The organism is Mycolicibacterium vaccae NBRC 14118 = CIP 105934, from assembly GCF_001552715.1.
Lineage (GTDB): Bacteria > Actinomycetota > Actinomycetes > Mycobacteriales > Mycobacteriaceae > Mycobacterium > Mycobacterium vaccae.
In genome coordinates this window covers 1-55804 of the sequence record NZ_BCRS01000016.1, presented here as the reverse complement: position 1 = coordinate 55804, position 55804 = coordinate 1, and the positions used below count along the sequence as shown (strand labels likewise).

The 55804-nt window shown below is 69.7% G+C and carries 54 protein-coding genes and 1 pseudogene (1 of these 55 cut by a window edge); 30 read left to right on the top strand and 25 right to left on the bottom strand.

What is annotated here, in order from left to right; all coding sequences use genetic code 11:
- Positions 1–200: the 3' portion of a metallothionein gene (locus tag MVA01S_RS05485; protein ID WP_003931433.1), read on the top strand. 55 nt of this gene lie to the left of the window's left edge; 200 of the gene's 255 nt are visible here — the last part of the coding sequence; its start codon lies beyond the left edge, outside the window; the stop codon is at positions 198–200.
- A gap of 4 nt (positions 201–204) precedes the next feature.
- Here the strand turns inward: MVA01S_RS05485 and MVA01S_RS05480 are convergent, their stop codons facing one another.
- Together MVA01S_RS05480 and MVA01S_RS05475 are read right to left on the bottom strand one after the other, a co-directional pair.
- The gene (locus MVA01S_RS05480; protein WP_003931434.1) at positions 205–906 is read right to left on the bottom strand and encodes a cutinase family protein; all 702 of its coding nucleotides are present in this window, start codon (positions 904–906) and stop codon (positions 205–207) included.
- Positions 907–988: 82 nt separating this feature from the next.
- Positions 989–1264: a hypothetical protein gene (locus MVA01S_RS05475; protein ID WP_003931435.1), complete on the bottom strand. Its 276-nt coding sequence runs from the start codon at positions 1262–1264 to the stop codon at positions 989–991.
- Between the two features lie 85 nt (positions 1265–1349).
- Here MVA01S_RS05475 and MVA01S_RS05470 point away from each other — a divergent pair, with 85 nt between their 5' ends.
- From MVA01S_RS05470 to MVA01S_RS05460, 3 genes are all read left to right on the top strand, one after another.
- On the top strand, positions 1350–1907 hold the full coding sequence (locus tag MVA01S_RS05470; RefSeq protein WP_003931436.1) for a type 1 glutamine amidotransferase domain-containing protein: 558 nt from the start codon (positions 1350–1352) through the stop codon (positions 1905–1907).
- Positions 1908–2006: 99 nt separating this feature from the next.
- The gene (locus tag MVA01S_RS05465) at positions 2007–2414 is read left to right on the top strand and encodes a hypothetical protein (RefSeq protein ID WP_040541729.1); all 408 of its coding nucleotides are present in this window, start codon (positions 2007–2009) and stop codon (positions 2412–2414) included.
- 86 nt (positions 2415–2500) lie between these two features.
- The gene (locus MVA01S_RS05460) at positions 2501–6826 is read left to right on the top strand and encodes an HAD-IC family P-type ATPase (RefSeq protein WP_003931438.1); all 4326 of its coding nucleotides are present in this window, start codon (positions 2501–2503) and stop codon (positions 6824–6826) included.
- Here MVA01S_RS05460 and MVA01S_RS32335 read toward each other — a convergent pair.
- Positions 6715–6960, bottom strand: a pseudogene (locus MVA01S_RS32335) (hypothetical protein); the annotation flags it as partial. The gene MVA01S_RS05460 and the pseudogene MVA01S_RS32335 sit on opposite strands and share 112 nt — an antisense overlap.
- On the opposite strand from MVA01S_RS32335, the gene MVA01S_RS05455 reads away from it, so the two are divergent.
- Genes MVA01S_RS05455 through MVA01S_RS05445 form a run of 3 tightly spaced genes read left to right on the top strand, consistent with a single transcriptional unit; the run spans position 6859 to position 8855 of the window.
- Positions 6859–7128 carry a hypothetical protein gene (locus MVA01S_RS05455; RefSeq protein ID WP_003931439.1) on the top strand — a complete coding sequence of 90 codons (270 nt, stop codon included), beginning with the start codon at positions 6859–6861 and terminating at the stop codon, positions 7126–7128. The pseudogene MVA01S_RS32335 and the gene MVA01S_RS05455 overlap by 102 nt on opposite strands.
- Positions 7129–7176: 48 nt before the next feature.
- A complete protein-coding gene (locus MVA01S_RS05450; RefSeq protein WP_003931440.1) occupies positions 7177–7605 on the top strand; it encodes a MarR family winged helix-turn-helix transcriptional regulator in 429 nt (142 codons plus the stop codon).
- Positions 7602–8855: an MFS transporter gene (locus tag MVA01S_RS05445; RefSeq protein WP_003931441.1), complete on the top strand. Its 1254-nt coding sequence runs from the start codon at positions 7602–7604 to the stop codon at positions 8853–8855. The genes MVA01S_RS05450 and MVA01S_RS05445 overlap by 4 nt, the downstream gene beginning before the upstream one ends.
- Here MVA01S_RS05445 and MVA01S_RS05440 read toward each other — a convergent pair.
- Positions 8852–9991, bottom strand: a complete 1140-nt coding sequence (locus MVA01S_RS05440; RefSeq protein WP_003931442.1) for a glycoside hydrolase 5 family protein — start codon at positions 9989–9991, stop codon at positions 8852–8854. The genes MVA01S_RS05445 and MVA01S_RS05440 overlap by 4 nt on opposite strands.
- A gap of 303 nt (positions 9992–10294) precedes the next feature.
- Here MVA01S_RS05440 and MVA01S_RS05435 point away from each other — a divergent pair, with 303 nt between their 5' ends.
- From MVA01S_RS05435 to MVA01S_RS31235, 6 genes are read left to right on the top strand one after another with little or no spacing between them, the layout of a single operon-like run.
- Positions 10295–11947: a PP2C family protein-serine/threonine phosphatase gene (locus MVA01S_RS05435; RefSeq protein ID WP_003931443.1), complete on the top strand. Its 1653-nt coding sequence runs from the start codon at positions 10295–10297 to the stop codon at positions 11945–11947.
- Positions 11944–13020: a cobalamin B12-binding domain-containing protein gene (locus tag MVA01S_RS05430; RefSeq protein WP_003931444.1), complete on the top strand. Its 1077-nt coding sequence runs from the start codon at positions 11944–11946 to the stop codon at positions 13018–13020. Before MVA01S_RS05435 ends, MVA01S_RS05430 begins: the two co-directional genes overlap by 4 nt.
- Positions 13017–13367 (top strand): STAS domain-containing protein, encoded by a 351-nt coding sequence (locus MVA01S_RS05425; RefSeq protein WP_003931445.1) that lies wholly within the window; start codon positions 13017–13019, stop codon positions 13365–13367. The genes MVA01S_RS05430 and MVA01S_RS05425 overlap by 4 nt, the downstream gene beginning before the upstream one ends.
- Positions 13368–13408: 41 nt before the next feature.
- Positions 13409–14401: an NAD-dependent epimerase/dehydratase family protein gene (locus tag MVA01S_RS05420; protein WP_003931446.1), complete on the top strand. Its 993-nt coding sequence runs from the start codon at positions 13409–13411 to the stop codon at positions 14399–14401.
- A complete protein-coding gene (locus MVA01S_RS05415; RefSeq protein WP_003931447.1) occupies positions 14398–15066 on the top strand; it encodes an alpha/beta hydrolase in 669 nt (222 codons plus the stop codon). Before MVA01S_RS05420 ends, MVA01S_RS05415 begins: the two co-directional genes overlap by 4 nt.
- A 47-nt stretch (positions 15067–15113) precedes the next feature.
- Positions 15114–15263: a hypothetical protein gene (locus MVA01S_RS31235; RefSeq protein ID WP_157895642.1), complete on the top strand. Its 150-nt coding sequence runs from the start codon at positions 15114–15116 to the stop codon at positions 15261–15263.
- On the opposite strand, the gene MVA01S_RS05410 is transcribed toward MVA01S_RS31235, so the two are convergent.
- From MVA01S_RS05410 to MVA01S_RS05400, 3 genes are read right to left on the bottom strand one after another with little or no spacing between them, the layout of a single operon-like run.
- Positions 15244–15708 (bottom strand): acyl-CoA thioesterase, encoded by a 465-nt coding sequence (locus MVA01S_RS05410; RefSeq protein ID WP_003931448.1) that lies wholly within the window; start codon positions 15706–15708, stop codon positions 15244–15246. The two genes, MVA01S_RS31235 and MVA01S_RS05410, sit on opposite strands and share 20 nt — an antisense overlap.
- A complete protein-coding gene (locus MVA01S_RS05405; RefSeq protein WP_003931449.1) occupies positions 15705–17000 on the bottom strand; it encodes a hydroxyacid-oxoacid transhydrogenase in 1296 nt (431 codons plus the stop codon). The genes MVA01S_RS05410 and MVA01S_RS05405 overlap by 4 nt, the downstream gene beginning before the upstream one ends.
- A gap of 58 nt (positions 17001–17058) precedes the next feature.
- Positions 17059–17802, bottom strand: a complete 744-nt coding sequence (locus MVA01S_RS05400) for a helix-turn-helix domain-containing protein (protein WP_003931450.1) — start codon at positions 17800–17802, stop codon at positions 17059–17061.
- Positions 17803–17988: 186 nt separating this feature from the next.
- On the opposite strand from MVA01S_RS05400, the gene cynS reads away from it, so the two are divergent.
- A complete protein-coding gene (gene cynS / locus MVA01S_RS05395; protein ID WP_051015317.1) occupies positions 17989–18468 on the top strand; it encodes a cyanase in 480 nt (159 codons plus the stop codon).
- 18 nt (positions 18469–18486) lie between these two features.
- Entirely contained in the window at positions 18487–19311 is an 825-nt protein-coding gene (locus MVA01S_RS05390) for a formate/nitrite transporter family protein (RefSeq protein WP_003931452.1), read from the top strand.
- On the opposite strand, the gene MVA01S_RS05385 is transcribed toward MVA01S_RS05390, so the two are convergent.
- Together MVA01S_RS05385 and MVA01S_RS05380 are read right to left on the bottom strand one after the other, a co-directional pair.
- A complete protein-coding gene (locus tag MVA01S_RS05385; RefSeq protein WP_003931453.1) occupies positions 19295–20137 on the bottom strand; it encodes an EamA family transporter in 843 nt (280 codons plus the stop codon). The genes MVA01S_RS05390 and MVA01S_RS05385 overlap by 17 nt on opposite strands.
- A gap of 14 nt (positions 20138–20151) precedes the next feature.
- Positions 20152–20991, bottom strand: coding sequence for an SDR family oxidoreductase (locus MVA01S_RS05380; RefSeq protein WP_003931454.1), 840 nt, complete (start codon positions 20989–20991; stop codon positions 20152–20154).
- 73 nt (positions 20992–21064) lie between these two features.
- On the opposite strand from MVA01S_RS05380, the gene MVA01S_RS05375 reads away from it, so the two are divergent.
- Both MVA01S_RS05375 and MVA01S_RS05370 read left to right on the top strand, forming a co-directional pair.
- Positions 21065–22258 (top strand): metallophosphoesterase, encoded by a 1194-nt coding sequence (locus MVA01S_RS05375; RefSeq protein WP_040541733.1) that lies wholly within the window; start codon positions 21065–21067, stop codon positions 22256–22258.
- A gap of 73 nt (positions 22259–22331) precedes the next feature.
- Positions 22332–23153: an acyl-CoA thioesterase gene (locus tag MVA01S_RS05370; RefSeq protein ID WP_040541735.1), complete on the top strand. Its 822-nt coding sequence runs from the start codon at positions 22332–22334 to the stop codon at positions 23151–23153.
- Positions 23154–23253: 100 nt separating this feature from the next.
- Here the strand turns inward: MVA01S_RS05370 and MVA01S_RS05365 are convergent, their stop codons facing one another.
- Both MVA01S_RS05365 and MVA01S_RS05360 read right to left on the bottom strand, forming a co-directional pair.
- A complete protein-coding gene (locus MVA01S_RS05365) occupies positions 23254–23688 on the bottom strand; it encodes an SRPBCC family protein (RefSeq protein WP_003931457.1) in 435 nt (144 codons plus the stop codon).
- 9 nt (positions 23689–23697) lie between these two features.
- On the bottom strand, positions 23698–24543 hold the full coding sequence (locus MVA01S_RS05360; protein WP_003931458.1) for a lysophospholipid acyltransferase family protein: 846 nt from the start codon (positions 24541–24543) through the stop codon (positions 23698–23700).
- Between the two features lie 53 nt (positions 24544–24596).
- On the opposite strand from MVA01S_RS05360, the gene MVA01S_RS05355 reads away from it, so the two are divergent.
- Both MVA01S_RS05355 and MVA01S_RS31460 read left to right on the top strand, forming a co-directional pair.
- Positions 24597–27119, top strand: coding sequence for a DEAD/DEAH box helicase (locus tag MVA01S_RS05355; protein WP_003931459.1), 2523 nt, complete (start codon positions 24597–24599; stop codon positions 27117–27119).
- A gap of 133 nt (positions 27120–27252) precedes the next feature.
- Positions 27253–27396: a hypothetical protein gene (locus MVA01S_RS31460; RefSeq protein ID WP_003931460.1), complete on the top strand. Its 144-nt coding sequence runs from the start codon at positions 27253–27255 to the stop codon at positions 27394–27396.
- Between the two features lie 114 nt (positions 27397–27510).
- Here the strand turns inward: MVA01S_RS31460 and MVA01S_RS05345 are convergent, their stop codons facing one another.
- Positions 27511–28341, bottom strand: a complete 831-nt coding sequence (locus MVA01S_RS05345; RefSeq protein ID WP_003931461.1) for an LLM class F420-dependent oxidoreductase — start codon at positions 28339–28341, stop codon at positions 27511–27513.
- A gap of 157 nt (positions 28342–28498) precedes the next feature.
- Between MVA01S_RS05345 and MVA01S_RS05340 the strand changes: the two genes are divergently transcribed.
- The 5 genes from MVA01S_RS05340 to MVA01S_RS05325 all read left to right on the top strand — a co-directional run bounded on the left by MVA01S_RS05340 (position 28499) and on the right by MVA01S_RS05325 (position 31918).
- A complete protein-coding gene (locus MVA01S_RS05340) occupies positions 28499–28969 on the top strand; it encodes a hypothetical protein (protein ID WP_003931462.1) in 471 nt (156 codons plus the stop codon).
- 65 nt (positions 28970–29034) lie between these two features.
- Positions 29035–29160 (top strand): hypothetical protein, encoded by a 126-nt coding sequence (locus tag MVA01S_RS31880; protein WP_003931463.1) that lies wholly within the window; start codon positions 29035–29037, stop codon positions 29158–29160.
- A gap of 201 nt (positions 29161–29361) precedes the next feature.
- Positions 29362–30096, top strand: a complete 735-nt coding sequence (locus tag MVA01S_RS05335; protein ID WP_003931464.1) for an ABC transporter ATP-binding protein — start codon at positions 29362–29364, stop codon at positions 30094–30096.
- Complete coding sequence (locus MVA01S_RS05330; protein ID WP_003931465.1) at positions 30093–31118, top strand: aliphatic sulfonate ABC transporter substrate-binding protein; 1026 nt, start codon at positions 30093–30095, stop codon at positions 31116–31118. Before MVA01S_RS05335 ends, MVA01S_RS05330 begins: the two co-directional genes overlap by 4 nt.
- Positions 31115–31918, top strand: a complete 804-nt coding sequence (locus MVA01S_RS05325) for an ABC transporter permease (RefSeq protein WP_003931466.1) — start codon at positions 31115–31117, stop codon at positions 31916–31918. Before MVA01S_RS05330 ends, MVA01S_RS05325 begins: the two co-directional genes overlap by 4 nt.
- An 83-nt stretch (positions 31919–32001) precedes the next feature.
- Here the strand turns inward: MVA01S_RS05325 and MVA01S_RS05320 are convergent, their stop codons facing one another.
- A complete protein-coding gene (locus tag MVA01S_RS05320; RefSeq protein ID WP_003931467.1) occupies positions 32002–33270 on the bottom strand; it encodes a hypothetical protein in 1269 nt (422 codons plus the stop codon).
- Between the two features lie 318 nt (positions 33271–33588).
- Between MVA01S_RS05320 and MVA01S_RS05315 the strand changes: the two genes are divergently transcribed.
- Positions 33589–35058, top strand: a complete 1470-nt coding sequence (locus MVA01S_RS05315; RefSeq protein WP_003931468.1) for an amidase — start codon at positions 33589–33591, stop codon at positions 35056–35058.
- A 105-nt stretch (positions 35059–35163) separates the two neighbouring features.
- Here the strand turns inward: MVA01S_RS05315 and MVA01S_RS05310 are convergent, their stop codons facing one another.
- From MVA01S_RS05310 to MVA01S_RS05295, 4 genes are read right to left on the bottom strand one after another with little or no spacing between them, the layout of a single operon-like run.
- Positions 35164–36132 carry an SIS domain-containing protein gene (locus MVA01S_RS05310; RefSeq protein WP_003931469.1) on the bottom strand — a complete coding sequence of 323 codons (969 nt, stop codon included), beginning with the start codon at positions 36130–36132 and terminating at the stop codon, positions 35164–35166.
- A complete protein-coding gene (locus tag MVA01S_RS05305; RefSeq protein WP_003931470.1) occupies positions 36129–37349 on the bottom strand; it encodes a glucosamine kinase in 1221 nt (406 codons plus the stop codon). The genes MVA01S_RS05310 and MVA01S_RS05305 overlap by 4 nt, the downstream gene beginning before the upstream one ends.
- A gap of 3 nt (positions 37350–37352) precedes the next feature.
- On the bottom strand, positions 37353–38675 hold the full coding sequence (locus MVA01S_RS05300) for a glycosyltransferase (RefSeq protein ID WP_003931471.1): 1323 nt from the start codon (positions 38673–38675) through the stop codon (positions 37353–37355).
- Positions 38672–39295, bottom strand: coding sequence for a TetR/AcrR family transcriptional regulator (locus MVA01S_RS05295; RefSeq protein WP_040541897.1), 624 nt, complete (start codon positions 39293–39295; stop codon positions 38672–38674). The genes MVA01S_RS05300 and MVA01S_RS05295 overlap by 4 nt, the downstream gene beginning before the upstream one ends.
- Positions 39296–39452: 157 nt before the next feature.
- Between MVA01S_RS05295 and MVA01S_RS05290 the strand changes: the two genes are divergently transcribed.
- From MVA01S_RS05290 to MVA01S_RS05280, 3 genes are all read left to right on the top strand, one after another.
- The gene (locus MVA01S_RS05290) at positions 39453–40868 is read left to right on the top strand and encodes an NAD(P)/FAD-dependent oxidoreductase (RefSeq protein ID WP_237024275.1); all 1416 of its coding nucleotides are present in this window, start codon (positions 39453–39455) and stop codon (positions 40866–40868) included.
- Positions 40869–40878: 10 nt separating this feature from the next.
- Positions 40879–42336 (top strand): aminobutyraldehyde dehydrogenase, encoded by a 1458-nt coding sequence (locus MVA01S_RS05285; RefSeq protein WP_003931474.1) that lies wholly within the window; start codon positions 40879–40881, stop codon positions 42334–42336.
- Positions 42337–42430: 94 nt separating this feature from the next.
- A complete protein-coding gene (locus MVA01S_RS05280) occupies positions 42431–43885 on the top strand; it encodes a DHA2 family efflux MFS transporter permease subunit (protein WP_051015303.1) in 1455 nt (484 codons plus the stop codon).
- A gap of 15 nt (positions 43886–43900) precedes the next feature.
- On the opposite strand, the gene MVA01S_RS05275 is transcribed toward MVA01S_RS05280, so the two are convergent.
- From MVA01S_RS05275 to MVA01S_RS05255, 5 genes are all read right to left on the bottom strand, one after another.
- Positions 43901–45295, bottom strand: coding sequence for a fatty acid desaturase family protein (locus tag MVA01S_RS05275; RefSeq protein WP_003931476.1), 1395 nt, complete (start codon positions 45293–45295; stop codon positions 43901–43903).
- Positions 45296–45311: 16 nt separating this feature from the next.
- Entirely contained in the window at positions 45312–46409 is a 1098-nt protein-coding gene (locus MVA01S_RS05270) for a ferredoxin reductase (protein ID WP_060941549.1), read from the bottom strand.
- Between the two features lie 151 nt (positions 46410–46560).
- The gene (locus MVA01S_RS05265; RefSeq protein WP_003931479.1) at positions 46561–48708 is read right to left on the bottom strand and encodes a DNA gyrase subunit A; all 2148 of its coding nucleotides are present in this window, start codon (positions 48706–48708) and stop codon (positions 46561–46563) included.
- 33 nt (positions 48709–48741) lie between these two features.
- Complete coding sequence (locus tag MVA01S_RS05260; protein ID WP_003931480.1) at positions 48742–50775, bottom strand: toprim domain-containing protein; 2034 nt, start codon at positions 50773–50775, stop codon at positions 48742–48744.
- Positions 50776–50963: 188 nt separating this feature from the next.
- Positions 50964–51566, bottom strand: coding sequence for a TetR/AcrR family transcriptional regulator (locus MVA01S_RS05255; RefSeq protein WP_003931481.1), 603 nt, complete (start codon positions 51564–51566; stop codon positions 50964–50966).
- Positions 51567–51721: 155 nt separating this feature from the next.
- Here MVA01S_RS05255 and MVA01S_RS05250 point away from each other — a divergent pair, with 155 nt between their 5' ends.
- Together MVA01S_RS05250 and MVA01S_RS05245 are read left to right on the top strand one after the other, a co-directional pair.
- On the top strand, positions 51722–53191 hold the full coding sequence (locus MVA01S_RS05250; protein WP_003931482.1) for an MFS transporter: 1470 nt from the start codon (positions 51722–51724) through the stop codon (positions 53189–53191).
- Positions 53188–54027: a TspO/MBR family protein gene (locus MVA01S_RS05245; RefSeq protein WP_003931483.1), complete on the top strand. Its 840-nt coding sequence runs from the start codon at positions 53188–53190 to the stop codon at positions 54025–54027. Before MVA01S_RS05250 ends, MVA01S_RS05245 begins: the two co-directional genes overlap by 4 nt.
- Here the strand turns inward: MVA01S_RS05245 and MVA01S_RS05240 are convergent.
- The 3 genes from MVA01S_RS05240 to MVA01S_RS05230 are packed head-to-tail and all read right to left on the bottom strand — an operon-like array spanning position 53972 to position 55730.
- Positions 53972–54622, bottom strand: coding sequence for a biliverdin-producing heme oxygenase (locus MVA01S_RS05240; RefSeq protein ID WP_003931484.1), 651 nt, complete (start codon positions 54620–54622; stop codon positions 53972–53974). The genes MVA01S_RS05245 and MVA01S_RS05240 overlap by 56 nt on opposite strands.
- 54 nt (positions 54623–54676) lie before the next feature.
- Complete coding sequence (locus tag MVA01S_RS05235) at positions 54677–54880, bottom strand: zinc-ribbon domain-containing protein (protein ID WP_003931485.1); 204 nt, start codon at positions 54878–54880, stop codon at positions 54677–54679.
- 1 nt (position 54881) lies between these two features.
- Positions 54882–55730, bottom strand: a complete 849-nt coding sequence (locus tag MVA01S_RS05230; protein ID WP_003931486.1) for a glycosyltransferase family 2 protein — start codon at positions 55728–55730, stop codon at positions 54882–54884.
- Positions 55731–55804: the final 74 nt, after the last annotated feature.

Sequence of the window (55804 nt, the reverse complement as noted above, 5' to 3'; positions counted from 1 at the left end):
TCCACGACGGGCGTACCGCGACTTTCGACAGCGTCGAGTGCGCGGCCTCACAGCTGGCCCCGCAGTGTCTGCATTGCGGTTGCCGGATCCTCGGGCACGGCATCGAGACCGACGACGGCATCTTCTGCTGTGCGCACTGTGCGCGCAAGGACACCAACGCCGATGTCAACGACCGTTGGCCGGTGCCCGCGGGGGCCTGACGGATCAGAGCCGGCCCACCGCGTACGCCGCACCCTCGTTGGTCATGCCGTTGACCGGGTACAGCGCGTGCGCGAAGTTGGCGGCGCCCGGAATCGCGCCGTCGCACACGCTGTCCCCGGGAGCGCACAACTGGACCGTCTTACCGGCGTAGAGGGGCCCCACGGTCAGCGCCGGGGCGCCGTACTTCTGCAGGAACGGGCCCGACGGCAGGCCGAACAGGACTACGGCGGCGACGTGGTCGGCGACCTCGGGCGGCAGCGGCTTCGGTGCCGTGGCGGCGGGAATCGACTCAGGCACCCGGTCGGACGTGGCGAAGCCGGACACCACCGCGCCCTGGGAGTAGCCGCCGAGCACCAGTCGGGTGTTCGGGCAGATGTCGGACATGGTCTGCACCCGGTTCGCGGCGTCCCGGACCCCGTCGACGACGGTCTGGGTGAAGGCCGCGCCTGCGCCGAAGTTGTTGGCCGCCGGATAGTTCACCGCGTACACGCCTACCGTGCGGGGTGCGGCCTGGGCCCGCACGGAGTCGATGAACGCCTGGCCGACCCCGCCGACGCCGGGCGCCTCACCGGTGCCGCGCGCGAACACCACCTCGACGTCCGGGCATGCCTGCGCCGACGCCTCCGGCACCACCGGTCCGGCGGTGGTGCCGAATGCCGCCAGCACAGCTGCCCCGGCCAGGCCCGCGAAACGACTCGACCTCATGTTGTCTCCTTCCCGCGCCCGCGACGAGCGTTGCGGCGCACGGGGGCAGTACCACGGGCCCTCCGGGGTCAAACTGGGGCGCTCACCCCTGGTTCTGCGTCGGGCTCTGCGGCGACTCCCACTTCGATTCCAGCGTGCGGGTGACCACCGTGTCGCCGGGCAGTTCGACGTCGAAGGTCTGCCCGTCGTCGGCTTCGAGCGTGATCAGCATCGTCTCGTCGGCCGACGCTCCCCGCCGGTCGATGTGCACGACCTTGTACTGCCGGTCCTCGGCGGGAGGGGCGTCCGGCAGGGGCAACGAGATGAGGTCTCCTGGCGCGACCGTGTCGAGGCGGTCACTCTCGGGCTGGGCAGTCATAGCTCAGACCGTACGCGGATCGGGCCGCGGGATTCGATCGTGGGTCAGCGGGTAATGCTGCCGACGAAGCGAAAGGAGTCATGACATGCCCGATGAACTGCAGGGCCGAAAAGTCGCGTTCCTGGCCGCCGACGGTGTCGAGAAGGTCGAGCTCGAGCAGCCCCGTGCTGCGGTCGTGGACGCCGGTGGCACCGTCGATCTGTTGTCTGTGGACAGCGGGGAGATCGACGCCCGTAACCACGATCTCGAGCCGGCGGGGACGTTCCCGGTGGATCGGGTCGTCGAGGACGCGCGGGTGGACGAGTACGACGCGCTGGTGCTGCCCGGCGGCACCGTCAACGCCGACAAGGTGCGGCTGAGCGAGGCCGCGGTCGCGTTCGTCCGCGATTTCGTCCGATCGGGCAAGCCGGTCGCCGCGATCTGCCACGGCCCGTGGGCGCTCGTCGAGGCCGACGTCGTCCGCGACCGCACGCTGACGTCGTATCCGAGCCTGCGCACCGACCTCCGCAACGCCGGCGCCACCGTCGTCGACCAGCAGGTCTGCATCGACGGCAACCTGATCACCAGCCGGTCGCCGAAGGATCTCGACGCCTTCTGCCAGGCGATCACCGACCGGTTCGCGAGCACTCCCGCGCACACCTGAGAGCCGCCGGCCGCCGGACACGCTTCGGAGTTACAACCGACGGCAATCGGGGCATCCCAGGATTGCCGATACCCGGCGTCCGGGATGCGAGGAGTGCCGATGAATCCCATATCCACGGCCTATCGAGGCCTCACCAAGGTGGCGGACGCCACGACTGCGGCGGCGGGAGCCGTCGGCGGCGCCGCGGTCAGCGGAGTAGTGGGCGGAGTCCAGGGAGTGGCCAACGGAGTCCGCACCGGCGTGAGCAGTGGTAGCCGGTCCTCTGCCGCCGCGGCGCTGACGCTCGGCGCGGTCGGCGCGGCGGGGCTGGTCGAGTGGCCGGTCCTGCTCACCGTCGGCGGGGCGGCGTTGGTGATGCACCAACTCGGCCACCGCGGCGACGGAACGCCGGCGGCGCAAGTCAACGGACGGCCGACGGCGGCCCAGGAGGCGCCGCCGGTGCGGAAGGCGACGGCGCGTCCCGTCAAGGCGGCACGTAAGTCCACCGCCTCGCGGCGCTCTAAGTGAGTTCGCTGCTCCACCGTCTTGTTCGAGGCGCCGGCTCGGTGCTCGGTGCCGTACCGGCGCCGGTCTCACCGGAGTTGTTGAGCGGCATGCGTTCCGCCGCAGGGGAACTCGTCGGCGGTTCGCCTGCCCGGCGCTGCTGGAGCCGCGAGAACCGGTGTTGGGTCGAGGTCCGCGGGTTGGCCGCCGATCCCGACCACGCGCTGGCGCAGGAGGTGGTCGCGGCGCTGAAGGCCGTTCCGGGCGTGCAGTCGGCCCGGGTGAACGTCTCGGTGTCGCGGGTGATCGTGACCGTGGAGCCGGGAGAGACGCCGGACGTCGATGCCCTGTGCGATGCGGTAGCCGCGTCGGAGGCGCGCCTGGATACCGCGGCCTACCCTCCTGCGGATCTGCCGTGCGACAGTGTCGCGTTGGGCGGGCGGCTGATCGCGACCGCGGCCACAGGGGCGGGGTTCTGCGCCGCGGCCGCCGGCCGGATCCTGTTGTGGCCGGCTCTGCCTTCGGGCGTGGTCGCCGTCATCGCGGCCATCGACTACCAGCCCCGGCTGCGACAGCTCGTCGAGGAACGCCTGGGCCCGGACACCGCCGACACGGCGCTGGCACTGGCGGCGGCCTCGGTCTACACGCTCACCCAGTCGCCGTCCTCGCTCGCCGTCGAGTTCTTCCGGCACCTGAGCCAGGTCGGTGAACTGCTCGCCGCCCAGCAGGCCTGGCAGCGGCGTGCGCCGGACCTGACCGGCCGCACCGACACCGACGACCTGCGCGCCAGACCGCAGCGGCCCTGCCCCATGCCGCCCGGGCCGCTCGAACGTCACGCCGAACGCAGCGGTGTCGCACAGGGTTTGGCGGCGACATCGGTCGGGTTGCTGACCCGCGACGTCAACTCCGCGGCCACCTCCGTGGTGGTGACGGCGCCGAAGGCCGCGCGCAACGCCCGCGAGGCGTTCGCCTCGACGCTCGGCCGGGGCCTCGCCGACCGGCACGACGTGCTCACCCTGCGCCCGGATTCACTGCGCACGCTGGACCGGATCGACACGGTGGTGATCGATCCGCGCGTGCTGCTCACCGACCGGTTACGGGTCATCAGCTTGCGGGATGTCGCCGACCATGAGCGGACCCAGGCATGGCAGTGGGCTCAGGAACACGTGCGGGACGGCACCCTGGACGCCGGGTGGCACCTGCTACCGGCGCCGGTGCTGGCCCGCCGAAACGGCCATCCGGCCGCCGCTGCCCTGGTGGGCCATGTGCACCACCCGCAGGCCGCCGGTCTGGTCGGCGAGATCCGCCGCGCGGACCTGCAGGCGGTGTCGGTGGCGGGGGACGAACTCGACGACCTGGGTTCGTCGTTCGACGAGCTGTATCCGGTGACGACGTCGATCGACGACGCGCTGCGCGAGGCCGTGGTCGCGCTGCAGACCGAAGGCCGCACGGTGGCGGTGCTGTCCGCCGAGGCGGTCGACGCGCTGCTCGCCGCCGACCTGGCCGTGGGACTGCCGGCAGCGGACCGGTGTCCGCCGTGGTGCGCCGACATTCTCGTCCCTGACCTGGATGCGGCCTGGCGGCTCGTGCACGCGATCCCCCGCGCGCACCGAGCCAGTCGGCGCGGTGTCGAATTGTCGACCAGTGCAACGATTCTGGGTGCGGTGCTGATGATCCCCGGGGTGAGTGGCCGCGGGCCAGGTCCGGTGACCGCGGGCGCGGCCGCCGGGCTGGCCACCGGACTGTGGCTGGCCCGGGCGACGCTGGCCGACAGTCCCCCGGTGCCCGCGCCCACCCGGGAATGGCACGCGATGTCGGCGGACGAGGTGCGACGGGAGCTTCCGCCGCCCGAACACTCTGTCTCCGAACGGCGTTCACGTCTCGCGGCGACCGCGGACGCATCGGCCACCGCCCTCGGCAATGTGATCGGGCCGCCGCTACGGCTGGCCGGCGAGATCGGGGCCTCGGTGCGCGAGGAGCTGTCCGACCCGCTGACCCCGGTGCTGGCGGTGGGGTCGGCGGCAAGCGCGCTGCTCGGCTCGCCCATCGACGCGATCCTGGTCGGGTCGGTTCTCACGGGGAACGCGATACTGGCTGCGTCCCAACAGGTCCGCGCTGAGCGGTTACTGCGCCGTCTGCTCGCGGTGCAGGATCCGCCCGCCCGGCTCCTGCCCGGCGGCGATGCGGCGAACGGCTACCGCAACGTCGACGCGGTCGGCCTGCTGCCCGGCGACGTCGTCGAGGTGCGCTCCGGCGAAGTGGTGCCGGCCGACTGCCGCATCGTCGAGGCCTTCGACATCGAGGTCGACGAGTCGGCACTGACCGGCGAATCTCTGCCTGTGACAAAGGAAACCGCGGCGACTCCGGGTGCGGCGGTAGCCGAGCGCACGTGCATGCTGTACGCGTCGACCACCGTCGTGGCCGGCTCGGCGATCGCGGTGGTCACCGCGACCGGCGCGCAGACCCAGGTACGCCGCGCGGCCGAGATCGCACCGACGCAGAGTTCGACGGTGGGTCTACAGGCGCAGTTGCGTGACCTGACCAATCGCGCGTTGCCGTTCAGCCTGGCCGGCGGGGCGCTGGTCAGCGGCCTCGGCGTGCTCCGGGGGGTGCCGCTGCGACAGGCTGTCGCCAGCGGTGTGGCGGTCGCGGTCGCCGCGGTGCCCGAGGGGCTGCCGCTGGTGGCAACGCTGGCGCAGCAGGCTTCGGCGCGGCGGCTGTCGCGCGCCGGGGCCCTGGTCCGCAGTCCCCGGTCGGTGGAGGCGCTCGGCCGCGTCGACGTCGTGTGCTTCGACAAGACCGGCACGTTGAGCGAGAACCGGTTGCGGGTCAGCCGCGTCGCCCCTGCCGACGGGTTCACCGACGCGCAGGTGCTGTCGGACGCGGCGCGGGCCACCCCGCCCCGGAACGGAGACCGGCACGAGCACGCCACGGACGCGGCCGTCGTGGAAGCCGCGGGCACCACACCCGGCACCGACGGGATTCACCTCCCGTTCCGGTCGGGACGGCCGTTCTCCGCCTGCATCCAGGGCAACGAACTCGTCATCAAGGGCGCCCCGGAGGTCGTGCTGGAGGCCTGCCGCCGGAAGGGCACCGGGACCGACCACCAGGTCCGCGCGATGGCCGGGTCCGGGCTGCGGGTCATCGCGGTGGCCCGCCGCACGGTCACCGCAGCGCAGGCCGGTGCCGCACGCGCCGACGACAAGGCCTTCGTCGCGCTCTGCCGCGGCGGGCTCACCCTGGAGGGGCTCGTCGGCATCTCCGACACCCCGCGCCAGGGCGCGGCGCAGCTGCTGGCCACGCTGCAGGGACAGCAGGTCGGGGTGCGCCTGGTCACCGGCGATCACCCCGTCACCGCCGCCGCGATCGCCACCGAACTCGGGCTTGCGGTGACGGTCGACGAGGTGATCACCGGTACCCGGTGGGAGTCGATGTCCCGCCGCGGCCAGGAGAGCGCGGTGCAGGACAACGTCGTGTTCGCCCGGATGACCCCCGAGCACAAGGTGCAGGTGGTGCAGACGCTGGAACGGGTCGGGCAGGTGTGCGCGATGGTCGGCGACGGGGCGAACGACGCCGCGGCGATCCGGTCGGCAACCGTCGGTATCGGGGTGGCCTCACGCGGCAGCGACCCGGCCCGCACCGCAGCCGACGTGATGCTGCTGGACGGCCGGATCGAGGCGCTCTCGGAGGCCGTCGACGAAGGCCGCGAACTCTGGCGCAGGGTCCAGGCGGCGGTCGCCGTCCTGCTCGGCGGCAACGCCGGTGAGGTCGCGTTCACGGTGATCGGGTCCGCGCTGACGGGGCGGTCGCCGCTCAACACCCGCCAACTCCTGCTGGTCAACATGCTGACCGACGCGCTGCCTGCGGCGGCGCTGGCCGTCAGCCCGGCCGCGGGCGTGGACCGCAGCTCCGGAAGGGGCCCCGATCAGGCCGCGCTGTGGCGGACCGTCGCCATCCGCGGCACCACCACCGCCGCGGCGGCAACGACGGCCTGGGTCACTGCGGGCTTCTCGCTGCGGCCGAGGCGGGCCTCGACGGTCGCGCTCATCGCGCTCGTGTCCACCCAGCTCGGTCAGACGCTCATCGATTCCCATAGCCCTCTGGTGGTGTCCACCGCGGCCGGGTCGCTGCTCACGATGGGTGCGCTGATCAGCACGCCCGGCGTGAGCCAGTTGCTGGGCTGCACCCCGCTCGGCCCCGTCGGGTGGACCCAGGCGCTGGGCACCGCCGGGGTCGCCACCGCTGCGGCGGTCGTCGCGCCGCGGGTGCTGGCCCGGTTTCAATCCTCGATGTCGAGCACGCCCAGCCGCCACAGCACGGCGTACACCTCGCGCAACGGGATCGCGACCAGCTGGGACAGCGCCGACACCGAATCGGAGGAGACGCTGAGTTCGAAGTCGGACACGGACTCCACGGTCCACACCGCGGGGGTCTGAACACCCAACACGCCATGACCGGGAGGCAACGAATGGCCGAATCCTCGCGACAGACGGCGCCTCATCACACCGTCCACAGGATCCACGACGCCCACTCGATCGCCGTGGAGCTGCCGGTGTTCGGCCGGGTCCAACTGCCCAGACCCGAGCAGCTGGCGTTCTACGCCACCCTCGGGGTGCTGGCCGCCGTCGAGATCATCGAATGGCCCGTCGCGCTGGTGGTGGCCGCAGGTCACCTGTTGGGTCACGATGAGCACAACCGCATCGCCCGGGAGATCGGCGAGGCCCTCGAGGACGCCTAGCGCGACCGGTCGACCGTGCCGGGAAACGATTCGTCGGCACATACATCGATGTGCTATGCATATTTGGTGCCGCAGTCCCGCTACGACCAACTCGACGATCTGCTGACACGAATCCACGTCGCCCGGCAGCGCCCGCAGTGGCGGGTGCTGGCCGCGGTGCAGCGCCACGGGCAGTCGGGCGGCGCATCCGTGCGCGACGTCGCCGAGCTGCTGGCCGTGGACCACTCGACCGCGAGCAGAACCGTCGCCGCCGCCGTGGCCGCCGGTCTGCTGACCAAGACGTCGGCCACCGACGATCAGCGCCGGTGCGCGCTCGTGCTGACCGACGCGGGCCGGGCCGAGCTCGCCGCGGTGACCGGCAGGCGGCGCGACCTGGTGGCCAAGACCGTCGCGGACTGGCCCGACTCCGACGTCGACACCCTCGTCACCCTCCTGGACCGGCTCACCGACCGCTTCGAGACCGTGGCCGCCCGATGACCGCCGAGACCACCACCGCCCGGCTCCCCGCGCGCAACGCGCTGGGCCTGATGTTCGACCCCGTGTTCGGCGCGCTGTTCTGGGGCAAGATCTTCGCGGTCGTCGCGGTCTGGACGCACGGCATCGTCGCCGCCATCGTGATGTACGACGCGACCCGCTCGGCCCTGATGGTCGGCATGGTCGGCGTCGTGCAGTTCGCCCCCCAGCTGATCCTGAGCCCGACCAGCGGTAAATGGGCCGACACCGGCAACCCGGCCCGGCAGATCCTGCTCGGCCGCGTGCTCTGCGTGGCCGGATCCGGTTCGATCGCGGCCTGGATGTTCCTCCGGCCCGAGCTGACCGGGATGGGCGCGGCGGTCCCGGTGCTGCTGGGTACGACGCTGGTCGGCTTCGGCTTCGTCGTCGGCGGGCCCGCGATGCAGTCGATCGTGCCGACGCTCATCCGCGACGGCGAACTGCCGACTGCGATGGCGCTCAACAGTTTCCCGATGACCATCGGCCGGATCCTGGGTCCCGCCGCAGGCGCCTACCTGGCCGCGCACACCGGCCCGGCGACGGCGTTCGCCGCCAGTACGGTGCTGCACCTCGTGTTCGCGCTGTTCCTGCTGGCCGTGCGGTTCCCCGCCCCGCCCGAGCGCCGCTCCGGCACCGACTACCGGGTGCGGGTCGCCGTGCGGTACGTGCTCGGCGACCGGCCGCTGCTGCTGGCCCTGGCCGCGGTCACGACCGTCGGCATCGTGTCCGATCCGTCGATCACGCTGACCCCGTCGATGGCCGACGCGCTCGGCGGCGGCGCCTCGATGGTCGGGGCGTTGTCGGCATTGTTCGGCGTCGGCGCCGCGGTCGGGATGGCCGCGCTGGCGCTGCTACGCGGGCGCATCGCCTCGGCGATGGTGTCGTCCATCGGGATGGCCGTTCTGGGCCTGGGGAGCCTGATCCTGACTGTCGGGTTCACGCCCTGGCTGGCGTACACCGGTTTCGTGGTTTCCGGTTTCGGCTTCGGCTGCGCGATGACCGGGTTGAGCACCGTGGTGCAGGAACGCGCTCCCGAAGAACTGCGCGGCCGGATCATGGCGCTGTGGCTGGTCGGCTTCCTCGGGTCCCGCCCGATCGCCGCGGCGGTGCTCGGCGGCACCGCCGACCTGCTGAACGTGTATACGGCGTTCGGCGTCGCGGCCGCCCTGGCCCTCGTCGTGGCGCTGCTGTGCCGGCCGGCGAAGCTGGTGGGGCCGCTGCCCGAGCGGCTCTAACTCGGTCGGCGTCTGCCGGTCAGCTCCTCGATGGTGTTGATCTCGCTCGCCCGGTACGGGGTGCCGTCGCCGTTGAGCAGGTCGTGGAACCACAGCCCGGGCGGGCCGGTCACCGGCCGGTCCCAGGAGTCCCACGGCAGGAACGTCTGGGTTTTGCCCGCGACGAAACCCCAGGTGTACGCGCCGACATTGCGGCGTTTGGTGATCGGCAGGATCGACTCGACAGTGCTGCCGAGCGTGCGCGCCATGTACTCGGTGCACAGGATGGGGCGGCCCAACGGCGTCAGCTCCTCCAAGCGGGCCTCGAAGCCCTTCGGCTCGGCATAGCTGTGGAAGGTGATCACGTCGGACAGGTCCAGCTGGAGCCGGTTGATCTCGTTGCGGCGCGCCGGATCACCCCACTCGCCGTCCCAGACACCGCTGGTCAGCGGCTGGATAGGATCCACGGACCTGGCCCAGGCGAAAACCTGGGGCAGCAGTTCGGCGACCCGCTCGACCTTGTCACCGCGCTCGACCTCGGCGTAGGCGTCGGCGGGGTTGTCGGGTTCGTTCCACAGGTCCCAGCCGAGCACGCGTCGGTCGTGGCGGAACTGGCTGAGCACCCCGGTGACGTAGTCGCGCATGACCCGGTGGTGCCGCGGATCATCGAGGTGATCCGCGCCGGGGCCCTGCACCCATCCCGAGTTGTGCACCCCCGGGGTCGGGTTGCGCTGTGGCCCCAGACGCGGGTGCGGGTCCCAGCACGAGTCGAACAGCACGAACAGAGGCTTGATGCCGTGGTGGGCGGCGATGTCGACGAAGCGGGCCAGCCGCCGCTGGAAGCCGGCACGGTCCTGGACCCACAGCAGGTCGTGCAGGAACACGCGAACGGTGTTGAGCCCGATCAGCTTCGCCATGCGCAGCTCGCTGTCGATGCGCCGTGGATCGAAAGTGCCGGACTGGAACATCTCCAGCTGGTTGATCGCGTTTGCCGGGATGAAGTTCGCCCCGACCAGCCAGCCCTGCGCGCGGTGCCACCGGTGCGCGCGATCCGGCGACCATCTGGCCATCTCCGCAGACGCGCGGGGCACGCACGTCAGCGTCATACCGGCGGCCAACACGACCGGCAGTTTCAGCGCAGTGCGCCGATCCAACATGGGCTCGGAAGCCAAGGCGCAATCCTTCGTTCTGAAGATCGGCGATCCAGCGCCGTGGCGTGCCGGACGAGTCGACGGTCCCCAGTGTATCGACGTCCACAGACCACCCGTTACCGCTGCAGCTCACGCCGCGCGATGCGGGACATCAAGGCCCAGAATCGATTTCGCTGAGCGGATAACCTGTCCGGCGCCGGCCGCCGCGGGACCGTCCCAGCCCTGCTCAGGGCGTGAGTCGACATGTCGGAGCCCGCTGCCTACAGTCGAATACGGTCGACTTGGTTCGGCTTGCGGGAGGAGGCGACGATGGGGGAGATCACACCCCTGCACACCGCCTCGGCCCACGCCGCCGCCCATGATGCGGCGTGGGACTCGATTCCCCATCCGGTGCTGGTCGTCGAGCAGAACGGAACGGTCCGGGCATCGAGCCAACCGGCCCGGCTCCTGCTCCCCGACGTGGTCTCCGGCAGTGTGCTGGAGGACGTGGCGCCTGCGTGGCTGACGGATGCCCACCGGCGCCTGGTGACGACCTCGGGCAGCCCGGCGTCTGGCCCGCTGGCCGGCCGGGTGTTCGAGGCACGTCCGACCGTCCTGCCCGGCGGCGCGGTCGCCTGGTGGCTGGTCGAGGATCTCGATCGGGCCGCCCGGGAGGCACATCACGCGCTTGCCGTGGAGCGGGAACGTGCGGCATTTCTCGACGAGGCATCCGCGGTGTTGATGGCGTCGCTGAACCTCGACCGCTGCATGGAGGCGACCGTGCGGATGGCGGCGAGCCGGCTGGCCGACGCCGCGGTGCTGGTGGCCCCGGTCAGCGGCGGGCGCCTCCCGGTGGTGTGCAGCGGGCCCGGTGGCATCGCAGAGCACCGTCTCGTGGAGGCCGAGCCCACCGACGTCGCGGGGCTCAGCGAGGCGCTGCGGGGTTTCCCGCCGGTGCCGACGCGCTGGATCGACCCCGCGTGCGTACCGGATTGGCTTGTGCCGAACGACTTTCCAGGCCAGGTGGGGTCGGTGCTGATCACCCCGCTGCCCGGTCACGGGGTCGCTGCCGGAGCACTGGTCCTGTTACGGCGCTCCTCCCAGACCGTGTTCAGCGAGGGTGAGGAACTGTTCTCCCGGCTGTTCGCCGCCCGCGCGGGTGCCGCGCTGTCGGCCGCCCGCCTCTACGCCGAACAGTCCGCGATCACCCGCACGCTGATGCGGGACCTGCTGCCACCGCGCCTGCACCGCCTCGACGGCATCGAACTCGCCGGTGGCTACCGCGCCGCCGAGGACCACGAGGCCATCGGCGGTGACTTCTACGACGTACACGTGGCCGCCGCACCCGAGGACGAGACGCTGGTGGTGCTCGGCGATGTGTGCGGCAAGGGCCTGGAAGCCGCGGTGTTGACCGGCAAGATCCGCAACACCCTGATGGCGCTGGCGCCGCTGGCCCACGACCACGCCGGCGTGCTCCGACTGCTCAACAGCGCGTTGCTGTCGGTCAACAGCACCCGGTTCGCCACACTCGTGCTGGCGTCGGTGTCGCGGCGCGACGGCCAGGTGATGCTGCGGCTCACCAGCGCCGGGCACCTCGCCCCGATCATCGTGCGCGGCGACGGCCGCGTCGAGGAGACCGAGACCCGGGGCACCCTCGTCGGCGTGATGCCGCACATCCGGTCGCACACCGTCGAGACCTCACTGGCGCCCGGCGAGACCTGCCTGCTCTACACCGACGGGGTCACCGAGGCGCGCGGCGGGCCGCTGGGCACCGACATGTTCGGCGAGGAACGGCTGTCGGAAGTGCTGGCGCAGTGCGCCGGTCTGCCGGCCGAGGCGGTGGTCGAGCGCGTCATGATGCTCACCAGCCAGTGGGTGAACCAGCGCGCGCACGACGACATCGCGGTCGTGGCGATCACCGCGCCGCGGCGCACACATCTGAGCGCCGTCGACGGCCACACCGCCGGGAGGTACACCGCGTGAGCGACGAGACGTCGCTCGTCCGTCAGCGACTCTGGGAGGCGGTGCTCGACGGCGACGAGCGCACCGCCACCGCAGTCGTGTTCGCCGCCCTCGACGCGGGCCTGGCGGCCGAGGACGTGCTGCTCGACGTCATCGCCCCGGTGCAGCGCCGGGTGGGCAGCGAGTGGGCGGCCAACACCATCACCGTCGCGCAGGAACACGCCGCGACCGCGATCAACGACCGGGTGATCGCGGCACTGGCCCACCACCCGGCGGGCGCCGGTCCCGGTAGCGCGGGCCGGGTCACGGTGGCGTGTGTGGACGGCGAGTGGCACGCGCTGCCCGCGCGGTTGCTCGCCGAGGTGCTGACGCTGCACGGCTGGCACGTCGACTTCCTCGGTGCGCAGGTGCCGACACCACACCTGATCGCCCACCTGCACCAGCACGGCCCCGACGCGGTCGCGTTGTCGTGCATGATCCCGACTCGTCTGCCCACCGCACACGCGGCGATCAGCGCCTGCCAGGCGGCCGGGGTCCCGGTCCTCGCCGGCGGGGCCGCGTTCGGCCCGGACGGGCGGTTCGCTCGGCAACTCGGCGCCGACGCGTGGGCGCCCGACGCGCGCACTGCGGCCGGCCTGCTCGGCCGGGGACTCCAGCGGGCCCGGGGCGCCGCGTCCCACCAGCCCGCGGAACCCTTCGACGACCTGCCGCACCTGGTGGACCAGGAGTACACGATGGTCCGGGACAACCAGCCGCGGCTGGTCGAGACGACGGCCCGGGAACTGGACGAGCGGTTCCCGGCGATGCGCGGCTACACCGAGCAGCAGCGCCGGCACACGCTGGAGGACATCGCCCACATCGTCGAGTTCCTGACCGCGGCGCTCTACGTCGACGACGACGACCTGTTCGTCGGCTTCATCACCTGGACCGCCGAGATCCTGTCCGCCCGCGGCGTCCCAGCGACGTCACTGCTGCCCGCGCTCGAATCGATCGCCGGCCAGCTCGCCGAATTCCCCCGAACCCAGCGTGTGCTCAAAGCCGCGCACGCCTCGCTCCACCGAACCCCGACCGACGACCCCCAGATGAGCGCATGAAACTCACCCTTGCGGTGCAGCGCACCGCCCCGTCCGCCCACATCCGCGTCGCCGGAGACCTCGACTACGGCTCGTCGGGCCTGCTGCTCGACACCGTGCGCGATCTGCTGCGCGCCCCGTCGGCACTGCAGGACCTCCACCTGGATTTCACCGACCTGGCGTTCTGTGACTCCGCGGGACTGTCCAGCCTGGTTCTGATCCACCGGCAGACCGCTGCGGCCGGCGTGCAGCTGCACCTCGACCAGCGCCCGGCCCAGCTCCAGCGCATTCTCGACGTCACCGGCCTGCTGGAGTTCCTCACCACCCGGCCGGCCGCCCAGCAGCCGGACGAGTCCGGCATCGGCTGAGGCGCCGTTTTCGCCGCAGGCAATCCGGGAACCTCACGGGCATGTCTGTGCGCGTCGCGGTCACCGGTCCGACCGGTGAGATCGGTATCTCCGCCATCTCGACCCTGGAGGACCACCCGGAGGTCGAATCGATCGTCGGCATGGCGCGCAGGCCGTTCGATCCGGCCGAGCACGGCTGGACCAAGACCACCTACCGGCAGGGCGACATCCTGGACCGCGACGCGGTGCGCGCACTGGTCGCCGACGCCGACGTGGTGGTGCACCTCGCATTCATCATCATGGGCTCCCGGGAGGAGAGCGCCCGGGTGAATCTGGAGGGCACCCGCAACGTCTTCGAGGCCGCCGTCGCCGGCCCCCGGGTGCGCCGGCTGGTCTACACCTCGTCGGTGGCCGCCTACGGCTACCACTCCGACAACCCGGTCCCGATCACCGAGGAGGTGCCGGCACGCGGATCGCCGGAGCACTACTACTCCGCGCAGAAGGCCGCGTGCGAACAGGTCCTGGCGGAGGTCACCGCCGGCTCGCCGCTGGAGGTGTACGTGCTGCGCCCGTGCATCGTGGCCGGGCCGAAGGCGACCGCGCTGGCCGATGCGATGCCGTGGAACCAGCTGCCCGGACCGGTGCGCCGCATCACCCAGGCGCTGCCGCTGCTCAAACCGCCGTTCCCGGACCCCGGCACACCGTTGCAACTGGTGCACCATGACGACGTCGCCTCGGCCATCACGGCGGCAGTGACCACGGAGTCCGCGCCGGCCGGGGCCTACAACATCGCCGGGGACGGCGTGCTGTCGATGTCCGCGGTCGGCGACGCGCTCGGGGCCAGACCGGTCAGGGTCCCGCGCACCGCGGCGACCGCCACCTCCGAGGTGGTCGCCCGGCTGCCGTTCATCCCGTCGATCCTGGAGTGGCTGCACGCCGGGCGCACATCGGTGGTGATGGACACCACCAAAGCCAGGGAGCAGTTGGGGTGGCGGCCCAAATTCACTGCCGCGGAGACACTTCAAGCGTTGGCGAGCACGTCGGGGAAGCGGTGACCGAGACCGCCCGGTACGCCCCGGGCCGTTCGGTCGACCTGTTCGGCGACCCCGCCGCGCCGACGGTGCTGCTCTGGCACGGCACACAGTCCGATGCACGCGCCACCGTCGGGATCCTCGCCGCGATGCTGGCCGAGCGGGGCCTCAGTGTGGTTGCGCCGGACTGGGATTCGCACAGCGAAGACGGTGGACGGACCGATCTGCTGCAGTCGGCGCGCTTCGCGCAGTCGTGGACGGACAGCGCGGCGCCACTGATGCTGGTGGGCTGGTCACTCGGCGGCGTCGCGGCGGCCGGGCTCACCGTGCACGCCCAGACCTATCAGATCGCATTGCGCCACACCGTGTGTCTGGCCGGCGCCTTCATGGTGCCGGACCCGATCTCGCAGCGGGACGTGACCGCCGACCTGGCCGATGCCCCGGTGCGCACACCGTTCACGCTGCTGCACGGCACCGCCGACGACGTCGTGCCCGTCTCGGCGAGTGTGCGGTTCGCCGACTCGCTCCGAAGTGCCGGCTGGCCCGTGCGGATGGCCGAACTGGCCGCCGATCACGGCGACATCGCCGGTGCCCGGTACGACGCGGCCGCCGACCGGTATGCCCCTGCCGACGATCCGGCGACCCGGCGCACGGCAGGCGAGGTTGCGGATCTCATCGCGGGTGCTTAAAAGGCGGCTGAGCGGGTACTTGGTGGCCAGCTTTGAAAGGAGCCGCCGTGACCACCATTACTGCTCTGGGGGCGCGCCAGGTGACGAGTTGCCCCGCGTGCGGCTACCCGACCCTCGACGCCAGCCTGTGTGCGCTGTGCAGTCCGCTGGCGGCAATGTCCGCGATGGGCACCGCGCTCACTGCCCGTCTGCCGTGACGACCAGTCCCGACAGCGCCGACCGGATCCGGTCGGGAATCGGAACCGCTTGACGCCGTTCGCGATCGACGAACACATGGACGAAGTAGCCGTGTGCCACCGCTTCGGCCCGGTCGTCGGCTGCGCCGAAGATCGCGACCCCGTAGGTCACCGAGCGGTTCGTCAGCTTGTCCACCCGTAGTCCCGCCCGGAGTTCGTCGGGGTATGCCACCGGCGCCAGATAGGAACACTTCGACTCCACCACGAGACCGATCACCGGGGAGGCCTGGATGTCCAGGCCTGCCTCGCGGATCAGGAAATGGTTGGCGACCGTATCGAAGTAGCTGTAATAGGTCACGTTGTTGACGTGCCCATAGACGTCGTTGTCCATCCACCTGGTGGTGATGGGCAGGAAGTACCGGTAGTCGTCGACGCGGTGGCGCGCGGGTGCCGAATGGTCTGTCACCAGTAGCTCACCGCGTGCCGGAAGGTATCGGTCAGCAGCGCCTCGTCGACCTCGACCGGGGCGTTGGCGAGCAGCCGCTGCTGCGGCCACGCGCCGCGGGTCAGTGCCGGGGCGTCGGCCTCGGAGTACCCCACACCGGCGAGTCCGTTGGGCATCCCGACGCCGCGCATGATCGCGACGAGGTGGTCCGCCAGCACGGTGCCCGCGTCGCCGGGGGCGGCGCCGCCGGTGTCCGCGCCCAGGTACCCGGCAGCCTCCAGGTGTCGCACCGGGTCCAGCGGCGCGGTGACCCGGAACGCGGCGGGGGCATTCAGGATCACTGACATCCCGTGTGGCACAAGCGGTTCAGAGCCCGGGTAGCCGTCGGGATGGAACTCGCGGACCTGGCCGGCGACGGCGTAAGCCATGGCGTGCGGGATGTGCACACCGGCGTTGCCGAACGCGATCCCGGCCAGCGTGGCCGCCCACATCACCTGCTCGCGGGCCTCCCGGTCGGCGGCGTCGGCGACGGCGCGCTGCAGATACCGGCCGAGCAGGCGAAGCGCCTCCACGCTGCCCAGGTCACTCCACGGGTTGGCGCCCTGGCTCATCGGCCGTTCGCTGGGCCGGCCCGGTGCGGCGCGGTGCAGGTAGGGCCGGGCGGTATAGGACTCCAGCGCGTGCGACAGCACGTCGAGGCCGCTGCAGGCCACCACGGGTCCGGGCAAGGTGTCGGTGCAGTCGGGGTCGACCAGCGCCTCGGTCGGGCGCAGCGCGGGCGAGGCGATGCCGGTCTTCGCCGCCATCGACAACAGGTCGAAGATCGCGATGCCGGTGACCTCGCTGCCGGTGCCCGAGGTGGTGGGACACGCGATGTGCGGCCGCAGCGGTCCGGGCACCGCGTTGCCTGCGCCCACCGGGGCGTTGACGTACTCCAGCAGATCCGCGGGGTGGCTGGCGTAGAGGTCGGCGGCCTTGGCGGTGTCGATCACCGAACCGCCGCCGAGCGACACATAGCCGTCCGGTGCGACGTCCGCGGCGAACGCCGCGGCCTGTTCGAAGGATTCGTCGGTGGGCTCGACGCGGACCTCGGTGTAGGTGACCACGTCCACATCCGCATCCCGCAGGGACCGTCGCACGGTGTCGAAGATCTCCAGTTCGGCGACGGTCGGGTCGGTGAACAGCGCGACGCGCTCGACGCCCAGCGCCCTGACCCGGTCACCCACCTCGCGCAGGCAGCCCCGCCCGAAGGTGACCCGTGACGCGTCGACGGTGAACGCGGTGTCCCCGCCGCTGTGATGGCAGCAACTCATCCTGCCGATTGTCCACCTCCGCGGCACGGATCCGCCGACGGCCCGCCCAGGTGTACGCCTAGGCGCTCGACCTGTGCAGGAAACCGCTGGGCGGGCAGCCGAAATATCGGCGGAACGCGCGGGTGAAGGTGCCCGGATCGCGGAAGCCGCTGTCGTAGCACGCGCTCTGCACCGCGGCGCCGTCGTGCAGCAGTCTGCTCGCGAACTCCAGTCGGGCGCGGCGGATCTCGTCGGCCGGTGTCCTGCCGATCTCGGCGAACAGCGCCTGGACCGCGCGGACCGACATGTGGTTGTCCTTCGCCAGCGCCGCCACCCCGAACTCGGGGTCGCGGAAATTCTGCTGCACCTGCCGCACCAGGTCGGCCCGCATCGCCGACCGGGTGCGTCCGGTCGGCGTGGGCCAGCGCGGCCGCGGCGCCGCCGTGAACTGCGCGGAGGCGTCCTCGAAGGCCAGCAGCGTTGCGCCGCACCCACTCAGCCTGCGGGTGGACCAGCGCACCGGCAGGTGCCGTCCGGACCGGGTGGTGAACCACTCGGTTCCGGTGCGCGGGCCCGGGTCGACGTCACCGTCGCCGACGATCGGGCAGTTCTGCTGGGGGTACTCGGTGCCGTCGGGATGGCATGCGTGCAGCGTGTGATGGCTCGGGCGGCCGATCAGCTCCCCGGCGGTGGTGTAGCCGAGCAGGGCGAGTGCGGCCAGGTTGACCAGTTGCACCCGTCCCGTCCCGGCGATCACCCAGAGCGGGGTGGGCGCCGCCTCGACGACTGCGGCCAGCAGGTCGCCGTCAGGTTCCGCCGTCACCCTCACCCCTCCTCCGGTCTCGATGAAGGTTCACACCGACGCGTGTCGGCGTCGTTGCTGCGGTGTCTCAGCCGTGTGAAACCGGCCGACCCGTGCGCGAAACGCCGGATTGCCTGCGCATTCGGCCTCACGCTCGCGGGTTCCGATGCGTTCGGATGGATGCTCGTCCGCAGTTTTCCCGACGAGATGAGGTATGACGTGGCCTATCACCCCGCACTGCGTGAACGCGCCGCCTACGAGGTCGACGCGCAACGGATCGCCAAGGGCCGCTCCTGGGCGGAACTGGCCGAGCTCATCGGCAGGCCTCCGGTCTGGACGGTGGCCGCACTGCTGGGCTCACACCCGATGCCGCGAGACGAGGCCGAGAAGATCGGCGCCGCACTCGGGCTCAGCGACGAGGTGGTGACGGCGCTGCAGCGCCAGCCGTACCGGACCGGTCCCGGGGACGTCGCGGCCGACCCGACCATCTACCGCTTCCACGAGCTTCTCCACGTGTACGGGCCCGCGTTCAAGGCACTCATCCACGAACAGTTCGGCGACGGGATCATGAGCGCGATCAACTGCAGTGTCTCGCTGACCAAACGGGAACACCCCGACGGCGACCGGGTGGTGGTGACGATCGACGGCAAGTTCCTGCCCTACCAGTGGTCCACCGAGACCTCCTGAACCACAGAAGGATTCGTCATGTCGTATGTGCCTCCGAAAGAGCTGGCCGGCCGGATCATCGATGCCGGCGAGGCGAAAGCGGTGATGTCCACCCGGGACACGCTGATCCGCGCCTACATGGCGGGCGCGATCCTGGGACTGGCAGCGGCGTTCGCGGTCACCATCACGGTCAAGACCGGACAGCCACTGCTCGGCGCGGTGCTGTTCCCGGTCGGCTTCTGCATGTTGTATCTGCTCGGCTTCGACCTGTTGACCGGGGTGTTCACGCTGGTGCCGCTGGCCTGGCTGGACAGGCGGCCGGGAGTGACTCTCGGTGCGATGCTTCGCAACTGGGGCCTGGTGTTCATCGGCAACTTCGCCGGCGCGATGACCACCGCCGTGCTGATGGCGATCTACTTCACGTTCGGGTTCAGCATCGAACCGGACGCGGTGGGCCAGGCGCTCGGCGCCATCGGGGAGGGCCGCACACTGGGCTACGCCGAGTACGGCGCCGCCGGCATGCTGACGTTGTTCGTCCGCGGGGTGCTGTGCAACTGGATGGTGTCCACCGGCGTGGTCGGGGCGATGATGTCGGACAGCCTGCCGGGCAAGGTGATCGCGATGTTGATGCCGATCATGCTGTTCTTCTACCTCGGCTTCGAGCACTCGATCGTCAACATGTTCCTGTTCCCGTCCGGTCTGATGCTCGGCGGCGACTTCACCGTCGCGGATTATCTGGTGTGGAACGAAATCCCCACGCTGCTGGGCAATCTCGTTGGTGGACTGACGTTCGTGGGCCTGATCATCTACGCCACCCACGCACGGACGGCACCTACCCGGCAGCTCATCAAGACCCCGGACTGAGGGCGGTGGACTTCTTCGCCGTGACGATGAGGGCGAGCATCACCAGCGCGATCCCGCCGAGCTCTGCGGCCGACGGGCGTTGGGCCAGCACCACCGCCCCGACGACCGCCGCGGTCGCAGGCAGCAGGGCCAGCAGTAAAGCGAAGCGCTGCCTGCCGATCGATGTCAGCACCCGTTGGTCCAGCGCGTACGGGATGGCGCTGGACAGCACCCCGACGCCCGCACCCAGCAGCCACGTCTTCGCGTCGACGAATACCGTTGCATCAGTCGCGATCTGGATACCGAGCAGCACCGGCGCCAGCGCGACCGAGGCGGCAGCCATACCGACGGCGAGCGAGTCGATGCCCTCACCCGCGTCGGCCACCCGCTTGCCGAGCAGGATGTACCCGGCCCACAGGCCCGCGGCGGTGAGGGCGAATCCGACGCCGGCCCACGACAGATCGGGCTGGACGCCGGCCAGCAGGTACACCCCGGCCGCGACGAGCGCCACCCCGGCGAGATCCCGGCGGCGGCGTGACCCGAGAGTGGCGACGACCACCGGACCGGTGAACTCGATCGCCACGGCGGTGCCCAGCGGGATACGGTCGATCGCCTCGTAGAAGGCGACGTTCATCAGAACGGTCACCACCCCGAATCCGGCCGCGACCAGGACCGTGCGAACGGTCCACGCACGGCGCCAGGGCCGGCGCCAGGCCAGTAGCACCACGGCGGCCCCGGTGGCACGCAACCATGCCACGGTCGACGGCTCGGTCGTCTCGAACAGAAAGACACCGACGGCGGCACCAAGATACTGCGAGATCGCTCCGACGATGAAGAACAGGGGCACCCTCTCAGGGTGCGTCAGCCGGGCTGCGCGGCGAGCCGTGCCCTCTCGGTCATCGACGCGACCACCCCGCCGTCGTTGAGAATGTCGGTGCCGGTCAGGTATCCGGCCTGGTCGCCCGCGCAGAAAGCCAGCAGGGCGGCCATCTCCTCGGGCTTGCCCCAGCGCGGGACGGCGGCGTCGGTGACCATGGCGCCCGCGCCGGCCTGTTCCTCCAGCCGGCCCATCTCGGTGTCGACGGATCCCGGCGACACCGACACGATGCGCAGCCCGCGGGTGTTGAACCGTTCGGCCTGGGAGCTGCTGTACCACCGCACGAAGGCCTTGCTCAGCGCGTAGGCCAGCCCGGACCGGACGTCCTCGGGCGCGATGGCGCACGCCTGCAGCATCTCGGTGGTGAACGCGTCGGTGTCCTGCAGCGCCAGCGGGAACACCCCCGTGGGGATGAGCTCGGCAGGCAGCAGGTGCGCGGCCATCGACGCGACGTTCACCAGCGCGGCGCTTGCGGGGGCTGTCGCGAAGAACGCCTCACCGACGTTGAGGGTGCCGAGTGCGTTCGTGCGCATCACGTACTCCGCGTCACCCATGCTGGGGCTGACCCCTGCCGTGTGGATCACCGACGCCAGCGTGCCCAGCCCCGACGCGGTCTCGAAGAGCTTCTCGACCGCCTGCCGGTCGGTGACGTCGCAGTCGACCGCGGTGACCGCGACGCCGAGCTCGCCGAGCCTGGCCTCCGCGGCCTCGAGCCGGTCCTGCCGCACATCGGCGATGACCACCGCATGGTCCTTGCCGACCAGTTCGGCGGTGGCCGTGCCCATCCCGCCTGCGCCACCGGTGATTAACGAAACCGCAGTCATGTGTAAACCTCCTGGGGTCATTCAACACTGCGGGCGGCCGGTGCGGAACCGGCCTTGTCGGTACCTTCGTGTGATGTCCGAGAACCCGGCCGAGACGGTCGAAGAGGAGTCGCGTCCGGCGCGCCGGTCCCGTGGCCGTCTGCGCCGCACTCTGGTGGTGCTGGCCGTCATGCTGCTGCTGTTCGGGGTGCCGTGGTCGACGCTGGTGGTCGGCGGCGCGGCGTGGCCGACGGCCGTCGTGGTCGTGGGGACGCTGGTGTTCGTCGCCGCGTTCGCCGCGCTGCCCCTGTTGATGCGTGTCGGGCACGGCCGCGAGCGGCGCGATCGGCCGGCCGCGGCCGGCGACACGCTGCTCGGGGTGGTGTGGGTGCTGTTCGTGTGGTCGGTACTGGGCCAGGTGGTGGAGCTCGGACTGCTGGCCGCCGGGGTGGCCGACCCCGTCCGCTCGCGGCTGGTGGCCGCCGGGGTGCTCATCGTCGCTGTCGTGCTGCTGATCTGGGGATACACCGAGGCGATGCGGGTGCCGCGGGTCAAGCGGCTGGACGTGACGCTGCCCCGGCTCGGTCGCGGGCTGGACGGTCTGCGCGTCGCGATGATCACCGACACCCACTACGGGCCCATCGACCGCGCCCGGTGGTCGGCGAGCATGGTGGAGCGCGTCAACGGGCTCGACGCCGACGTGGTGTGCCATGTCGGCGACATCGCCGACGGCACCGCCGTGCAGCGCGAGGCGCAGGCCTCGCCGCTGGCCTCGGTGCGGGCGGCCTCGGCCCGGGTATACGTGACCGGCAATCACGAGTACTTCAGCGAGGCGCAGGGCTGGCTGGACTACATGGCGCGTATCGGGTGGGACGTGCTGCACAACCGGCACGTCGTCATCGAGCGCGGCGGTGACCGGCTGGTCATCGCCGGCATCGACGACGCGACCGCGGCCGGTTCCGGCGTGCGCGGGCACGGCGCCGACATCGACACCGCGCTGGACGGGGCCGACCCGGCGCTGCCGGTGCTGTTGCTCGCCCACCAACCCAAGCAGGTCGGGCAGGCCGTGCGCGCCGGGGTGGATCTGCAGATCTCCGGCCACACCCACGGCGGTCAGATCTGGCCGTTCAACTTCCTGGTCCGGCTGGAACAGCCTGTGGTGCACGGGCTCAGCACGCACGGCGAACGGACACAGCTGTACACCAGCCGGGGCACCGGATTCTGGGGCCCGCCGTTCCGGGTGTTCGCGCCCAGTGAGATCACCTTGCTGACGCTGCGCAGTCGCTAGTCGGACGACGATCAAGCGGCGAGGCACGAGCCGCGATGAGGAGTCCGAAGGCGTCGTTAGGCAAGATACCTGCGTGTCCTCTTCGTTGGGCGATGTGCTCGCCTCCATGCAGCTCGACCAGGCCGGCCCGGCGACGTTCGTCGGCCGGCAACTGCCGGCGCCGGCCAATCACATTCTGGGCGGCCACATTTCCGCGCAGGCACTGCTGGCGGCGAGCCTGACCGCGCCCGACCGGGCCCCGCACAGCGTGCACACCTACTTTCTGCGGCCCGGCGACGCGCGGCTGCCGGTCACGTTCGATGTGGCCGAGCTGCAGCAGGGCCGGACGTTCTCGGCGCGGCGGGTCACCGCCCGCCAGGGCGAGGAGATCCTGCTGGAGGCGATGTCGTCGTTCAAGTCCCCAACCTCGGGCGGGGTGACGTATCAGCCGACGTGTCCGCAGGTGCCGCAACCGGAGTCGCTTCCGGTGGTGGCTCCGCATTTCGCCGAGTCTCCGGAGGTGACCGAGGGGATGTGGGCGAGTCTGCGCTGGTTCGAGCGGCGCATCGTCGACGCGGACACCGCTCCCCCGGCCCGGGCACGGATCTGGTGGCGGCCCGGCGGCGCCGTCCCCGACGACCCGGTGCTGACGTCGGCGCTGGTGGCCTATCTGTCCGCGGTGACCCTGACCGAACCGGCCTACGCCGCGCGCGGCGGTGCCACGCTGTCGGCCCAGCGTGACCATTCGGTGTGGTTCCACGCCCCGGCCGATCTGTCGGACTGGCTGCTCTACGAGCAGAGCTCCCCCAGCAGCGCCGACACCATCGCCCTGGCCGGCGGGACGATGTTCAACCGCACCGGCGAACTGGTGTGCACCGTGCGTCAGGAGATGTACTTCCCGGCCCCGCGGCAGTGACGTCCGCTGCGCCGGTTGCGTAACCACACGGCGAATTCGAGGGCGAAAATCGCCGCCTCGTTACGCAGATTCGCCGCCAGACCGGCCGTGCCGGTGAAAGTCAGCTCTCGGCAAGGGCTTTGAGGTTCTTGACGGTCCGGTCCATGATGCGGCCGACCTGGCGGGAGGCCACCCGGTCGGCGATCAGGCCCAGCAGTCCCCCGGGCGCCTCGTAGGACAGCCGGAACGTCACCTTGGTGTGTCCGGCGCCGTTCGCCCGCAGCCGGAACCGACCGCGCAACCCGACGCCGGTGATGCCGATGAAAGCGAGGTCGCGGGCCTCGTCGAACTCGGTCACCTCGACCACGCCGCCGATCGGGACGGAGCCCACCTTCCAGTGCACGGTGTACCGCGACCCCACACCGACCGGACCCTCGGTGACGATCTCCCACCGTTCCAGGCTCGCCATGAACTCCGGGTAGCAGCCGGGGTCGCTGACGTGCTTCCACACGATGTGCGGGTCGACGTCGATGATCACGCTTCGCGAAAGCCGCATCGCCCGCCCCTAACCGATCACCGGGAACCGGCGCTGCGCGGCCAACCGGTCCACTGCCGACTGCAGCGCGCCTTCGACCCTGGCGTGGATGGTGTCGTCGTCGCCGGCGGCGATGTCCTCCGCGGCGATGGGGTCCTGGACCTCGATGGTGATCTTCGTCGGCAGCGGCAGCCGCGGAACCATGTCGCTGACGGCGATTCCCCACGGCGGCGCCAGCAGGATCGGGACGCTCTTGAGCCGCGCGATCCTGTCGACTCTGAGCAGGCTGGCCAGCCACTGCCCCCGATCGAGGAACAGCGCCGCCTCCTGGCCGCCGACACTGGCGATCGGGACGATGGGCACACCGGCGTCGCGGGCGAGCTTCACATAACCTTTGCGACCGCCGAAGTCGACCTCGTGGCGCTTCCAGGACGGCCGGAAGACCTCGTAATCGCCGCCCGGATAGACGAGCAGTGCGCCACCGGACTTCAGCGCCAGCGTCGCGTTGTCGTGGTTGGCCGCGACGGTGCCGAACTTGCGTAGCGAGCCGAGCCCCGGCATGGACACGACCAGGTTGTGCGCCAACTGGAAGAAGGGCCGCTCCACCCCGAAGTACGAACAGAACGCCAGGGTGAACACGAAGGTGTCGGGCGGCAGGTTTCCGCCGCTGTGGTTGCCGACCAGCAGCACCGGTCCATCGGCGGGGATGCGGTCGAGCCCGCGGACGTCGGCGCGGAAGTAGAGCGACGCGAGCAACCACAGCCCGGGCAGTTGCTCGCGGATGTAGTCGGCGTCGCGCTGGTCGAGGTCGGCCTTGGGCACACGACCGGCGACTTCCGTCTTGACCCACTCGAGGACATCACCGAACCCCGCCATGGAAGGGCTATTGACGGCGGCGGCCGTCGGCAAACCTGGCAGGCTGGACCCCGATGTCCGCGCTGATCGAAAACCTGTCCGCTCTGCGTGCCGTCGGGGACGACGCCGACGAGCTGTTCGCCACGTTCGCCGCGTGGGCCGAAGCCAACGGCACCACCCTGTACCCCGCCCAGGAAGAGGCGCTGATCGAGTTGGTCAGCGGCGCCAACGTCATCCTGGCCACCCCCACCGGGTCCGGAAAGTCGCTGGTGGCCACGGGCGCCGTCTTCGCCGCGCTGGCCGCGGACCGCACCAGTTTCTACACCGCCCCGATCAAGGCGCTGGTCAGCGAGAAGTTCTTCGCGCTGTGCGAGGTGTTCGGCGCGGACAACGTCGGCATGCTCACCGGCGACGCCTCGGTCAACGCCGACGCACCGATCATCGCGTGCACCGCCGAGATCCTCGCCAACGTGGCGCTGCGCGAGGGCAGCGAGGCCGACATCGGCCTGGTGGTGATGGACGAGTTCCACTTCTACGGTGACCCCGACCGCGGCTGGGCCTGGCAGGTGCCGCTGCTCGAGCTGCCGCACGCCCAGTTCCTGCTGATGTCGGCCACCCTCGGCGACGTCACCTTCCTGCGCGAGGACCTGACCCGCCGGACCGGCAGGGCGACCGCGCTGGTCGCCGGCGCCGAGCGGCCGGTTCCGCTGTACTTCTCCTACGCGACCACGCCGATGCACGAGACGATCCAGGAGCTCGTCGACACCAAGCAGGCGCCGGTCTACGTCGTGCACTTCACCCAGGCCTCGGCGCTGGAGCGGGCACAGGCGCTGATGAGCGTGAACGTCAGCACCAAGGCGGAGAAGGCCGCGATCGCCGAGCACATCGGCGCGTTCCGCTTCTCCACCGCCTTCGGGTCCACGCTGTCGCGGCTCGTCCGGCACGGCATCGGGGTGCACCACGCGGGCATGCTGCCCAAGTACCGCAGGCTGGTCGAGCAGCTGGCGCAGGCCGGTCTGCTCAAGGTCATCTGCGGCACCGACACGCTCGGTGTCGGTATCAATGTGCCGATCCGCACCGTGGTGTTCTCGGCGCTGTCGAAGTACGACGGCACCCGCACCCGACTGCTCAATGCCCGCGAGTTCCATCAGATCGCGGGCCGGGCCGGGCGGGCCGGGTTCGACACCGCCGGTACGGTCGTCGTGCAGGCGCCCGACCACGAGGTGGAGAACCTCAAGCAGTTCGCCAAGGTCGGCGACGACCCGAAGAAGCGGCGGAAACTGGTGCGCCGCAAGGTTCCCGAGGGCATGGTGCCGTGGAGCGAGGCGACGATGACGCGGTTGGTCGACGCCGCGCCGGAGCCGCTGACCAGCAACATGCGGGTGTCGACCGCGATGATCCTCGACGTCGTCGACCGACCCGGTAATCCGTTCGAGGCGATGCGCCGGCTGCTCACGGACAACCACGAGCCGCGTAAGCGGCAGCTGCGCCTGATCCGGGAGGCCGTCGGCATCGCGCGGTCGCTGTTGCAGGCCGGGGTGATCGAACGGCTTCCCGAACCGGAGCCGGACGGGCGGCGCTACCGGCTGACCGTGGATCTGCCGCCCGACTTCGCGCTGAACCAGCCGCTGTCGACGTTCGCGCTCGCCGCGATCGGTCTGCTCGACACCGAGTCGGAAACCTATGCGCTGGATGTGCTCTCGGTGATCGAGGCGACGTTGGAGGATCCCCGCCAGATCCTGGCCGCCCAGCTGAACAAGGCCAGGGGCGAGGCCGTCGCGCAGATGAAGGCCGACGGGATCGAGTACGACGAGCGGATCGAGCTGCTCGACGACGTCACCTACCCGAAACCGCTGGCCGAGCTGCTCGAGCACGCGTTCGAGGTGTACCTGCAGAGCAATCCGTGGGCGGCCGACGGCAGGCTCGCGCCGAAGTCGGTCGCGCGGGAGATGTGGGAGGGCGCCTTCACCTTCCGCGAGTACGTCAGCGTCTACGGGCTCACGCGCGTGGAGGGGGCGGTGCTGCGGTATCTGTCCGACGCGTTCAAGGCGTTGCGTTCGGGGGTGCCCGCCGCGGCCAGGACCGAGGAGCTGACCGACATCGTCGAATGGCTCGGCGAGCTTGTCCGACAGGTGGATTCGAGCCTGCTCGATGAGTGGGAACAGCTCACCAGCCCGGACCAGCCGCACGACCGGCCGGTGGCGGCGGTACCCGCCCGCCCGCGTCCGTTGACGGGCAACGCGCGGGCGTTCACCGCGATGGTCCGCAACGCGTTGTTCCGCCGGGTGGAGTTGTTCGCCCGGGAGCGGTGGGACGAACTCGGGGCGCTCGACGGCGGGGCAGGCTGGACCGCGGGGCGCTGGCAGGACATCGGGGACGAGTACTTCGCCGAGCACGACGGCGTCGGCACCGGCGCCGACGCGCGTGGTCCTGCGCTGCTGATCTTCGACCGGCAGCCTGACGTGTGGCGGGTCCGGCAGATCCTCGACGACCCCGCGGGCGACCACGATTGGGGTTTCGAGGTCGAGGTGGATCTGCACGCCTCCGACGAGGAGGGCGCGGCGGTGGTGCGGATGGTGGACGCCGGCCGGCTGTGATGGCCGTCTCTGTACCTGAAATCACAGGTCAGCCGGTTGATTTACGTGTTTGTAACACGGACCATGGATGGAGTCCGGCCGACGGGCGATCCTCGTTGCCGGACGTCAACTTTCCAGAATCAGGAGCTTCGTCATGTCTTTCGCGCAGTACCGTGCCTCTCGCCAGATCGCTCGTGATCGCCGGCGTCTCTACGCGCGGATTGCGACCATGCCCCATTCGGCGGTCCGTGACGAACTCGTCGCCGTCGCGCAGCGTTACGAGAAGACCGGCCACTGACGAGTCCCGCGCCCCTCAGATTCGCTATATAAGCGCCGGTCAGGCGCATATCCTCGCCACCCTGCTGATGGTCTGCACGAATCATGGCCGACGCCATGGCATGACGTCGGCGTCTCAGCCGCGGTAGCTTGCCACCTGTTCGGCGTAGTCGTCGAGCAGCCGCAGAGAATCATCGAGCGACTTGGTCGGCAGCAGCAGCCGGAGCTCGCTGAACCCCAATTCCGCGACGGCATGCCAGTATTCGGGCTTGGCCGGGGTGCCGAACGTCGACAGCGGCACCTCGTGCCCGGCACCGGCGCGCAGCTGGTCGACGCGCCGTTTCAGGCGTTCGACGGGCAGTGGGTTGGCGATCCAGCCGGCCTCGTGCCGGATGATCCGCTTGACGGTGGCATCGGAGTCGCCGCCGATCAGGATGGGCGGATGCGGCTTGCGCACCGGCTTGGGCCGTAGGTAGGACGGGCCGAAATCGACGTATTTGCCGTGGTATTCGGCCGGCTCCTCTGTCCACAGCTCTTTGATCGCCTCGATGCGTTCGTCGAGCAGCGCGCCCCGGGTCTTCGGGTCGGTGCCGTGGTGGCGCAACTCCTCGATGTTCCAGCCGGCTCCCACGCCGAACACGAAGCGGCCGTGGGAGATCACGTCGACGCTGGCGGTTTCCTTCGCGGTGATGATCGGATCCCGCTGGATCAGCAGCGCGATCCCGGTGACCAGTTCGATGGTGGAGGTGACCGCGGCCGCGGCAGCCAGGGTCACGAAGGGATCGAGCGTGCGGTAGTAGATCGACGGGAGTTCGCCGCCCATCGGGTACGGCGATTCCCGGCTTGCCGGGATGTGCGTGTGCTCGGCGACGGCCAGGGACGTGAACCCGCGCTCCTCGATCGCCCGCGCCAGGGACACCGTGTCGATCGTGTCGTCGTTGACGAAGGTCGAGATCCCGAATCTCAATTGCGCCACTCCCCGAGGTTAGCCCCGCTGCCCAAACCCGTCGTGGCCATATCGATATCGAAGTTTGCCCCAACAGTCACATGGGTAACTTCAGTCACAGCGCCGTGACGTCAGCGCTCTCCGTAACAGCAGAGAAAGAAAAGAATGGGCTATCGCTATGAATACCGTCCTGTACTTCACCGCCAGCGGCGCCGTGTATGAGACCCGTGCCTACACCAACGCCGATATCTCCAAGCTTGTCCAAGACCAGGGTCTGCAGTGCCTGACCAGCGCTGACAACCAGTTCGACTTCTGGTTCAGCCCGTCCGCCCGCGGCTGCCAACGCCGCACCAACCAGTTCGCCACCGAATTGCTGATGGCGACCACCGATTTCACCGCCAAGACCGTCCCGCTGCTGCGCGGCAGCGTCGTCGTGGCCACCCACGACAGCGACGGCGACCTCGACGGCCTGAGCTGGCAACAGCTCGACATGCTGGCCGCGTTGAACCGTTCGGTGTCCGCACGCGATGAGCGCACACTGCAGCGTCGGATCCAGCGTGACGAGCGCCGGCAGCGGCATGCCGCCGAGGTCCCCCAGCCGGTCCTGGTCAGCTGTGCGCGTCCCCGCACGCCGGTCCGGCTCGGCTGATCACCTCCCGTGCGCCCGGACGCCGGCGTGATTACCGGCGAGCAGGTACGGGTATGTGAGCCGCCATGACATCTGCGGAAGAAAACGTAACGTCCGAGTCGGTCGAAGAGTCCGATGTGCTCGCGCCCGCGACCCCCGGCGCGGAGGCCCTACCCCTGCCCGAGGACGAGGTCGACAAGCCCTCCGACTAGCCCAGAAGGCTGAGAACCCTTCGGGGGAACCTTTCAAACCATCGTGGGCATAACCGGTGACGACGTGTCGGCCGTCGGCCACCATCCAGGTCGGCGTCGGAGTTCCCGGCACCATCACCGTCTGGCTGGAGTCCGCGTATGTCTGCGATCGGTATCGCCGGCCTCGGGCGCTCATTTACGGCCAGAGGTGTCTCACGACCGGTGCTGCGTGACCTCGACCTCGATGTCGATCCGCGCGAGATCGTCGCGATCCTGGGCGCCAGCGGCTGCGGCAAATCCACCCTGCTACGCGTCGTCGCCGGACTCGACACCGCCACTGCCGGCACCGTGCACATCGACGGAATTCCGGTCGGCCCTTACGATCCGCGCTGCGCCGTCGCGTTCCAGGAACCACGCCTGCTGCCGTGGCGCACGATCGCCCAGAACGTCGCGCTCGGCCTGCCCCGGCACACGCCGGCCGCCGCCGCTCGCACCACCGTCGCGCGCCTGCTCGACCTCGTCGGCCTGACCGAGTTCGCCGACCACCGGCCCCGTGAAGTGTCCGGCGGCATGGCACAACGCGCGTCGCTGGCCCGGGCACTGGCCCGCAGTCCTCGCGTGCTGTTGCTCGACGAGCCGTTCGGCGCACTCGACGCTCTGACCCGCTTGAAGATGCAGGACCTGCTGCTCGAGGTGCTCGCGGCCGCTCCTGCGACGGTGCTGCTGGTCACCCACGACGTGGACGAGGCACTGCAGCTGGCTGACCGCGTCATCCTGCTGGGCGTTGAGGACGGCACGGCCGGGGCCTCCATCCGTCAGACCGTCACCGTGCCTGGACGTCGGCCGCGTGACCGCGGATCGGCTGAGCTCGCCGAACTCCGCGGCCGTCTGCTCGACGGCCTCGGGGTGGATCGCCACCACCCCGCCCGACGCACCGAACAGGAAACCCGAGTATGAGAACCCCAGCACCCCGGGCGTCGCTCGTCGCGTTACTCGCCGCCGTCGCGCTGATTCTGAGCGCATGCGTCTCCGGGGAGAATGCGAGCAGCGGCGAAACCGCCGACGGAACTGGCACTGTCGACGGCCAGGTGCTCGACATCGACTTCGCCACCTACAACCCGTTGAGCCTGATCATCAAGGACCAGCGGTGGCTGGAAGCCCAAGGGGTCGAGGTCAACTGGGTGCAGTCGGCCGGCTCGAACAAGGCCAACGAGGCCCTGCGTGCCGGTGCCATCGACGTCGGTTCGACGGCGGGATCGGCGGCGCTGCTCGCGCGTTCGAACGGCTCCCCCATCCAGGTCATCGCAATCTACTCGCAGCCGGAGTGGGCCGCACTCGTCGCGCCTGCCGGGAGTGACATCACCGACGTCGCGCAATTGAGGGGCAGGAACGTAGCCGCCACCAAGGGCACCGACCCCTACTTCTTCCTGCTGCAGGCGCTGGAAGCGAACGGACTGTCCGCCGCCGACGTCACGGTCCAGAATCTGCAGCACGCCGACGGCTGGGCCGCGCTGCAGAACGGATCGGTCGACGCGTGGGCCGGACTGGACCCGATCATGGCCGGCGCCGAACAGAACGGCGCCACGCTGTTCTACCGCGACGTCGACTTCAACAGCTATGGCTTCCTCAACGCGCGCGAGGACTTCCTGAATGAGAAGCCCGAGCTCGCCCAGCTCGTCGTGGACGCCTACGCCGCCGCCGCGGTGTGGGCGGCCGAGAACCCTGACGAGACAGCGCAGATCCTTGCCGATGCCGCGGGCATCGAGCTGCCCGTCGCGCAGAAGGTGATCAACGAGCGGTCGAACCTCGACGTGAATCAGGTTCCCGGCGACGCACAGCTGGCGGTGCTCGAGAAGATCGCCCCGATCTTCGTCGACCTCGGCGACGTACAGAGCCGAGAGCAGGTCGACGACGCGCTGCAGACGATCGTCAACGACTCTTTCGTCAAACAGGCCGACGCCGCCCGCTTCCGGTCGTGACCGAGACGGTCGACAAGGCAGGCACGACACCGGGCACGGACCTGACGGAGCGCCGCGGGGTGCGCTTCGCCGCCGGCGTCCTGCTCCCGGCGCTGCTACTCGTTGTGTGGCAATGGGTTTCGACCAGCGGTTTGGTAGCCGTCTCGATACTGCCGTCACCGGCGATGGTATGGCTGGCCGCCGTCGACCTGACCGAGCGCGGCCTGTACGCGCACTACATCGCCATCTCGACCCAGCGTGTGCTGACGGGTTTCGCGATCGGGGCGGCGGCCGGTCTGGCCGTCGGCGCGGTCGTCGGGCTGTCCAAGGTCGTCAGTGTGCTGCTCGCACCGACGTTCGGCGGTATCCGCGCCGTCCCGTCTCTGGCCTGGGTGCCGCTGCTGATCCTGTGGTTCGGCATCGGTGAGGAATCCAAGGTCATCCTGATCGCCATCGGCGCGTTCTTCCCCGTCTACACGGTCGTCGGGGCCGCGTTACGTCACGTGGACAGGCATCTACTGGAGGCCGGCCGCGCCTTCGGATTGCACGGTCTGCGCCTGTTCGTCACCGTGCAGCTTCCGGCGGTCGTGCCGTCGACGGTCTCCGCGCTGCGCCTGGCCCTGGCCCAGTCCTGGCTCTTCCTGGTCGCCGCCGAGCTGATCGCCAGCTCGATGGGCCTCGGGTTCCTTCTGCTCGACTCCGGGCAGAACGGGCGGATCGACCGGATCTTCCTGGCCATCATCTCGCTGGCCCTGCTCGGCAAGCTCACCGATTCGCTGTTGAGTTTGTTCGAGAAGTGGGCGATCAGGAAGTGGGCGTAGCACCGACCGCCGACGGAACCGGCCCCCTGCATGTTGCAGAGGGCCGGTCCGATCACGATGTCGACTTGTCAGGCGGTCACCGGTCAGGCGTCGGAATCGGTGTCCGAACCTGAATCGGTGTCCGAATCGGTGGCGGGAGCAGCGGTCTCGCCCTCGCTCGGGTCGGCGCCGTCGGTGGACTCCTCGGTGCCGGTGGTCTCCTCGGCCGCGTCCTCGTCCTCGACGACGACGGCTTCCTCGTCCGCCACGACCTCGGTGGTCTCGTCGGTCTCGGGCGTCAGCTCCGGCTCGGCGGCCGGGACCTCATCCTCAACCACAACGTCAACCACAGGCTCCGTGACGGTCTCGGTGACGGGCTCGGTGACAGTCTCGGAGTCGTTCGAGACCGGGCTCACCTCGGTGGCCCCGCCCGGCACATCGAGGAGGAACGAGGCCGGTGCGGGCGTCGGGTTCGGAGCCGGCGGCGTCACCGGCACTTCCGGCTTCTTCAGCGCGGCGGCGATCGTCTGCGGCAGCTTGACGAACAGCGCGTCGAGCGTGCCGCCCTCCGAGAACAGACCCGGGAAGTTCTCCGGGCTGTAGATGGGGTCGCCGTTCTCGTCGGTGCCGAAGTACGGCTTGTAGCCGTTGAGGAACGCACCGGTGATCAGGCCCGGCGCGTTGACCAGCGCGGTGAACGCATCCTTCAGGTTGCCTTCCTTGACCGCGGCGAACACGGTGTCGGCGATGTTCATCGCCGCGAAGAACGCGGTGATCGGCGGGGACATCAGGCCTTTGGAGATCGTGATGATGTTGCCGCGGGTGATCAGCGAGTCGTACACCCGGCCGACCGCGTCGAACATCGCCTTGGGGATGGTCAGGATCGAGGTCAGCGGGAAGGCCACGTTCTCCAGGAAGACCAGGCCCCACGTGTTGAGTTCGACCAGCGCCTCGGTGAACTGCCCGTTGCCGAGGAACTCGAACGCGGCCTGCAGCCGGACCGGGAAGTTGGTCAGCGAGCGCTGCACGCCCTCGGCCGCGCCGACGAGGCCGGTGCCGCGGCGGGTGCCCGCCTGCTCCGCCGTCATGCCCCAGACGGTCTTCAGGTAGCCGGCCTGGTTCTCGCCGATCTGGTTGAGGATCGGGAACGGGGTGTTCCACAGCGACGAGCCGATGGCGCCGATCTGACTGAACGTGCTGGTGATGTTGTTCTGCCAGACCAGCAGCGGGTTCTCCAGGACAGGGTTGGTCGAGGCGGCCAGCGCGACGGCGGCCTGCCGGACATCCGGCGCCGACGTGGTCGGCGCCACGGGGTTCACGGCAATCGCGCTGGCGGCCACCACGGCGGCGCCGCTCACCAGAAACTTGTTCACTCGCGAAGGCTTCTTCGCCGCCACTGACAGAGGTGCGGCGCCATACGCGACCGAAAGTGCTTGTTGCACGGATACTCCTTTGGTACTGGTCATCGCCCCCCATGGGCGCGGTCGAACGTTAGCTGAGGATTACCTAAGAAGCAATAGGGTTGGCTAACCTCAGTTAGGCATCCTCGTTAGCTGGGTTTGCTGCCTCCCGGGCGCAGCCGGCAAATCCTGAGCTCAACGCTTCCGTGAGCCCGCTCACACATATTTGCGCCGGGGTCAAATGCGCGGTGTCACCCGCCTGCGGTGGACACGAACGGCTACGGTCAAGCCGTGAATTTCGAGGAATACCGCGCACAGGACGCCACCGGACTCGCACAGCTGGTGGCCGAGAAGCAGGTGACCGCAGACGAACTGCTCGCCCTGGCACGGGCGCGGGCCGCGGAGGTGAACCCGCGGATCAACGCGATCGTGCGCGACATCCCCGCCACCCCCGCCGACGCGGCGGCCGGACCGTTCACCGGGGTGCCGTTCCTGATCAAGGATCTCGCCCAGGACTACGCCGGGCTGCCCAGCTCACGCGGCTCACGGGCGCTGGTGTCGACCCCGGCCACCGAACACGCGACGATCGTGCAGCGCTGGATCGATGCCGGGTTGGTCATCTTCGGCAAGACCAACACCCCGGAGTTCGGGGCCAAGGGAATCACCGAACCCGACGTGTGGGGGCCGACGCGGAACCCGTGGAACCTGAGCCGCACCCCGGGTGGATCTTCGGGCGGTTCCGCTGCCGCCGTCGCCGCGGGCATCGTGCCGTGCGCCGGCGCGAATGACGGTGGTGGCTCGATCCGTATCCCTGCGGCGTGCTGCGGGCTGGTCGGACTGAAGCCCGGTCGCGGGCTGACCCCGATGGGACCGGAGACCGGTGAATCGATGCACGGGTCTGCGGTGCAGGGCGTCGTGTCGCGTACGGTGCGCGACACCGCCGCGATGCTCGACGCGATCAGCGGCGGTGAACCCTGGGGCCCGTTCAGCCCCGGAATGCCCAAGGCGCCCTTCGTGTCCTGTCTGGAAGAGGACCCGGGCCGGTTGCGCATCGGGGTCCGGGTGCCGACGGCGATCAATCCGTCGCCGCACCGCGAGGCGTTCGCCGCGGTCGAGGCGACCGTGCAGACCCTGACCGATCTGGGCCACCACGTCGAAGAGCTGCCGCAGGCCCCGTTCGACGACGCGGCGCTGGCGCGGGACTTCCTGCTCACCTGGTTCGTCTACACCGCATGGGAATTGGACGAGGCCAAGCGCCTCACCGGCGCCGGCGACGACGCCTTCGAGCGCGACACCCGGATCCTGGCCGCGATCGGCCGGGCCACCAGCAGCGTGGACTACGTCGACGCCGTGCAGCGCCGGCACGAACACACCCGTCGGCTGACCACGTACTTCGAGTCCTACGACCTGTTGCTGACCCCGACCCTGGCCACGCCCCCGCCCGCGATCGGCGAATTCGCGCTGCCGCTGGCCTTGCAGAAGGCCTCGGATCTGCTGCTCAAGACCCGCACCGCACACCTGCTGCGCCTCACCAACATCGTCGACGACATCGTCGACAAGAACCTCGGCTGGGTCCCCTACACCCAGCTGGCGAATCTCACTGGCCGCCCGGCGATCTCGCTGCCGGTGCACTGGACGGCCGAGGGCCTGCCGCTCGGTGTCCAGTTCGTCGCACCGCTGGCCGGCGAGTCGCTGCTGATCCGGGTGGCTGCCCAACTGGAGCAGGCGATGCCGTGGAGAGACCGCGTCGCACCCGTGTGAGTCAGGCCGGAGTCTCCCATTTCGGGAAGCGCTTCAGCACCTCTTCGAGCGCGATGCGGTTGGTGTACCCACGTACAGCGTCTGGGTCGCGCAGCGCCTGTGGCGTCAGGCAGCCGCGGCCTGCCAGTCCCGCGCCGCCACCAGTTCGGGCACCAAGGTCTCGGTCAGCAACCGGACGTCGTCGACGTCGTCTCCCGGATACCGCAGCGTGCTGGTGGCGGTGGGGACGTCCCCGCCGACCCCGACGATGCGGGTGCCGCGCGGGCCGGTCCACTCCGCCATCTGGGCCTCCCACTTCGATCCGGCGAAGACGAGCATCCGCAGATCGGTGTTCTTGGTGCGGTAGACGTCGACGTGGCTCCAGTCACCGGTCTCGCAGCCGATGGCCGACCGCCGCGGGCCCTCCCGCAGCATCAACGCGCCCTGCTGGGCCGAGGAGAACCGCCGCGCCGGCGCACACAGGTGCGTCTCGACAGGTCCCAGCAGATGCTCGGAAACCTCGGGGAGCCAGTCGTTCTCGGTGTCCAGCAGGTGATCGCTGGCGTGTGCCGCGGCCGCGACCGCACGCACCAGTTCGTCGCGGGGGGTGCCGGTCAGGTGGCATTCGAGAGCCATCAACAGGGCCAAAGTGTGCTGGAAGCTACGGCAGGCCACCCCGCCGGCCTCGGGTCCGGCCGACAGATCGACGGAGGCCTCGCACCGTGAGGTGATGGTCGATCCGGCGGTGTTGGTCAACGCCACCGTCGTCGCCGCAGAGTCGATGCGCTCCAGCGCGTCGAGCGTCTCGACCGATCCGCCGGTCGCGGAGGTGGCCACCACCAACGTGTCCGGGCCCCATACGGGCAGCAGTTCCGAGGACGCGATCTCCGAGACGGCGCTGATGCCCCGGTTCCGCAGCCGCGCGGCGGCCACGCCGGCGGCGTAGGCCGACGAGCCCATGCCGATGAACACCACGCGGGACACCTCGGGCGGCACCACCTGCGACCACGGATTGTGTTGCGCCAGAGCGTCGGCAAGCCGCGAGAGCACCTCCGGCTTACGGGCGAGGTCGGCAGCGAAGGCATCGGGATTCATCGGCTCATCTCTTGCAGTAGGGCGGGCAGGGCCGCATCAGGGACATACATCCACCGCGGTAGGTGGCGGGCAGCGTAGACGATCTCGCGGAGTACCTGCTGCAGCCGGAGCGCGGTGAGAGCGTGGTCGAGGTGCAGGTCGACGTGCCCGGTTTCGGCCAGCCTGCGCAGATACGCGTCGCGCAGAGCGGTACGGGCGGCGGCGTCGACGGGTGCCAGACTCTGCGGCGCGAGCTCGCTGCGTTCGGCCGCGACGATGGCGACATGGGACAGCGACTGCAGAATCCCGGCGAGGTCCACCGCTGCCGGTACCGGCAGCACCCGCTCGGCCGGCGGGAGCACGGGGTTGCCGTCGAAATCGGTGACGACCAGCAGATCGCCGGTCCGCAACACCTGTCCGACGTGCAGGTCGCCGTGGGCGTGCAGGATCGGCACACCCACCAGATCTGCCAACTGCCCGAGGCTCGCGGCGATGGTGTCGGCGTGCTCGGCCAGCAGCTGGGCATTGCCCGGCTCGGCCAGTGCGCGGGCAGTCGCCAGAGTGTCGAAAGCATTGTCGCGCCAGCGTTCTGCATCGGTGCGCGTGGAGATGGTCGCGGTGGCAGCCAGCGACGAGTGCAGGTCGGCGACCACCTCGCCGAGTGCGGCGCAGGTGCGCACCACGGTGGCGTGGTCGCCACTGCGGGCCGCGGCTTTGAACAGTTCCACCGCCCAGGTCCAGCCGTCGACTGCGCCGGGCAGATAGCCGGTGACGGTGGCGACCAGCGTCTCCGCCTGGTCCTCCGGCGTCCAGGTGACCACGCCCCACGGTGTGGGCATCGCGGTGAATCCCGCCGCGGTCAGGCAGGCCAGCCTGTCCGGCGCCGGATGCGGCCCGCGCTCGAGATGGGTCGCCCATTTCACCACCGCGGTATCGCCGACGATCACCGATTCGTTGGTCTGGTCGACGGTCACGGGACGCTCCCCGTCCGGTGCCGGACCTGTTGTCCAGGAGACGATCTGAAACCGTCCGTCGGAGCACCGGCCGGGTGTGCGGGCCAGCAGTCGCAGCAGGGCCTCGGCGGCCCCGTCCCCGGCGCCCGCCCGTCGCCACCGGGTCCCGTCGGCCACCGCGGGTACCGCCGACAACGTTCCGTCCGCATCGACGATCACCAGCGCGTGCCGGTCTCCGAGGTGCAGGAGATCGGCTGGGGGCAGGTCGGTCGGGTCGAGCGGCACGGATCAGTCGGTGGCGGCGCGGTGGGCGTGACCGACGCGTTCGATGGTGTCGGCGGCCAAGAGCAGACCGTCGCGCTCACGGATCTCCTTGCCGATCTGGGCAACCCGATCCCGGAGCCCGTCGTCGGTCAGGATGCGCTCCAGCGCGGAGATCAGTTCGTCGTCGCCGAAGTGATAGGTGTCCAGGCGCACACCGAGATCCAGCTCGTGAATGCGCTGGGCGTTCTCGTACTGGTCCCAGAACAGCGGCAGCACGATCAGCGGTTTGCCGAAGTGCAGCGCCTCGGTGGTGGTGTTGTTGCCGCCGTGGGAGATCACCGCGTCGACAAGCGGCATGATCCGGGTCTGCGGCAGCATCTGCGCGCCGACCATGTTGGCGGCCAACTCGATCTTGTCGGCCTGCGGCCCCTTGCTGACGATGAAACGGTGCGGGGTGCGCCCGAGCACGTCGACCAGCCGCTGCATCAGCGTGACATCCGCGGCACCCAGCGAGCCGAGCGACAGATACACCAGGGCGCTGCCCTCGGGACGATCGGCCATCGCAGCGGGAAGCTCGTACTCGTCGTCGGTTTCCCGGATGCTGGAGTCCACCCGGATCCACGACTCGTCGAGCGGCCGTCGATCGGTGTAATCCGCTGCGGCCGGGTAGATGTAGACGGTGGCGGCGTTGTCGCGCGGCATGAACTCCAGCTCGGGCAACGGCGCGGCGCCCTGCTCACGGACCCACGCGTCGAATTCCTCCCACACGGGGCGGAGCACCCGGTCGAACTCGGCGGTGTAGTCGCCCCACTGTGCGCGGTCGTCACTGGGCAGACCCGAGAACGGCGGCGGGACATCGGGACCGGGGACTTCCAGGGGGCTGCACGAGATGAAGCGCACGAACGGCTTGCCTGCGGTCGCCAACGCCGGGAACAGCACCACGTTGTCCTCGACCAGGACATCGGGCTGATGTTCGGCGATGATCTCGCGCAGGCGCGGTTCGCAGTATTTGGCGCCGTCGATGAGCGCCTGGAAGGTCGGCCGGATGAACGTATCGAGCTGCTCGATAGTCGGTTTGGCGAACTCAGGCGCGGTCTCGGCAATGAAGTCGGTCCAGAACTGGCCGGCGTCGGCGTCCGCGTCCTCGGCAGACGGTTCGGCCAGATCCACCAGTTCCTCGATGAAGCCGTACCTCTCGATCTTTCCCGCCCAGGACGATTCGGCGGCGAAGACGATCCGGTGGCCCCGCTCGCGCAGTTTGGCGGCGACACCGATGCACTGGTTGGTGGGTCCGTAGGCGGACTCCGGCCAGAACATGATGGTCAGTGGCTTCGGTGACTCGGTCAACGTGGTGTCCTTTCGCCCTGTTCACTGCGAGGCAGGGAATGGCCGGTGGCCACCCGTGCATAGTCGAGGATCTGGTCGGTCGAGGTGGCGGCGTCGAGGCTGGGATGACGGGCCACCATGCGGTACCCGTAGGCGTCTTCGAGCGCCACGATGTTGCGCGCTATCGTCAGCGAGGGCGAGGTCAAGGTGAAGACGCCCTGTGCGGCACCGGATTCCAGGATCACCTGGTACATCGCCACCTGCCGGTCGAAGAGCGCGGTCAGCATGACGGCGTAGGTGGGGTACCGGCCCGCGGCTCCGCCGAGCTCGCACAGCAGTTTCACCGCCGGATCGTCGGAGTCGACGGGCAGCCCGGACTCGATGGTCACCACCAGCCGGCGGTCCGGTTCGGCGATGCCTTCGATCGCGCGCAGGCGCTCGTCGTAGAACCGCTCCATGCCGGCGCGGTTGGCCTCGACGAGCAGAGTCTGCACATCGGGGAAGTGATAGAGCACCGCACCGGAGGTCAGTCCCGCTTCGGCCGCCACCTGGTTGAGCTGCACGCCCGCGCCGTGTTTCATCACGGCGCGCTGCGCCGCGTGCAGCAGTCTCGCGCGACGTTCCGTGCGGCTGACGGTCACCGGCACCTCCCAGAAGTATGTCGCGGCTCACTGTGCCAGAGATCCGCCCGCAGCGGAAGAAAAATTTGAAGCGTTACTCAGTTTTAACGACCCAATATCGAGTTACCTGCTTGTTTGCCGGTGACAGGGCCTGAATGAGTATGCAAGTATGGCGGCCATGACGGCTAAGGCGGCCAAGAAGGCCATGACGGGCGCCGACGAGTTGCGCGACGCCGAACCCCGGCCGGTGTGGTGGGACGGGGTTCAGACCGGTCCACGAACCGAACCGCTCAGCGGACGCCGGCACGCCGATCTGGTCATCGTCGGCGCCGGCTACACCGGGCTGTGGGCGGCCGTCGAGGCGCTCACCGAGGACCCCGCGCGCCGGGTCGTCCTCCTGGAACAGGACTGGGTCGGCGCGGGCGCATCGGGACGCAACGGTGGCTTCGTCTCCGAATCCCTCACGCACGGCATCGCCCACGGCGAAGCGATGTGGCCGGACGAACTCGACGAACTTCAGCGCCTCGGCCGGCAGAACGTCGAGGAGATCACCGGCTTCCTGCACACGCACGGGATCGACGCCGACCTGCGCCTGGTCGGCAAGACCACGCTGGCCAGGACCGCCCACGACTACGCGGCGCTGCGAGACGCCGTCGCGACGTATGCCCGACGCGGGGACGAGGTCCGGTTCCTCGACCGCGACGAGGTCCGCGCCGACATCCACTCGTCGTCGTTCCTCGGCGGACTGCGGACGCTGCGCGGCGGCCTGGTCGATCCGATGGCGTTGACTCTCGGCCTGCGCCGGGTGGCAGAAGAGCTGGGCGCCAACATCTTCGAGGGATCCCCGGCGACCGGCATCTCCCGGACGGGGTCCACCCTGACGGTCCGCAGCGCGCACGGTTCGGTCGAGACCTCGCAGGTGCTGCTCGCCTCCAACGCCTACCGTCCTCTGCTGCGTCGCCTGCGCGCATGGGTACTGCCCGTCTACGACTACGTGCTCGCCACGGCGCCGCTGACCGCCGAACAGCTGGCCTCGATCGGCTGGCAGCAGAACCAGGGTCTCACCGATGCGGGCAACCAGTTCCACTACTTCCGCCGAACCCGCGACGACCGGATCGTCTGGGGCGGCTACGACGCCGTCTACCACTATGGCAACGCCGTCCGGCCTGAGCTGGAGTTGCGCGACGCGTCTCATCGCCTGTTGGCCCGGCACTTTCGCGAGACGTTCCCGCAACTGGCTGAGGTGCCGTTCACCCACCGCTGGGGTGGCGTCATCGACACCACCACCCGGTTCACGCCGATCTTCGGAACCGCGTTCCACGGCCGGTTGGCCTATGCCGTCGGTTTCACCGGGCTGGGGGTGGCCTCCACACGTTTCGGCGCCCGCGTCGCCCTCGATCTGCTCGCCGGGCGGGACACCGAACGCACGCGGCTCAAGGCGGTCACCGGCACCGCGGTGCCCTTCCCGCCGGAACCTTTGCGCTGGCCCGCCGTCGAACTGACCCGGGCCGCACTGGCCCGGGAAGACGAAACCGGCCGCAGAGGAATGCTTTTGCGCACATTCGACCGATTCGGTGTGGGCTTCAACAGCTGAGGAGCAGGACATGACCGCAGGACGATTCCACCGGGGCCGGCGTGTCCCGGGCTCGGGTGAACAGCGGGTGCTGGTGGACCCGTCGAACGGCCGGCCGACCACGACCGTCTCCGAGGCGTCGGTCTCCGAAGCGACACAGGCCGTTTCGGCGGCGTCAGAGGCGTTCGGCGACTGGTCGCGGCGCACCGCGGGGGAACGCGCCCGGGTGCTGCTGCGGTGGGCCGACCTCATCGACGCCCACGCCGCGGAGATCACCGCGCTGGAGGTGGCCGAGACCGGCAAGCCGGAGGCGGTCTTCCGGGACGGCGAGCTTCCGTTCGGCACCGACAATCTGCGGTTCTTCGCCGGTGCGGGCCGTTCATTGGAGGAGACCGGCGCAGGCCTGCTCAGCCAGGGGTACACCTCGATGATCGTGCGGCGCCCGGTGGGTCCGGTCGTCGGCATCGCGCCGTGGAACTTCCCGATGATCATGGGACTGTGGAAGATCGGCCCGGCACTGGCGGCGGGCAACACGATGGTCGTCAAACCGGCGCCCACCACCCCGTCGAGCACGCTCTACCTCGCCGAACTCGCTGTCGAAGCCGGGGTGCCGCCCGGGGTGCTCGAGGTGGTGACCGGCGATCAGGAGGTCGGGCAGGCGCTGGTGTCCGACGAGCGGGTACAGCTGGTGTCGATCACCGGTTCGACCCGCGCGGGGCGGCAGGTCATGTCGTCCGCGGCGCTGCGCGGGGCGCGGGTGCACCTCGAACTCGGCGGGAAGGCACCGTGTCTGGTGTTCGAGGATGCCCACCTCGACGACGCCGCGCACGGTATCGCGATGGGGGCCACCTACAACTCCGGGCAGGACTGCACGGCGGCCACCCGGGTCTACGTCCACGAGTCGGTGTTCGACGACTTCGTCGGCCGGCTCACCCTGGCCTTCAACAGCATTCGGGTCGGCGATCCGCGGGACAGCGCCACCGACATCGGCCCGCTGATCAGCCTCGAGCATCGGGCACGGGTGCACGGTTTCGTCGAGCGGGCCGTCGCAGCGGGCGCGACGGTCCGGTGCGGAGGCGTGCTCCCGGACGGCGACGGCGCCTACTATCCGCCGACGCTGATCACCGGCGCCGAGCAGTCCGCCGAGATCGTCCAGGACGAGGTGTTCGGTCCGGTCCTAGTCGCGCTGCCGTTCGGCGACGAGGCCGAGGCCGTCCGGTTGGCCAACGACTGCCGGTACGGTCTGGCGTCGTCGGTGTGGACGGTGGACGTGGCCCGCGCGTTACGGGTCGCGCACTCGATCGAGGCCGGCGTCACCTGGGTCAACGACCATCTCCCCATCGCGTCGGAGGCTCCGCACGGCGGGGTGAAGGCCAGCGGGTTCGGCAAGGACATGAGCCAGGCCGCGGTGACCGAGTACACAGTGGCGCGCCACATCATGGTCAAGCACGCCCCGCGGGCGGCGCACGACTCATTCCGTCCGTCGTGAGCACTGCCGCGCCGTAATTGGATTTCCCGACCCGCGCCCCCGCGCCTACCCTGGGTAGCCGCGCTAACTAAGTGCGCAGATCCAGGGAGTGTGCATGAGTACCGGGCCGATGACGCGACCAGACGCCACGTCCGCGACGCCGCGGAAAGCCCCGCCGAGTACCGGCGTCATCATCGCTCTGCTGGTGTTCTCGGCATTCGTCATGATCCTCAACGAGACGATCATGAGTGTCGCGCTGCCGGTGCTGATCGTCGACCTGGAGATCTCGGCCCGCACGGCGCAGTGGCTGACGAGCGGCTTCCTGCTCACCATGGCCGTGGTGATCCCGATGTCGGGCTCGCTGATGCAGCGCTTCCCGGTCCGGGTGATCTTCGTGTCGTCGATGTCGCTGTTCTGCGTCGGCACGCTCGTCTCGGCGCTGGCGCCGGGGTTCGCAATTCTGCTGGCGGGCCGCGTCGTACAGGCGTGCGGGACCGCCGTCATGGTGCCGCTGCTGATGACGACGGTGATGAAGCTGATCCCCGCCGAACGCCGCGGGCAGACGATGGGCACGATCTCGATCGTCATCGCGGTCGCGCCAGCGGTGGGGCCCACGCTGTCCGGATTCATCCTCGGCTCGCTGAACTGGCGGTGGATGTTCTGGATCGTGCTGCCGATCGCGTTGCTCGGGCTGGTGGCCGGCCTGCGCTGGCTGCACGTTGCCGACGACCGGGAGCAACCCACCCGGATCGACCGCGTCTCGGTGCCACTCTCGGCGATCGCGTTCGCGGGCTTGGTGTTCGGGCTGTCGGAACTGGGCGCGTCCGGTCAGGGCGACCAGGCCGTGCCGGCGTGGGTGCCGCTGTCGGCCGGTGTGGTGGCGCTGGCGCTGTTCGGCGCGCGACAGGTGCAGTTGCAGCGCGACGACCGCGCGTTCCTGGATCTGCGACCGTTCACCTATCGGCGGTTCTCGGTGTCGGTGGCCCTGGTGGTCATCGGCTTCATGGGCCTGTTCGGTGCGATCATCATGGTGCCGCTCTACGTTCAGGACGTGCTCGGCCAGAGCGCGCTGGTCGCCGGGCTGACCAGTCTGCCCGGCGGACTGCTCATGGGCCTGGCGGGCCCGTTGGTCGGGCGGGTGTACGACCGGCACGGTGCCCGGCGGCTCGTCGTCCCCGGCTCGCTCATGCTCTTCCTGTCGCTGTGCGGCTTCGCGATGGTGTCGGCGGCCACGCCCATCTGGCAACTCGTTGTCGTGCAGACCATCATGATGGTCGGCCTGTCGATGATGTTCACCCCGTTGATGACCGACGCGCTCAGTGCGCTGCCGGACCGGCTGTACGCCCACGGCAGCGCCATCATGACGACGCTGCAGCAGGTCGCGGGCGCCGCGGGCACCGCCTTGTTCGTGACGGTGATGACCAAGGCCTCGGTGTCCGGCGGGGCGCCCGACATGCCGGGTGTGCACGCGGCCTTCGTCGCCGCGGCCGTGATCGGCGCGGTCGCCGTGGTGCTGGCGTTCTTCACCGCCTCACGCCCGCTGCCGGCGCACGGCACGCCGACGCACTAGCCGCCAACCCCCGCGTCAGTCGTTCTCGCGTGGTGGCGGCTCGACTGCCACACCACCTGATGCGTGCTCGGGGCCGGCGTCGGGATGCTCGGCGGGCACCCGCTCGCGGAATCGCATCGCCTCGCTGGAACCGCGTGGTTGTGCCTGCCTGTCAGGGCTGCGGTAGGGCCCGGGCTTGGTCCGAGGCTCACCGCCCGGAAAGGCGAGACGAAAGATGGTGCGGTGCACCGTGAACCACTGCTTGCCGAACGGGCCGGAGTTGTACGGCAATTCGTAGCGTTCACAGATGTCTTTGACCTTTGGCGCGATCTCGGAGTACCGGCTGCTGGGCATATCCGGATACAGGTGATGTTCGACCTGGTAGCCGAGGTTTCCGCTGATGACGTGGAACAGCGGACTGCCCTCGATGTTGGCTGCGCCGATCAGCTGCCGGACGTACCAGCCGCCGCGGGTTTCGTTCTCGACCTCCTCTTCCTTGAAGGTGTACGTCTGGTCCGGGAAGTGCCCGCAGAAGATGATCGCGTGCGCCCATACGTTGCGGATGAGATTGGCCAGTGCGTCGGCGGCCAAGGTGCGCAGAAACGTGCTTTCGACACCGGGCAGCACGCGGTCGAAAGTGTCCGCCACCGTGGCAGCCCGGCCTGTGCCGGCGACCTTGCGGAGTCGGCGCCCGATGCGTGAATGCGCCGGTTGCTCGATCCGGCGCCCCAGCCCCAGCTTGGCCAACGCGAAGGCGCCCGCGCTGACCGCCGGCCAGCCGATGTAGTCCTTGAGGATCTGTGCGCGCGCCTTGCCGGTGATGCCCTTGAGCTCTTGGCGGACCTCAGACCAGGGCTTCTCGCCTCTTTGCGCGGCCCTGAAGTCGATGTCGTGTACCGCCACCCCCCACTCGAACAGCACCGTCAGCAGGAAGTTGAACAACGGCTGCGCCAACCACACCGGATGCCAGGGCTGACGGGGATCGATGCGCATGATCTCGTAACCGAGATCGCGGTCCTTGCCGAGAATGTTCGTATAGGTGTGGTGGATGTAGTTGTGCGAGTGCTTCCAGGACTGCGCGGTCGAGGCGGTATCCCAGTCCCACACCGAGGAATGGATGTCGGGATCATTCATCCAATCCCATTGGCCGTGAAGGATATTGTGGCCGAGTTCCATGTTCTCCAGGATCTTGGCCATCCCGAGGCAGGCAGTGCCGAGCACCCACGCCGTGCGTGACCGCGAGCCCAGCAGCAGTACCCGTCCGACGACGACGATCTGGCGCTGCGCCGAGATCACCGCCTTGATGTAGTTGCGGTCACGGTCGCCGAGTTCGGCGAAGACCTCGTCGTGGATCGCGTCGAATTCTTTGGCGAGTTTCTCCAGTTCCTGTTCGCTCAGGCGCTGGAGGGGGCTTTCGATGTAAGTGGTCATTTGGTTCCTCGTGTGTTCACAGTGCGAGTTCCACGTTGCCTTCGGCGGCGTGGATGCAGATCCGTACGTCCTGCCCCGTCGGTTCGGTCACTTCTCCGGATCGCAGGTCGCGCACTCGCCCGGACTTCAGCGTTCCGACGCAGGTGTGGCATATCCCGATCCGGCACCCATAGGCCAGGTTGAGCCCAGCCTTCTCGCCGGCTTCCAGAATCGGTGTGCCGCCGTCACATTCAACGGTCTTTTCGCTGTCCAGGAAGACGATCTCGCCACCCTCACCGGCGCCCGCGTTGCCCCCGATCTTCGGCTGGAATCGCTCGAAGTGCAGTAGGTCGGAGTCACCGTTGTCCTCCCAGTACTCGATCATCGCGTCGAGCAGCTCGCTGGGACCGGAGCAGAACGCCTCGCGCTCGCGCCAGTCCGGGCACACCTCGTCGAGGTCGTTCGCCGACATCCGGCCGCGATCGGAGGTGAGCCGCAGATCCAGCCGCAACCCGTCGTGGCGGCGGTCGAGATCCTCCAAATCCTGCAGGAACATGACCTGGTCCCGGGTACGGGCCGAGTGGATCACGACGACGTCGTCCAACTTGTTTCGGCGGTCGAGGCTGCGGAGCATGCTGATGATCGGGGTGATACCGCTGCCGGCGCTGATGAACAGCATCTTCTCGGGCAGCGGTTCGGGCAGCGTGAACACGCCTTCGATCTCGCTCAGTCGCACCAGTTCGCCGGGTTTGACCTCGTGCACCAGGTACGGCGACACCACGCCCGACGCGACCTTTTTGGGGGTGACGCTGATGAGCCCATCCTCGGGCTGCGGATCGGAGGTGATCGAGTACGCACGCCAGTGGTAGCGGCCGTCGATGACGAGGCCGAGGCGCACGTATTGCCCGGGCTTGTGGCCCGGCCAGTCATATCCGGGCCGGATCAAGACGCTCACCGCCTCGGAGCCCTGCGGCTCGATGCGCTCGACCTTGCCGCGCATCTCCTTGGTCGTCCACAGCGGGTTGATCATCTCGAGGTAGTCGTCGGGACGCAGCGGACTGAACAGGTGCCTGACGGCACGCAGGAACAGCCGCCGCCCCCGGGGCACCGGTGGTTCGGCACCACGCTCGGCCACGTTTCCCCCTACGAGGTCGACGAAGAGTCGGAACGCAGGTCAAGATCGACCTCGGGGTGGGATACACCAGTTGGTGTTACTTGAAACACACCCGAGGCTGAAATATGGCCGGCGACACTCGTGGCGCGGTGGCTGAGGACTGCCGCGACGCCTACGGCGCGGGGGTCACGTCCGCTCCGGACCCCTTGACCGCCGCCTTCGCCCGGTTCTCGGCCCGCACGGTCTTCGTGCCGCGCACGTATCCCGTCACCGAGATCGTCGCGGCCAGCAGGGCATCCTCACCCTTGACGAACGGATGGAATCCGACACCGGCGCCGCCGCGACCCTTGACCGGGATGTCGGCGGCGTCGGTGACCTTCCAGCACTTCTCCGACAGGGACAGGATCGCCTCGCCGTTGGCGCACGAAACCGGCAGCGCGGCAATCACTTCATCGTTCTGGTCACCATCGCTCGCAAGCTTCACCCCGGCCACCCCGTTGCCGGCCGCGCCCTGCGGGTTCACCGCCGCGGGGTCCAGACGCAGGATCTTGCCTCGCCGGGTCACCAGCGCCAGGTGGTACCCCTCGGGCAGCACACCCGAACGCAGCAGACCGGTGATGTCCGGGGCGACCGGGATGTCACGAATCTTGAACGGCAGTCCGTTGCCGGTGGTGAACTTCACCCGCCCGTCGGTCCACACCGCCCAACCCAGACCGGAGGTCAACAGGTCGCCGTGGCTGTCGGAGAACACCCCGCGGTCGTCGAGGCGCCAGGCGGCGTTGACCTTGCGCTCGCGGGGCCCGTCCTCGTCGCCGCCCGCTGCGACGGGGGTGGCGTCGAAGTCCAGCACGGTGCGCCGGTCGAACTCGGGTCCCTTGAACAGTTTCGCGGTCTCCACCAGCTCAGCATCGATCACCTTGCGGCGCGCATCGGGGTTGGTCACCAGCTCGGTCAGTGCCGCGAACTCGGCGTCCAGCTTGTCGGCCTCGGCCTGCAGCTCGATCACGTCGAGCTTGGTCAGTCGCCGAAGCTGCAGTGCCAGCACGTAGTTCGCCTGCTCTTCGTCGATCCCGAAGCGCTTCTGCAGTCCCTGGCGGGCGTCGTCGACGGTGTCCGAACCGCGGATCACCGCGACCGCAGCGTCGATGTCGAGGTGGATCGTCAGCAGGCCGGCCACCAGGTGGCGGCGCGCGGTGACCTTCTCCAGCCGGTACTCGCTGCGGTGCAGCACCACCGAATCACGCAGCGACAGGAACGCCGAGATCAACTCGCGCACCGACCACCACCGCGGAATCCGGTTCTCGTCGAGGGCGACCACGCTGGCGGCGAACGTCGACTCCAGCGGTGTCAGGGCAAGCAGCTGCTCCCGGATGGTCTCGGCGCTGTGCCCACGTTTGGCGGTGACCACGATCCGCAGCCCGTTGCGGCGGTCGGTCAGGTCCGACATGTCCGCCACCCCGGCCAGTTCACCGGACTCGACCAGCGCCCGGATCCGGTCCTGCACGGTGTTGCTGGCGACACCGGGCGGCAGCTCGGTGATGACGCAGTTCTTGCCGTCGACCGACACCGTGCCGCGCACCGTGAACGCGCCACGGCCGGTGGTGATGTACTCGCGCAGCCCGGCGGTGCCGACCACCGTGGCTCCGCACCCCCAGTCAGGGCCGGGGATGAGCTTCACCAGCCTGTCGTCGGTCATGTTCGGGGTTTTCAGCAGCGCCCGGCAGGCCGCCATGACCTCGCGGGGATTGTGCGCGGGCACCTTGGTGGCCCAGCCCTCGGCGATGCCCACGGCGCCGTTGCACAGCAACACCGGCCACTGTGCCGGCAGCATCGTCGGCTCGGTCCACTCACCGTCGAACGTCGGCACCATGGGCACGGCGTGGTCGTCGAGTTCGGCGGTCAGCGCGGCGCCGGGTGCCGACAGCCGCATCTCGGTGTAGCGGTCAGCCGCCGGAATGTCGCCCTGGATGCGCGGGAAGGCGCCCTGCCCGTCGATGACCTTCACGCGCTGGAACTCCGCGGCCATCAGCGCCGCGGCCCCGTACATCGACGCGCCGCCGTGCGGGTGCAGGTTGCCGGTGACCGCCGAGCAGATCTTCGACGACTTCTGAGGTTTGTTGCCGGGCAACAGTTTCGACTCGTGCATCTGATACAGCAGGCGTCGCTGGCCGGGCTTGAGTCCGTCGTAGGCTGACGGGATCGCGCGGTCGCTGACGCTGTAGAGCGCGAACGTCAGCTGGTAGTGGTTCCAGTAGTCGTCGGCGCTCTGGTCCAGAACCAGGTCGGGGTTCTGCTCGGGAACGTCCAGGGTGGCGGTCACAGTGTTCTTCCCACTAGGTTCTTCCCACTCCTTCTAGGTCAGGTCCAGCGCCAGGGTGTCGACACGGGAGGCCACGTCGGCCATCCACGTGCGCCGGCCCTCTGGCGGTCCGCCGAACAACGTGTGGTGCAGTCTCTGCTCGCCGTCGTCGAGGTGCACCCGGATCACCGTGCGGCGCTGCGGATCCAGCACGGTGTTCCAGAAGTCGTCGGCGTCCATCTCGCCGAGGCCCTTGTTGCGCTGCACCTCGACCCGCTTCTTGGAGGTGGCCTTCAGCTGCGCCACCGCGGCGTCCCGCTCGGACTCGTCCTGGCAGTAGATCCGTTCGTCACCGTTCTTCACCACGAACAGCGGCGGCAGCGTCACGTACACCATCCCGGCCGCGACGAGCGGACGGTAGAAGTCCAGGAACATCGAGATCAGGCTGGAGTTGATGTTGCCGCCGTCCGGGTCGGCGTCGGAGGCGAACAGGATCCGGTCATACCGGCACAGTTCCGGGTCGCAGTTGTCGCGCACCCCGCAGCCCAGGATGCGTTCGATCGAGTCGAACTCGTCCTTGGCCCGCGCCTTGCTCAGGGCGTACCCGTAGACGTTGGGCGGTTTCCCCTTCAGCGGGAACGCGGCCTGGAAGGTGGCGTCCCGGGCCGCCTTGATGGTGCCCAGCGCCGAGTCGCCCTCGCAGAGGAACAGTTCGGCGCCCGAGCCGCGGCCGGACTCCCGGCTGGGCAGCAGCTTCGGCGGCAGCGACAGGTTGGTGCCCAGGCCCTTGGCCTTGGACGCGGCGCGGGACCGGGCCTTGGCGCCCTCGGCGCTGCGTCGTGCCCGGGCCGACTCCAGCGCCAGCTTGGTCCACAGCGACACCGTGTCGCCGTTGGCGGGGTTGGCCGCCCAGATGGTGACGCTGCGCGCCACATCCGGGGCCATCGCCACGTTCAGCGAGCGGGACGACACCGCGGTCTTGGCCTGCGAATCCCAGGCCACGTCGGGGGCGCGGGTATCGACGGCCAGCGCGGTGACGGCGGCGAAATCCTGTGGCTCGGGGCCTTCTTCACCCTTGGCCAGACCCAGGTCCCGGATCCGGGACGCGCGGTCGGCCAGCGCCTCGGAGAGCCCCTTCACCGCGGCCGTCAGGTGCGATCCGCCGCCGGGGGTGCGCACGGTGTTGCAGAACGCGGCGACCGTGGCCGGTTCTGCGGGTCCGGCGGTCAGCGACCAGCGGAACGGGGTGGGGCCGCGACCGGTGGTGTATTCGCCGCGGCCCTCCACGACGGCCCGCACGCCCGGCACCGGCGTGCCGGCGGCGGTGCACATGAGGTCGAGCAGGGTGTCGGTGCCCCACGGGCCGCTGAACGGCTCGAGCAGCTCGGGCCGGATCTCCTCGCCGGGCCAGCCCTCGTCGGTGACGACCAGGTGCACCCCGGGTGACATCCGCGCTGCGGCGTGCGCCCGCAGCAGCACCTCGTTGATGTCCACGCTGGAGTCCGGCACCACCGCCGGGTCGAACAGGATCCGCACCGTGGTGCCGTGCGCGTCGGGTTTGCGGTTGCCGGTGCCGCGCAGTTTCTGCGCGTCGACCCGGGCGAACGGGGCAGCCGGGTCGAATTCCCGGCCCTCGAACGTGCCGGGATAACCACCCCCGAAACTCTGCAGGTAGGTCTTGCCCGCGCGGCGCACCGTCACGTCGGTCCGTGCGGAGATGAACACCGCTGCCGCGGCCCCGATGCCGTTCAGTCCGGCGCCGGTGCTGGTGGCGTCGGCGTGTGCGGAGAACTTGCCGCCGGCCCGCGCCGTGCCGAGCGTCTTGACGATGCCGTTCTTCCCGGTGACCGGGTCGGAGTCGACCGGCAGGCCGCGGCCGTCGTCGGCGACACTGACCGATCCGTCGGCGTGCAAGGTGATCGTCACGCACGACCCGCCGTGGCTGGGGTCGGCGACCTCTTCGATCGCGTTGTCGATCAGCTCGCGCAGGGCCGTGTTGAGCACGTCCAGACCCAGGTTGACCGCCGGCCGCAGGCGTGTGTGCTGGACATCATCGAGCTCGGTGATGTCGGCGGCGGTGTAACTCACTACTGGTCCTCTCCTCGGTACCGGGACGTGTCGGGGTGCGGCGACACAGGGCCGGCGTACGCATTCTGCCTTGCACCACCGACAGCGCCGGGGTGGCTCCGCCGGCCGTGTCGCGGGGCACCGGGACGGCGGTGACCTGGATCGCATCCGGCTGCGTATGCCCGTCCACGCCACCCACCGGCGGAGGCTCAGTCGCGGGACGTGGCCCGGATTCCCGCCAGCACCACCGCGACGATGCGTTCGGCGTCGGCCCGTGTGAAGGTTCGCGTCCCGCGACTGGCGATGAGATGCACGGGGCCGGAGATCATCTCACCGAGGAAGCCGCTGTCGACGGGTGGGAGTTCGCCCCGATCGACGGCGCTGTCCACCCGGCGCGCAAGGGCGGCCACCCGCCGATCGAGGATCTTGGCCTGCGCCTGGATGGCGGACGGGCTCCGCGCGGCCGCGACGGCCTGTTCCAGCGCGCGCCCGAACGGTGTCTCCAGGCCCCCCGCGAGGGCCAGCAGGAAATCTGCGAGGTCCTTGTCGAGGTCGCCGGTGTCGCCGATGCTGGCGAGATCCTCGGCGTAGCGCAGCAGCGCGTCGGCGACGAGATCCTCGCGGTCGGGCCAGTTGCGGTAGACGCTGGCCCGGTGCACGCCGGCGAGTTCGGCGACGTCCTCGTAGCGGAAGTTCGCGATTCCATCGCGTGCGATGAGTTGTGCTGTCGCACCGAGGATCTGGTCCCGCACCCGAGCGGTGCGGCCACCCGGACGTCGGGTCGGGGGCGGGACCGCGGCGCCGTCGGACATCGGGGACCCACCTCCATTTCCGGACCGGCCACCGATTGTCCTCAGCCGCGGCCTTGCGGGGCAACCGGGCACCCACTACCGTCCCCTTAATGCGATATTAGTCGCATTAAGTTGCTTTTCGTCCCACCACTGACCGCCGACCTGAGGGGAGCGACATGACGGGAGCCGGCGGACACCGCTGGAGCAGGCGGTTGCTCCTGTGGGCCGCGGTCCTCACCCTCGCCAACGTGCTGGCCGACGTGGTCATCGGGTCGCCCATGATGGTCCTGCCGCAGCTGATGGACCACTTCGACACCGACCAGGCCGCGTGGCTCAACGCGAGCGCGATGCTGGCCGGCGCTCTGTGGTCCCCGCTGCTGGCCAGGAGCTCCGACGTGTTCGGCACGCGGCGGGTGCTCGTCGGCACGCTGCTGCTCGCGGGTGCCGGCGCGCTGGTGTGCCTGGTCGCGCCCACCCTCGCCGTCTTCCTGCTGGGTCGCTTCCTGCAGGGCGCCGCGTTCGCCGCGGTGTTCCTGTCGGTGGCCCTGGTGCGCCAGATCTGTGCGCCGCAGGTGGCGATGGCCGTGGTGGGACTGGTGACCTCGGGCTCCTCCATCGTCGGCATCGTCGAGCCGTTCCTGATGACGCCGGTGGTCGGCATGTTCGGTTATCGCGGTGTGTTCGTCGTCGCAGCGCTGTTCGCCGGCGCGGCCGCGTTGTGCGTGCATTTCGGCATCCCGGAGTCGCCGATCCGCAGCACCGGCCGGCTCGACGTGGTCGGCGCGTTGCTGCTCGGCGGCGGTCTCGGCGCGGTGCTGGCATACGTGAGTCTCGGCGCTGCCGTCGGCTGGCTCTCGTGGCCCATGATCGCGCTGGTGACGGCAGGGGCGGCCGCGCTGGCCGGGTGGCTGTTCCTGGCGCTGCGCATCGCCGACCCCGTCATCGACATCCGCGCACTGAACCGTCCGATTCTGCTGACGCTGCTGGCCCTGGTCCTGGCAGCGGGAGCATTCCGGAGCATGCTGCAGTTGACGGGCCTCATCGCCCAGGTGCCGCCCGGCCTCGGTCTGGGTTACGGGTTGGGCACCGGAGAAGCGGTCGCGGTGCTGCTCGCCGCGCCCAACCTCGGCATCGTCGCCGGTGGGGTGTGCGCCGGGTGGCTCGCAGGGCGTACGGGTCCCGCGCTACCGCTGTGCATCGGTGTCGCCGTCGGGACAGCCGCCACATTCGCGATGCTGGCAGGCGTGTCTTCGCTCGCGCCGGCCATCGCCTGCGGTGTCCTGCTCGGGGTGGCCGCCGGCGCGATCGGCGCCTCCGGCTACAACCTGGCTACCAGCTTCGAAGCACCGGAGCGCCAGGGCACCACCGCCGGGCTGGTGTCAGTCGTGCTGGCCCTGGGCTCGGTCGTCTTCACCTTCGCCGGCGGCGAGATCCTCAAGGCCACCCACATCTCCGGAACCTTCGCCGACGGCGCGCCGGTGAGCACGGCGACGGGCATCCACCTCTACGTCCTGATGGCGGGATCCCTCTTCGGCCTCGCAGCCATACCCGCGATCATGGTCCTGCGCAGCCGGTCCGGTGGTTCGGAACCCGGCGGAACGGGCATGTACCGGGCAATCGTCTCGGACCAGAGGAGCACCGCATGACAAGCCGGACCGTCGACCAGCGCTCGACGTCGACGCTGTTGCTACCCGCCGCTGTCAGCCTGGCCACCGCGGCGACGCTGGTGGTGAACTACCTGGCCAACGGTCTGCCGATCAACGGCCAGACCACCGGCGACGTGACGCGCCGCTTCGAGGTCTACTTCGTGCCGGCCGGTTACGTGTTCTCCATCTGGAGCCTGATCTACCTGGGGTTGATCGCCTACAGCGGATATCTCGGCCTCACGCTGGCCCGCAACCGGCCCGACAGCGGCGCGGCCCGGGCCGTCGCGCCGCTGTACCTGATCACCGCGCTGGCGAACTGCTCGTGGCTGTTCGCCTGGCACTACAACCTTTTCCCGCTGAGCATGGCGCTGATGGCGGTGCTGCTCGGCACGCTGATCCTCATCTACCGGGTGCAGGCGGCGCGACCGGCCACCTCGAAGCTGGAACTGTGGACCGTGCACATCCCGTTCCGGGTGTACCTGGGCTGGATCTCGGTGGCCACCATCGCCAATGCGACGATCACACTCGACCACGCGGGCTGGTCCGGATTCGGTCTGTCCGAGCCGACCTGGGGGGTCATCATGGTGGTGGTCGCGGCCGCACTCGGGTTGACGATGAGTCTGCGCTTCGGCGACATCGCCTACGTGGCGGTGCTCGTCTGGGCGCTGGTCGGTATCGCGGTCCGCCTGAGCGACACCACCCCGATTCTGGTCGCGTCGTTGGCGGGCGCGGCGGTGCCGGCGCTGTCCCTGCTGGTCACCGCACGTCGTGGCGCCGGGGTCAGCGACGGTGGCCGGGAAGAAGCCGGGCCAGTTCGTCGAACACCGCCTGGTTGAGCGCGAACGCGCACTTGACCTCGCTCACCACCCGGTCGACGCCGATCGCGTCCAGGCCCAGTCGGTCGAGGCGGTCCCGGTAGGCATCCCGGTAGGGCTTCACGCGGAACCCGAAGTCGTAGAACGTCAGTCCCGCTCCGCCGAGCTCGAACTCGCGGTCGAGGATCGCGGCCATGGCCTGGCCGCCGGACAGATCGCCCAGATAGCGGGTGTAGTGATGGGCCACCAACGCGCCGCCCCAGGACAATTCGGCTATCCGATCGCGATAACGTTGCGCCGCAGGTGAATCCACGCTCAGGTCACGGCCGGGGGACCAATGAGCCAGATCAGCGTCGATGGCCGGGACCCGTTCCAATGCCGGGTCGAAGACCGCGGCGACCAGTGGGTCGGTGCGATGGGCGCGCACGGCGTCTTCGAGCGCGCCGTAGATCACCCGCAGCCGCAGCAGGTACTCGGCGTATCCCTGCTCATCGACCCTCCCCGAGAGCAACTCGGTCACGAACACCGAATGCTCGGCGGCCTCGTGCTCGTGCGCCGAGTCCTCCCTGATCGCGACGGACAGCGGCCGAGTGGTCTCGGCAGTGCTGGGACGCATGTCGCGGCCTCCATGTCATCGGGGGCGTTTCGGCAAGCCTAACGGTGGGCGTCCTCAGGCCGCGACCGCGGCGCCGCAGATACTGCACACTTCGAACGTCCGGCGCTTCCACCGCGCGATCGGCACGAAGAACAGCGTGAACTGTTTGAACTCGCGCATCCTGCTCCACTGCGTGGTGTTGTGGCATCGCGGACAGGTCCTGACCTGCCCCGCGCCCAGATACTTCTGCTTGGTGCCGTACCCGAAGAAGAGCAACACCTCACCAGGTTACGGGGCGTCGCGCGGTGGCCGTCAGATTCGGTGTGCCGTCCCGGTCCCGGGTGATCAGCCCACGTTCCTGGAACGCGTCGAGCCACCCGCCCATCGGCCAGCTGTCCCAGCGGCGGTGGTACACATGCGCATTGCGCACGATGTCGACGAGGTGGCGCACCGGGGGGTCTTCTACCGGGTGGTGCTGGTGGAACGCGTGCGCGCCGCCCACCCACCGCATCGGCACATCGAGGGCCTGCGCACACCGGGCGAAGTCGGTGTCCTCGCCGCCGTAACCCTCGTACTCTTCGCAGAATCCCCCGATGCGGTCCCAGGTGGCGCGGCGCACCGCGAACGACAGCGACCAGAACAGCGCGTATTCCGTTGTCGCCAGCACGGTTCCGTCAGGCGGGGACGGCCGGGCCGGGTGCGGACGGACATGGCGGTTCAGGGTCGCCAGGTCGTATCCCGACGGTCCGGCCGGCGGCAGGTAGGTGACGGGCCCGCACAGCAACGCATCCTGGTGGCGACGTCGGGACGCGGCCGACCGGTAGCGCTCGATCAGACCGGGCGACGGGATGCAGTCCACGTCGAGGAAGATCAGCAGTTCGGCCCCGTGGTCGAGGGCGGTCCGCGCGCCGGCGTTGCGGGCGGCGGCCAGGGGCAGCGGCTCCACCGCGGGGAACTCGACGACAGTTGCGGTGTGCCCTTCGGAGGCCGGTACCGCGGCGACGGCGGGGTCACCCAGCGCGACGACCACGTGCGCGCCATATGCCCGGGCGCCTGCGCGCAGCCCGCGAATCTGGTTGCGCAGGTGGCGATGTCGTCCGTGCGCGATGGTGATCACCGCGGTGTTCATGCCGGTCCCGCATCACGGCGGCACCGGACGGCGGTCGATTCGATCGCGGCGGCGGCGCGCGCGCCGGCGCCGCG

What these genes read in the sequence shown, in the direction of transcription:
- MVA01S_RS05445 (WP_003931441.1), top strand. Translation starts at nt 7,602, where the DNA reads ATGACCGCCGAGACCACCACCGCCCGGCTCCCCGCGCGCAACGCGCTG.
- MVA01S_RS05375 (WP_040541733.1), top strand. Translation starts at nt 21,065, where the DNA reads ATGTCCGAGAACCCGGCCGAGACGGTCGAAGAGGAGTCGCGTCCGGCG.
- MVA01S_RS05230 (WP_003931486.1), bottom strand. Translation starts at nt 55,730, where the DNA reads ATGAACACCGCGGTGATCACCATCGCGCACGGACGACATCGCCACCTG.
- MVA01S_RS05435 (WP_003931443.1), top strand. Translation starts at nt 10,295, where the DNA reads ATGGGGGAGATCACACCCCTGCACACCGCCTCGGCCCACGCCGCCGCC.
- MVA01S_RS05255 (WP_003931481.1), bottom strand. Translation starts at nt 51,566, where the DNA reads ATGTCCGACGGCGCCGCGGTCCCGCCCCCGACCCGACGTCCGGGTGGC.
- MVA01S_RS05285 (WP_003931474.1), top strand. Translation starts at nt 40,879, where the DNA reads ATGACCGCAGGACGATTCCACCGGGGCCGGCGTGTCCCGGGCTCGGGT.
- MVA01S_RS05290 (WP_237024275.1), top strand. Translation starts at nt 39,453, where the DNA reads ATGACGGCTAAGGCGGCCAAGAAGGCCATGACGGGCGCCGACGAGTTG.
- MVA01S_RS05330 (WP_003931465.1), top strand. Translation starts at nt 30,093, where the DNA reads ATGAGAACCCCAGCACCCCGGGCGTCGCTCGTCGCGTTACTCGCCGCC.
- MVA01S_RS05455 (WP_003931439.1), top strand. Translation starts at nt 6,859, where the DNA reads ATGGCCGAATCCTCGCGACAGACGGCGCCTCATCACACCGTCCACAGG.
- cynS (WP_051015317.1), top strand. Translation starts at nt 17,989, where the DNA reads ATGAGGTATGACGTGGCCTATCACCCCGCACTGCGTGAACGCGCCGCC.
- MVA01S_RS05250 (WP_003931482.1), top strand. Translation starts at nt 51,722, where the DNA reads ATGACGGGAGCCGGCGGACACCGCTGGAGCAGGCGGTTGCTCCTGTGG.
- MVA01S_RS05405 (WP_003931449.1), bottom strand. Translation starts at nt 17,000, where the DNA reads ATGAGTTGCTGCCATCACAGCGGCGGGGACACCGCGTTCACCGTCGAC.
- MVA01S_RS05480 (WP_003931434.1), bottom strand. Translation starts at nt 906, where the DNA reads ATGAGGTCGAGTCGTTTCGCGGGCCTGGCCGGGGCAGCTGTGCTGGCG.
- MVA01S_RS31460 (WP_003931460.1), top strand. Translation starts at nt 27,253, where the DNA reads ATGTCTTTCGCGCAGTACCGTGCCTCTCGCCAGATCGCTCGTGATCGC.
- MVA01S_RS05280 (WP_051015303.1), top strand. Translation starts at nt 42,431, where the DNA reads ATGAGTACCGGGCCGATGACGCGACCAGACGCCACGTCCGCGACGCCG.
- MVA01S_RS05275 (WP_003931476.1), bottom strand. Translation starts at nt 45,295, where the DNA reads ATGACCACTTACATCGAAAGCCCCCTCCAGCGCCTGAGCGAACAGGAA.
- MVA01S_RS05465 (WP_040541729.1), top strand. Translation starts at nt 2,007, where the DNA reads ATGAATCCCATATCCACGGCCTATCGAGGCCTCACCAAGGTGGCGGAC.
- MVA01S_RS05365 (WP_003931457.1), bottom strand. Translation starts at nt 23,688, where the DNA reads ATGCGGCTTTCGCGAAGCGTGATCATCGACGTCGACCCGCACATCGTG.
- MVA01S_RS05355 (WP_003931459.1), top strand. Translation starts at nt 24,597, where the DNA reads ATGTCCGCGCTGATCGAAAACCTGTCCGCTCTGCGTGCCGTCGGGGAC.
- MVA01S_RS05380 (WP_003931454.1), bottom strand. Translation starts at nt 20,991, where the DNA reads ATGACTGCGGTTTCGTTAATCACCGGTGGCGCAGGCGGGATGGGCACG.
- MVA01S_RS05245 (WP_003931483.1), top strand. Translation starts at nt 53,188, where the DNA reads ATGACAAGCCGGACCGTCGACCAGCGCTCGACGTCGACGCTGTTGCTA.
- MVA01S_RS05310 (WP_003931469.1), bottom strand. Translation starts at nt 36,132, where the DNA reads ATGAATCCCGATGCCTTCGCTGCCGACCTCGCCCGTAAGCCGGAGGTG.
- MVA01S_RS05470 (WP_003931436.1), top strand. Translation starts at nt 1,350, where the DNA reads ATGCCCGATGAACTGCAGGGCCGAAAAGTCGCGTTCCTGGCCGCCGAC.
- MVA01S_RS05420 (WP_003931446.1), top strand. Translation starts at nt 13,409, where the DNA reads ATGTCTGTGCGCGTCGCGGTCACCGGTCCGACCGGTGAGATCGGTATC.
- MVA01S_RS05440 (WP_003931442.1), bottom strand. Translation starts at nt 9,991, where the DNA reads ATGTTGGATCGGCGCACTGCGCTGAAACTGCCGGTCGTGTTGGCCGCC.
- MVA01S_RS05425 (WP_003931445.1), top strand. Translation starts at nt 13,017, where the DNA reads ATGAAACTCACCCTTGCGGTGCAGCGCACCGCCCCGTCCGCCCACATC.
- MVA01S_RS31880 (WP_003931463.1), top strand. Translation starts at nt 29,035, where the DNA reads ATGACATCTGCGGAAGAAAACGTAACGTCCGAGTCGGTCGAAGAGTCC.
- MVA01S_RS05340 (WP_003931462.1), top strand. Translation starts at nt 28,499, where the DNA reads ATGAATACCGTCCTGTACTTCACCGCCAGCGGCGCCGTGTATGAGACC.
- MVA01S_RS05450 (WP_003931440.1), top strand. Translation starts at nt 7,177, where the DNA reads ATGTGCTATGCATATTTGGTGCCGCAGTCCCGCTACGACCAACTCGAC.
- MVA01S_RS05390 (WP_003931452.1), top strand. Translation starts at nt 18,487, where the DNA reads ATGTCGTATGTGCCTCCGAAAGAGCTGGCCGGCCGGATCATCGATGCC.
- MVA01S_RS05240 (WP_003931484.1), bottom strand. Translation starts at nt 54,622, where the DNA reads ATGCGTCCCAGCACTGCCGAGACCACTCGGCCGCTGTCCGTCGCGATC.
- MVA01S_RS05460 (WP_003931438.1), top strand. Translation starts at nt 2,501, where the DNA reads ATGCGTTCCGCCGCAGGGGAACTCGTCGGCGGTTCGCCTGCCCGGCGC.
- MVA01S_RS05475 (WP_003931435.1), bottom strand. Translation starts at nt 1,264, where the DNA reads ATGACTGCCCAGCCCGAGAGTGACCGCCTCGACACGGTCGCGCCAGGA.
- MVA01S_RS05360 (WP_003931458.1), bottom strand. Translation starts at nt 24,543, where the DNA reads ATGGCGGGGTTCGGTGATGTCCTCGAGTGGGTCAAGACGGAAGTCGCC.